This window comes from Gordonia sp. J1A, assembly GCF_055393515.1.
In genome coordinates, this window is the sequence record NZ_AP041607.1 from 3,768,665 (window position 1) to 3,824,325 (window position 55,661).

The 55,661-nt window shown below is 69.1% G+C and carries 60 protein-coding genes and 1 pseudogene (2 of these 61 running past the window's edge); 43 read left to right on the forward strand and 18 right to left on the reverse strand.

Annotated features, from left to right (window positions below):
* Both rarD and ACZ5QD_RS17560 read right to left on the reverse strand, forming a co-directional pair.
* Positions 1–427 carry the 5' portion of an EamA family transporter RarD gene (gene rarD, locus ACZ5QD_RS17555; RefSeq protein ID WP_464366981.1) on the reverse strand. It extends 494 nt beyond the left edge of the window, so the window shows 427 of its 921 coding nt (coding positions 1–427); it begins with the start codon at positions 425–427; its stop codon lies off the left edge, out of view.
* On the reverse strand, positions 424–1,170 hold the full coding sequence (locus tag ACZ5QD_RS17560) for a 5-oxoprolinase subunit PxpA (protein ID WP_006894276.1): 747 nt from the start codon (positions 1,168–1,170) through the stop codon (positions 424–426). Before ACZ5QD_RS17560 ends, rarD begins: the two co-directional genes overlap by 4 nt.
* Positions 1,171–1,212: 42 nt before the next feature.
* On the opposite strand from ACZ5QD_RS17560, the gene ACZ5QD_RS17565 reads away from it, so the two are divergent.
* Together ACZ5QD_RS17565 and ACZ5QD_RS17570 are read left to right on the forward strand one after the other, a co-directional pair.
* Positions 1,213–2,766, forward strand: coding sequence for a carboxylesterase/lipase family protein (locus tag ACZ5QD_RS17565; RefSeq protein WP_006894277.1), 1,554 nt, complete (start codon positions 1,213–1,215; stop codon positions 2,764–2,766).
* An 11-nt stretch (positions 2,767–2,777) separates the two neighbouring features.
* Positions 2,778–3,233, forward strand: a complete 456-nt coding sequence (locus tag ACZ5QD_RS17570) for a DUF2599 domain-containing protein (RefSeq protein ID WP_006894278.1) — start codon at positions 2,778–2,780, stop codon at positions 3,231–3,233.
* Between the two features lie 57 nt (positions 3,234–3,290).
* On the opposite strand, the gene ACZ5QD_RS17575 is transcribed toward ACZ5QD_RS17570, so the two are convergent.
* The 3 genes from ACZ5QD_RS17575 to ACZ5QD_RS17585 are packed head-to-tail and all read right to left on the reverse strand — an operon-like array spanning position 3,291 to position 5,877.
* Positions 3,291–4,154, reverse strand: a complete 864-nt coding sequence (locus tag ACZ5QD_RS17575; protein WP_464366982.1) for a metal ABC transporter permease — start codon at positions 4,152–4,154, stop codon at positions 3,291–3,293.
* Entirely contained in the window at positions 4,151–4,981 is an 831-nt protein-coding gene (locus ACZ5QD_RS17580) for a metal ABC transporter ATP-binding protein (protein WP_464366983.1), read from the reverse strand. Before ACZ5QD_RS17580 ends, ACZ5QD_RS17575 begins: the two co-directional genes overlap by 4 nt.
* A complete protein-coding gene (locus ACZ5QD_RS17585; RefSeq protein ID WP_278126066.1) occupies positions 4,978–5,877 on the reverse strand; it encodes a metal ABC transporter solute-binding protein, Zn/Mn family in 900 nt (299 codons plus the stop codon). Before ACZ5QD_RS17585 ends, ACZ5QD_RS17580 begins: the two co-directional genes overlap by 4 nt.
* 145 nt (positions 5,878–6,022) lie before the next feature.
* Here ACZ5QD_RS17585 and mshA point away from each other — a divergent pair, with 145 nt between their 5' ends.
* The 7 genes and pseudogenes from mshA to ACZ5QD_RS17620 all read left to right on the forward strand — a co-directional run bounded on the left by mshA (position 6,023) and on the right by ACZ5QD_RS17620 (position 12,804).
* The gene (mshA, locus tag ACZ5QD_RS17590; RefSeq protein WP_278126068.1) at positions 6,023–7,342 is read left to right on the forward strand and encodes a D-inositol-3-phosphate glycosyltransferase; all 1,320 of its coding nucleotides are present in this window, start codon (positions 6,023–6,025) and stop codon (positions 7,340–7,342) included.
* Positions 7,339–7,926, forward strand: a complete 588-nt coding sequence (locus ACZ5QD_RS17595; protein ID WP_006894284.1) for a type III secretion system chaperone family protein — start codon at positions 7,339–7,341, stop codon at positions 7,924–7,926. Before mshA ends, ACZ5QD_RS17595 begins: the two co-directional genes overlap by 4 nt.
* 85 nt (positions 7,927–8,011) lie before the next feature.
* Positions 8,012–9,617 (forward strand): annotated as a pseudogene (locus ACZ5QD_RS17600) (AMP-binding protein).
* A gap of 60 nt (positions 9,618–9,677) precedes the next feature.
* Positions 9,678–10,421, forward strand: coding sequence for a phosphoglyceromutase (locus ACZ5QD_RS17605; RefSeq protein WP_006894287.1), 744 nt, complete (start codon positions 9,678–9,680; stop codon positions 10,419–10,421).
* Positions 10,422–10,470: 49 nt separating this feature from the next.
* Positions 10,471–10,776 (forward strand): GNAT family N-acetyltransferase, encoded by a 306-nt coding sequence (locus ACZ5QD_RS17610; RefSeq protein ID WP_006894288.1) that lies wholly within the window; start codon positions 10,471–10,473, stop codon positions 10,774–10,776.
* A 181-nt stretch (positions 10,777–10,957) separates the two neighbouring features.
* Positions 10,958–12,118, forward strand: coding sequence for a sensor histidine kinase (locus tag ACZ5QD_RS17615; protein ID WP_006894289.1), 1,161 nt, complete (start codon positions 10,958–10,960; stop codon positions 12,116–12,118).
* Positions 12,115–12,804, forward strand: a complete 690-nt coding sequence (locus ACZ5QD_RS17620) for a response regulator transcription factor (RefSeq protein ID WP_006894290.1) — start codon at positions 12,115–12,117, stop codon at positions 12,802–12,804. Before ACZ5QD_RS17615 ends, ACZ5QD_RS17620 begins: the two co-directional genes overlap by 4 nt.
* A 37-nt stretch (positions 12,805–12,841) precedes the next feature.
* Here ACZ5QD_RS17620 and ACZ5QD_RS17625 read toward each other — a convergent pair whose 3' ends face one another.
* Positions 12,842–13,705, reverse strand: a complete 864-nt coding sequence (locus tag ACZ5QD_RS17625; RefSeq protein WP_464366984.1) for a DUF3109 family protein — start codon at positions 13,703–13,705, stop codon at positions 12,842–12,844.
* 79 nt (positions 13,706–13,784) lie between these two features.
* Here ACZ5QD_RS17625 and ACZ5QD_RS17630 point away from each other — a divergent pair, with 79 nt between their 5' ends.
* The 9 genes from ACZ5QD_RS17630 (at position 13,785) to ACZ5QD_RS17670 (ending at position 21,270) form a co-directional block, all read left to right on the forward strand.
* Entirely contained in the window at positions 13,785–14,735 is a 951-nt protein-coding gene (locus ACZ5QD_RS17630) for a Ppx/GppA family phosphatase (RefSeq protein WP_006894292.1), read from the forward strand.
* A 31-nt stretch (positions 14,736–14,766) separates the two neighbouring features.
* Complete coding sequence (locus ACZ5QD_RS17635; protein ID WP_006894293.1) at positions 14,767–15,582, forward strand: hypothetical protein; 816 nt, start codon at positions 14,767–14,769, stop codon at positions 15,580–15,582.
* A gap of 10 nt (positions 15,583–15,592) precedes the next feature.
* Positions 15,593–16,474 carry a sugar phosphate isomerase/epimerase family protein gene (locus tag ACZ5QD_RS17640; protein ID WP_006894294.1) on the forward strand — a complete coding sequence of 294 codons (882 nt, stop codon included), beginning with the start codon at positions 15,593–15,595 and terminating at the stop codon, positions 16,472–16,474.
* On the forward strand, positions 16,464–17,315 hold the full coding sequence (locus tag ACZ5QD_RS17645; RefSeq protein ID WP_006894295.1) for a thioesterase family protein: 852 nt from the start codon (positions 16,464–16,466) through the stop codon (positions 17,313–17,315). Before ACZ5QD_RS17640 ends, ACZ5QD_RS17645 begins: the two co-directional genes overlap by 11 nt.
* Before the next feature lie 57 nt (positions 17,316–17,372).
* Positions 17,373–18,251 carry a pyrroline-5-carboxylate reductase gene (gene proC, locus ACZ5QD_RS17650; RefSeq protein ID WP_006894296.1) on the forward strand — a complete coding sequence of 293 codons (879 nt, stop codon included), beginning with the start codon at positions 17,373–17,375 and terminating at the stop codon, positions 18,249–18,251.
* 183 nt (positions 18,252–18,434) lie between these two features.
* Positions 18,435–18,677, forward strand: coding sequence for a helix-turn-helix domain-containing protein (locus ACZ5QD_RS17655; RefSeq protein WP_039866574.1), 243 nt, complete (start codon positions 18,435–18,437; stop codon positions 18,675–18,677).
* 235 nt (positions 18,678–18,912) lie between these two features.
* Positions 18,913–19,014: a 30S ribosomal protein bS22 gene (locus ACZ5QD_RS17660; RefSeq protein ID WP_003402602.1), complete on the forward strand. Its 102-nt coding sequence runs from the start codon at positions 18,913–18,915 to the stop codon at positions 19,012–19,014.
* Positions 19,015–19,078: 64 nt separating this feature from the next.
* Positions 19,079–20,137: an NAD-dependent epimerase/dehydratase family protein gene (locus ACZ5QD_RS17665; protein ID WP_006894298.1), complete on the forward strand. Its 1,059-nt coding sequence runs from the start codon at positions 19,079–19,081 to the stop codon at positions 20,135–20,137.
* Positions 20,138–20,193: 56 nt separating this feature from the next.
* Entirely contained in the window at positions 20,194–21,270 is a 1,077-nt protein-coding gene (locus tag ACZ5QD_RS17670; RefSeq protein WP_006894299.1) for a lysophospholipid acyltransferase family protein, read from the forward strand.
* Here ACZ5QD_RS17670 and ACZ5QD_RS17675 read toward each other — a convergent pair.
* Together ACZ5QD_RS17675 and ACZ5QD_RS17680 are read right to left on the reverse strand one after the other, a co-directional pair.
* Positions 21,267–22,097 (reverse strand): RCC1 domain-containing protein, encoded by an 831-nt coding sequence (locus ACZ5QD_RS17675; RefSeq protein ID WP_006894300.1) that lies wholly within the window; start codon positions 22,095–22,097, stop codon positions 21,267–21,269. The genes ACZ5QD_RS17670 and ACZ5QD_RS17675 overlap by 4 nt on opposite strands.
* Before the next feature lie 7 nt (positions 22,098–22,104).
* Positions 22,105–23,247, reverse strand: coding sequence for an HAD family hydrolase (locus tag ACZ5QD_RS17680; protein ID WP_006894301.1), 1,143 nt, complete (start codon positions 23,245–23,247; stop codon positions 22,105–22,107).
* Between the two features lie 137 nt (positions 23,248–23,384).
* On the opposite strand from ACZ5QD_RS17680, the gene ACZ5QD_RS17685 reads away from it, so the two are divergent.
* The 15 genes from ACZ5QD_RS17685 to ccsB all read left to right on the forward strand — a co-directional run bounded on the left by ACZ5QD_RS17685 (position 23,385) and on the right by ccsB (position 37,539).
* Positions 23,385–23,624 (forward strand): glutaredoxin family protein, encoded by a 240-nt coding sequence (locus ACZ5QD_RS17685; protein ID WP_006894302.1) that lies wholly within the window; start codon positions 23,385–23,387, stop codon positions 23,622–23,624.
* 169 nt (positions 23,625–23,793) lie between these two features.
* A complete protein-coding gene (locus ACZ5QD_RS17690) occupies positions 23,794–25,128 on the forward strand; it encodes a glutamyl-tRNA reductase (protein WP_006894303.1) in 1,335 nt (444 codons plus the stop codon).
* 54 nt (positions 25,129–25,182) lie between these two features.
* Entirely contained in the window at positions 25,183–26,130 is a 948-nt protein-coding gene (gene hemC / locus ACZ5QD_RS17695; protein WP_006894304.1) for a hydroxymethylbilane synthase, read from the forward strand.
* A 103-nt stretch (positions 26,131–26,233) separates the two neighbouring features.
* Positions 26,234–27,841 carry a bifunctional uroporphyrinogen-III C-methyltransferase/uroporphyrinogen-III synthase gene (locus ACZ5QD_RS17700; protein ID WP_006894305.1) on the forward strand — a complete coding sequence of 536 codons (1,608 nt, stop codon included), beginning with the start codon at positions 26,234–26,236 and terminating at the stop codon, positions 27,839–27,841.
* Between the two features lie 14 nt (positions 27,842–27,855).
* Positions 27,856–28,842, forward strand: coding sequence for a porphobilinogen synthase (hemB, locus tag ACZ5QD_RS17705; RefSeq protein ID WP_006894306.1), 987 nt, complete (start codon positions 27,856–27,858; stop codon positions 28,840–28,842).
* A gap of 13 nt (positions 28,843–28,855) precedes the next feature.
* Complete coding sequence (locus ACZ5QD_RS17710) at positions 28,856–29,413, forward strand: hypothetical protein (protein ID WP_006894307.1); 558 nt, start codon at positions 28,856–28,858, stop codon at positions 29,411–29,413.
* Complete coding sequence (locus tag ACZ5QD_RS17715; protein ID WP_006894308.1) at positions 29,410–29,916, forward strand: hypothetical protein; 507 nt, start codon at positions 29,410–29,412, stop codon at positions 29,914–29,916. The genes ACZ5QD_RS17710 and ACZ5QD_RS17715 overlap by 4 nt, the downstream gene beginning before the upstream one ends.
* Complete coding sequence (locus ACZ5QD_RS17720; protein ID WP_006894309.1) at positions 29,909–30,436, forward strand: hypothetical protein; 528 nt, start codon at positions 29,909–29,911, stop codon at positions 30,434–30,436. The genes ACZ5QD_RS17715 and ACZ5QD_RS17720 overlap by 8 nt, the downstream gene beginning before the upstream one ends.
* A 9-nt stretch (positions 30,437–30,445) precedes the next feature.
* Positions 30,446–31,342: an SGNH/GDSL hydrolase family protein gene (locus ACZ5QD_RS17725; protein WP_464367286.1), complete on the forward strand. Its 897-nt coding sequence runs from the start codon at positions 30,446–30,448 to the stop codon at positions 31,340–31,342.
* 122 nt (positions 31,343–31,464) lie between these two features.
* Positions 31,465–32,823 (forward strand): glutamate-1-semialdehyde 2,1-aminomutase, encoded by a 1,359-nt coding sequence (hemL, locus tag ACZ5QD_RS17730; RefSeq protein ID WP_464366985.1) that lies wholly within the window; start codon positions 31,465–31,467, stop codon positions 32,821–32,823.
* On the forward strand, positions 32,820–33,446 hold the full coding sequence (locus ACZ5QD_RS17735) for a histidine phosphatase family protein (RefSeq protein WP_006894312.1): 627 nt from the start codon (positions 32,820–32,822) through the stop codon (positions 33,444–33,446). The genes hemL and ACZ5QD_RS17735 overlap by 4 nt, the downstream gene beginning before the upstream one ends.
* Positions 33,443–34,057: a TlpA family protein disulfide reductase gene (locus ACZ5QD_RS17740; RefSeq protein ID WP_006894313.1), complete on the forward strand. Its 615-nt coding sequence runs from the start codon at positions 33,443–33,445 to the stop codon at positions 34,055–34,057. Before ACZ5QD_RS17735 ends, ACZ5QD_RS17740 begins: the two co-directional genes overlap by 4 nt.
* The gene (locus ACZ5QD_RS17745; RefSeq protein ID WP_045539294.1) at positions 34,054–34,863 is read left to right on the forward strand and encodes a cytochrome c biogenesis CcdA family protein; all 810 of its coding nucleotides are present in this window, start codon (positions 34,054–34,056) and stop codon (positions 34,861–34,863) included. The genes ACZ5QD_RS17740 and ACZ5QD_RS17745 overlap by 4 nt, the downstream gene beginning before the upstream one ends.
* Entirely contained in the window at positions 34,860–36,488 is a 1,629-nt protein-coding gene (resB, locus tag ACZ5QD_RS17750; RefSeq protein WP_045539296.1) for a cytochrome c biogenesis protein ResB, read from the forward strand. The genes ACZ5QD_RS17745 and resB overlap by 4 nt, the downstream gene beginning before the upstream one ends.
* A 34-nt stretch (positions 36,489–36,522) precedes the next feature.
* On the forward strand, positions 36,523–37,539 hold the full coding sequence (gene ccsB / locus ACZ5QD_RS17755) for a c-type cytochrome biogenesis protein CcsB (protein WP_045539297.1): 1,017 nt from the start codon (positions 36,523–36,525) through the stop codon (positions 37,537–37,539).
* A gap of 36 nt (positions 37,540–37,575) precedes the next feature.
* Here the strand turns inward: ccsB and ACZ5QD_RS17760 are convergent, their stop codons facing one another.
* Entirely contained in the window at positions 37,576–37,740 is a 165-nt protein-coding gene (locus ACZ5QD_RS17760; RefSeq protein ID WP_006894317.1) for a hypothetical protein, read from the reverse strand.
* A 142-nt stretch (positions 37,741–37,882) separates the two neighbouring features.
* Complete coding sequence (locus tag ACZ5QD_RS17765) at positions 37,883–38,104, reverse strand: BldC family transcriptional regulator (RefSeq protein ID WP_006894318.1); 222 nt, start codon at positions 38,102–38,104, stop codon at positions 37,883–37,885.
* Between the two features lie 234 nt (positions 38,105–38,338).
* Between ACZ5QD_RS17765 and ACZ5QD_RS17770 the strand changes: the two genes are divergently transcribed.
* Genes ACZ5QD_RS17770 through ACZ5QD_RS17795 form a run of 6 tightly spaced genes read left to right on the forward strand, consistent with a single transcriptional unit; the run spans position 38,339 to position 44,065 of the window.
* Positions 38,339–38,668 (forward strand): DUF4229 domain-containing protein, encoded by a 330-nt coding sequence (locus ACZ5QD_RS17770; protein WP_039866578.1) that lies wholly within the window; start codon positions 38,339–38,341, stop codon positions 38,666–38,668.
* Positions 38,669–38,677: 9 nt separating this feature from the next.
* Positions 38,678–39,784 (forward strand): L-cysteine desulfhydrase Cds1, encoded by a 1,107-nt coding sequence (cds1, locus tag ACZ5QD_RS17775; protein ID WP_045539298.1) that lies wholly within the window; start codon positions 38,678–38,680, stop codon positions 39,782–39,784.
* Positions 39,785–39,814: 30 nt separating this feature from the next.
* Positions 39,815–40,498, forward strand: coding sequence for an ABC transporter ATP-binding protein (locus ACZ5QD_RS17780; RefSeq protein WP_006894322.1), 684 nt, complete (start codon positions 39,815–39,817; stop codon positions 40,496–40,498).
* A 1-nt stretch (position 40,499) separates the two neighbouring features.
* Entirely contained in the window at positions 40,500–43,025 is a 2,526-nt protein-coding gene (locus tag ACZ5QD_RS17785) for an FtsX-like permease family protein (RefSeq protein WP_222110961.1), read from the forward strand.
* Between the two features lie 52 nt (positions 43,026–43,077).
* Entirely contained in the window at positions 43,078–43,344 is a 267-nt protein-coding gene (locus ACZ5QD_RS17790) for a hypothetical protein (protein ID WP_006894326.1), read from the forward strand.
* Positions 43,337–44,065 (forward strand): Clp protease N-terminal domain-containing protein, encoded by a 729-nt coding sequence (locus ACZ5QD_RS17795; protein ID WP_006894327.1) that lies wholly within the window; start codon positions 43,337–43,339, stop codon positions 44,063–44,065. Before ACZ5QD_RS17790 ends, ACZ5QD_RS17795 begins: the two co-directional genes overlap by 8 nt.
* A gap of 21 nt (positions 44,066–44,086) precedes the next feature.
* On the opposite strand, the gene ACZ5QD_RS17800 is transcribed toward ACZ5QD_RS17795, so the two are convergent.
* Complete coding sequence (locus ACZ5QD_RS17800) at positions 44,087–44,956, reverse strand: 1,4-dihydroxy-2-naphthoate polyprenyltransferase (protein ID WP_006894328.1); 870 nt, start codon at positions 44,954–44,956, stop codon at positions 44,087–44,089.
* A gap of 167 nt (positions 44,957–45,123) precedes the next feature.
* On the opposite strand from ACZ5QD_RS17800, the gene ACZ5QD_RS17805 reads away from it, so the two are divergent.
* Complete coding sequence (locus ACZ5QD_RS17805) at positions 45,124–46,467, forward strand: PE-PPE domain-containing protein (RefSeq protein ID WP_464366986.1); 1,344 nt, start codon at positions 45,124–45,126, stop codon at positions 46,465–46,467.
* A 4-nt stretch (positions 46,468–46,471) separates the two neighbouring features.
* Here ACZ5QD_RS17805 and menE read toward each other — a convergent pair whose 3' ends face one another.
* The 5 genes from menE to ACZ5QD_RS17830 are packed head-to-tail and all read right to left on the reverse strand — an operon-like array spanning position 46,472 to position 49,837.
* Positions 46,472–47,632, reverse strand: a complete 1,161-nt coding sequence (gene menE, locus ACZ5QD_RS17810) for an o-succinylbenzoate--CoA ligase (protein WP_222110968.1) — start codon at positions 47,630–47,632, stop codon at positions 46,472–46,474.
* Positions 47,629–47,970 (reverse strand): DUF3349 domain-containing protein, encoded by a 342-nt coding sequence (locus ACZ5QD_RS17815; RefSeq protein ID WP_006894337.1) that lies wholly within the window; start codon positions 47,968–47,970, stop codon positions 47,629–47,631. The genes menE and ACZ5QD_RS17815 overlap by 4 nt, the downstream gene beginning before the upstream one ends.
* Positions 47,971–47,980: 10 nt before the next feature.
* Positions 47,981–48,292, reverse strand: coding sequence for a DUF3349 domain-containing protein (locus ACZ5QD_RS17820; protein ID WP_006894341.1), 312 nt, complete (start codon positions 48,290–48,292; stop codon positions 47,981–47,983).
* A gap of 34 nt (positions 48,293–48,326) precedes the next feature.
* Entirely contained in the window at positions 48,327–48,599 is a 273-nt protein-coding gene (locus tag ACZ5QD_RS17825; RefSeq protein ID WP_006894343.1) for a hypothetical protein, read from the reverse strand.
* Positions 48,600–48,625: 26 nt separating this feature from the next.
* Entirely contained in the window at positions 48,626–49,837 is a 1,212-nt protein-coding gene (locus tag ACZ5QD_RS17830; protein WP_006894345.1) for an inorganic phosphate transporter, read from the reverse strand.
* A 270-nt stretch (positions 49,838–50,107) separates the two neighbouring features.
* Between ACZ5QD_RS17830 and ACZ5QD_RS17835 the strand changes: the two genes are divergently transcribed.
* Positions 50,108–51,169: an LLM class F420-dependent oxidoreductase gene (locus ACZ5QD_RS17835; protein ID WP_045538038.1), complete on the forward strand. Its 1,062-nt coding sequence runs from the start codon at positions 50,108–50,110 to the stop codon at positions 51,167–51,169.
* Positions 51,170–51,178: 9 nt separating this feature from the next.
* On the opposite strand, the gene ACZ5QD_RS17840 is transcribed toward ACZ5QD_RS17835, so the two are convergent.
* Both ACZ5QD_RS17840 and ACZ5QD_RS17845 read right to left on the reverse strand, forming a co-directional pair.
* Complete coding sequence (locus ACZ5QD_RS17840) at positions 51,179–52,831, reverse strand: MFS transporter (RefSeq protein ID WP_045538039.1); 1,653 nt, start codon at positions 52,829–52,831, stop codon at positions 51,179–51,181.
* Positions 52,832–52,933: 102 nt separating this feature from the next.
* Positions 52,934–53,887, reverse strand: coding sequence for a 1,4-dihydroxy-2-naphthoyl-CoA synthase (locus tag ACZ5QD_RS17845; protein ID WP_045538040.1), 954 nt, complete (start codon positions 53,885–53,887; stop codon positions 52,934–52,936).
* Positions 53,888–54,101: 214 nt separating this feature from the next.
* On the opposite strand from ACZ5QD_RS17845, the gene ACZ5QD_RS17850 reads away from it, so the two are divergent.
* Positions 54,102–55,172: an enoyl-CoA hydratase/isomerase family protein gene (locus ACZ5QD_RS17850; protein WP_045538041.1), complete on the forward strand. Its 1,071-nt coding sequence runs from the start codon at positions 54,102–54,104 to the stop codon at positions 55,170–55,172.
* 43 nt (positions 55,173–55,215) lie between these two features.
* Positions 55,216–55,661: the 5' portion of an enoyl-CoA hydratase gene (locus tag ACZ5QD_RS17855; protein WP_006894353.1), read on the forward strand. It continues 331 nt past the right edge of the window; 446 of the gene's 777 nt are visible here — the first part of the coding sequence; its start codon is at positions 55,216–55,218; its stop codon lies beyond the right edge, outside the window.

The window sequence follows — 55,661 nt, forward strand, 5'->3', positions numbered from 1 at the left end:
CCGCGATCACGCCGACCGCCACCGCCGCCCATTGCAGTGGCCGCAGGCGTTCCCGCAGCAGCACTACGCCCAGGGCCACGGTGGCGATCGGATTCAGGAAGTAGCCGAGGGCGGCGTCGCTGGTGTGGCCGGAGGTGACAGCTGCGACGTACACGACCCAGTTGGTGGCGATGAGCAGGGCGGCGGCGGTGACGCCGGCGATCAGCCGGGGTCGTCGGCGCAGCGGCGCGATCCACGACCAGTCGCGCAGCACGGCGAGAATCGCGGCGCACAGCACGAGCGTCCACAGGATGCGGTTGGCGAGGATCTCCCACGGACCGGCCGGGAGCATCGCGTCGAACAGGATCGGGAACAGGCCCCACAGCGCGTAGGCGCCGAATCCCGCGGCCACCCCGCGGGCGCTGTCGGCGGGTACGGGGGTTCTCACCGAGCGCGCACGTCGACGCCGGCGCGTGCGAGCGCGGCGCGGACGCGACGGGCGTGCTCCACCGCGCCGGGGGTGTCGCCGTGCAGGCACACCGAGTCGGCGATCACTTCCACCACCGTGCCGTCGATCGCCGTGATCCGTCCGGTCTCCGCCAGCTCGAGCACTCGCGCGGCCACCTCGGCCGGATCGGTGAGCAGGGCACCGGGCTCGGACCGGGGCACCAGCGTGCCCTCGGGGGTGTAGCCGCGATCGGCGAAGGCCTCGCGGATGACCGGCACGTCCGCTGAGCCGGCGATCCGTTCCACCTCCGATCCGGGCAGGCACATGAGGGGGAGGCCGGACGCGGCCGCCGCCTCGACGACGACGCCGGCCTGCGTCGTGTGATGCACCACCGCGTTGTAGAGCGCGCCGTGCGGCTTCAAGTATTCCACGGTGGCGCCGACGGATTCGGTGAGCGCCCGCAGAGCGCCGATCTGATAGACGATGTCGGCGAACAGGTCGTCGGGGGCGAGATCCATGAAACGGCGGCCGAACCCGGACAGGTCCGGGTAGGAGACCTGCGCGCCGATCCGCACGCCGGCGGCGGCCGCCTCGCGGCAGGTGGCCAACAGTTCGCGCGGAGTGCCTGCATGGAAGCCGCACGCGACGTTCGCGCTCGTCACCAGGGTGATCATCGCCGAGTCGTCGCCGACCCCCTCGCCGAGGTCGGCGTTCAGATCGATGACGCGAGAAGAGAGGCCCACGGTGTCAATGGTAATGACGACGCTCGGGTTAGGGTCGACGCCATGGCAGTAATGGACACTGTGGTTCAGACCCTCGACGGTGCGGTCGACGGCAAGCGCGGTCGCGGAGCGCGTCGCGGCACCATCTCATGGCGGGGCATCCCCTTCGCGGAGCCGCCCGTGCGGCAGCACCGGTGGCGGGCACCGCGCCCGGTGACACCCTGGCCGGGGGTACTCGAGTGCTACGACTACGGGGCCGCACCGATCCAGGACAAGCTCTTCACGGCGCGCGGGGCCGGTAAGTTCCAGCCGCGCAGTGAGGATTGTCTGACCCTGAACGTCTTCGCGCCGTCGACCGTCTCGGCTACGCCGCGCCCTGTGATGGTGTTCAACTACGGCGGTGCCTACATCCTCGGCGGCACGTCGACGCCGATCTACGACGGCGCGTACCTCGCTCGGGCGCGCGACGTGATCGTGGTGACGGTGAACTACCGCTACGGTCCGCTCGGATTCCTCGACTTCAGCGAGTACTCGACCGACGAGCGGCCGTTTGACGCCAACGTGGGGCTGCGCGACATGGTCGCCGGTCTGGAGTGGGTGCAGCGCAACATCTCCGCGTTCGGCGGGGATCCGTCGCGGGTGACGGTGTTCGGTGAGAGCGCGGGCGGGTCGGCGGTGCTCACGCTGCTGTCCACGCCGTCCGCGAAGGGACTGTTCTCCGGAGCCATCTCGCAGAGCCCTGCCCCGGACCTGATCGTCAGCAAGGACAATGCGCGCCTGTTCGCCGACGAGTTCGTCCGGATACTGATCGATCCCACCCGGCGCAAGGGGCCCGAGCGCGACGAGCCGCCTCACGATCCGGCGCTGGTGGCACGCGTACTCGGGGGAGCCACCGCGACCGAACTGCTGCGCGCGGGCAACAAGCTGATCGGCTTCACCCGCGGAGCCCGGCTCACCGACCCGATTCCCTTCGCCCCGGTGGTCGACGGCGACTATCTCCCGCAGCATCCGCTCGACGCGGCGCGCGACGGCAACACCATCTCGGTCCCGACCATCATCGGCAACAACAAAGACGAGGGCGAACTGTTCGCCCGGTTCTGGAACATCCTTCCCGACAGCGACCAGGCACTCGTGGGGCTCGGCGACACCGGCGACGCCGATCTGCTGCAGAACCTCTATCCGGTCAAGCGCCGCGATGTGATGATCGCTGCCGATGCGACGTTCTGGACCCCGACGATCCGGTTCGCCGGGTATCACAGTGACCACGCGCCCACGTACGTGTACCGCTTCGACTACGCGCCGCTGCTGCTGAAGGCCACCGGAATCGGTGCGACCCACGCGACCGAACTGCTGGCGGTGTTCGGCACGTACCGGGATCCGATCGGCGTCGGTCTCGCCGCCGCGGGCAGTTGGGGGTCGACGAAGCGGATCACCGCGACGATGCAGTCGATGTGGAGTTGGTTCGCGCGCACCGGCGTGCCCGCACCGGACTGGCCGCGCTATACGCGCGAGGATCGCAGGGTGATGGTGCTGGACGATCCGACGCGCGTGGAGATCGATCCCGACCGGGACCGCCGCGAGGCGTGGGACCGAATTCATCTGGGGGAGCCTTCGTGAGACGTCCCGCGATGATCGCGGCGGTGACGTGCACCGCCGCGATCGCGCTCGCGGGATGTTCCGGCGGGAACGAGTCGGCGGTGTCGCCTTCGGACTCGATCCCGACTCGGGTCACGGCCTCGTCCTCGGTCACGAGCAGCGCCCCGACGCCGGTGCTTCCGCCGCCGTACATCGCGTCGGCCGATTGGGTGCAGACCGAAGTGGGACCGAGCCTGCAGATCGCCCCCACTCCCAACGGCCGGAGGGTGCAGTCGCCGACGGCGGGCGACGAGGCGTGGCGCGAGGTCCTTCGACTCGATCCGGGCGCGGACACCCCGGGGATGAAGGCGCAGTTCGACTGTCACTGGACGTTCGCCCGCATCGTCCAGCCGGACAAGCCGACCTGGAACATCGAACCGAACCGTCCCGTGGTGTCGCCCGAGGAGATGATCTCGAGCCGCTGCAATCCGGGCGGTCCGGAGGAGTAGGGGACCGAGGGTCCCAGGCCGGTCGAGCGAGTCGAGGAGCGTCGCTCGGCCGCCGCCTCAGTCGCGCGACCGCATCCCCACCACGCGGCAGACGAGGTAGATGGCGAACGAGATGGTGGTGACCATCACCGACACGGGGAGTTCGGGCGCGAGCGACAGGATGAGCCCGCCGATGGCGGAGACTCCGGCGAAGACGACCGACAGCACCACCACGACCGTCGGATTGGCCGACAGCCGGACCGCCGCTGCGGCCGGAGTGATCAGCAGGCTCATCACCAGCAGGGCGCCGATGATCTGCACGCCCTGCGCGGCCGCGAGACCGACCAGGATCGCGAACACCACCGACAGCAGCCGCACCGGGACGCCGGACGCCGCGGCGACCCGCGGATCCAGGCTGGCGAACATCAGCGGACGGTAGATGATCGCGTACACCACCACCACGACCGCCGCGGTCACCGCGACGGCGATCAGCCCGGTGCGTCCGACACTCGCCACCTGCCCGGCCAGCAGTGCGAAGCCGGTGCCGACCCGGCCGTAGAGGCTCAAGAACAGCACGCCGAGACCGAGGCCGAAGGCCATGACGGCACCGATCACCGAGTCCCGTTCCCTCGCGCGGCGACCCAGGAGCCCGAACACCGCGGCCGCGAACACCGCGCCGATCACGCCGCCGATGTTCACGCCCACGCCGGCGAGCAGCGCCGCGGCCGCACCGGTGAACGAGAGCTCTGCGGCACCGTGGACGGCGAAACTCATCTGCCGTGCGACGATCAACGGACCCAGCAGGCCGCCGAGCAGCGCGAGCAACGCGATGGCGAGCACCGACTGCTGAACGAAGCCGCGGGAGAGCAGGTCTGCCGTCTGCGAGAAGTTCCAGAAGTTGCCGATGTCGGCGGCGAGCACGGTCGTCGTCGGCGCGATCACAGATCCTCCCCGGCGACCGCGAATCCGGCGTCGGTCCCGAGTACGTCGCCCGGATACTGATGAGCGACGCAGTGGTGATCGTCCTCGCCTCCGATCACCACGAGCCGCCCGCCGATCCGGAGCACCTCCACCGGGCTGCCGTACAGCTCGGTCAGGGTGCGCGTGTTCATCACCTCTTCGACCGCGCCGATGCGGAACGATCCGCCGGCCAGGTAGAGCACGCGGTCGACGAACGGCAGCACCGGATTGAGTTCGTGAGTGACGAACAGGACCGCGGTGTCATCACGCCGCCTCCGGGCGTCGAGCAGATCGACCACCACCCGCTGGCTCGCGAGATCGAGACTGGCGAGCGGCTCGTCGCACAGGAGGATGGCCGGGTCGCGGGTGAGCGCCTGCGCTATCCGGAGCCGTTGCTGCTCGCCGCCCGACAGCAGCCCCAGCGGCCGGTCCGCGAAGCCGGTGGCGCCGACCTGTCGGAGCGCCGAGTCGACGGCGGTGCGCCGGCGGGACATACCGCGCAGCCCGATGCCCCAAGCGGAGCCGTCGACGCCGAAACCGACCAGGTCGCGGCCGCGCAGCATCATCGTGTCGGAGTCCTCGGCGTGCTGCTGCGGCACGTATCCGAGACTGCCGTGTGCGGAGATGGTCCCGGTGGTGGGTACGGTCTCGCCGAGGATCGCGCGCAGCAGTGAGGTCTTGCCCGAACCGTTGGGGCCGAGGACGGCGATGAACTCGCCGGGCGCGATGTCGAGGTCGAGGCCGCGCCAGAGGACGCGGTCGCCGAACTGCAGTCCGACGTCGCGAAAGCTGAGTACCGCGTCGGTCATCCGTTCAACGCCTTCGCCAGCGCATCGATCTGACCGCGCTGCCACGCGATGTAGTCGGTCACGCCCTCGGGCAGGCTCTCGGTGAACTCGACCACCGGGATTCGCGCCTTGCGGGCGGTGTCGAGCACGGCCTGAGTGCTCGGGTCGACGGCCTGGCGGTTGTAGATCAGGACCTTGGCGCGGTGCTGGGTCAGCAGGTCGTCGAACTTCGCGCGGTCGGCGGCCGACGGCGACTGTCCCTGCTCGACGGCGTCGACGAAGCCCGGGGGAGCGATGTCGACCAGTCCGGCGTCGGTGAGGACGGCCGCGGCGAGCGGTTCGGTGGACGCCACCTCGGTGCCGTCGTGGTGCGCCTTGATGTCGGCCAGAGCGGCCCGCAGTCCGTTGATCTGGCTGTTGAAGACGCCGGCGCGGTCGCGGTAGTAGGCGGCGTGGGCCGGGGCGATCTCGGCGAGCTCGTTCGCGATCGCGTTCGCGGTGTCGGCGACGGCGGCGAGGTCGTAGAAGACGTGCTCGTTGCCGCGCGTCTTGTCCGACCGCACGTCCGCGGCCACCACCTCGGCACCCTTCGCGTCGGCGGCCGCCTCCTCCATGAAGTGGTCGTAGTGGTCGCCGTTCATGACGATGAGGTTGGCGTCCTGGACGCGAGCGGTATCCGCACTCGACGGCTCGAACTCGTGGGGATCGCCGTCGGGCGAGGTGTACAGGGCGCTGACGTCGGCGTGTTCGCCGCCCACCGCGCTCGCGACGGAGGCCCACACGTCGGTGGACGCGACGACGACGGGTTTGTCGGTGGGCGCGGGACCGTCGTTGCCGCCGCATGCGGCGGCAACGACGGCGATGAGGAGGGCGAGGGGCGCCAGGAGGGCGCGGCGCGCGGACCCGGTCTTCGTCATCGGGAGGTTCCTTTGGAAGATAATGAAAATCGTTACCGGGAAAGTGTATTACCGGGGTGCCGTTGATGTCGAAGCGATGCTCAAGTGCGCATGAGTCGCCGCCTGCGCATGTGTCGAGCGCGGCCGGCCGCATTAGGCTGGGGTCATGACCGCTGGCTCCGCCCCGAGACGCATCGCTCTGATCTCGGTGCACACCTCCCCGTTGGCGCAGCCGGGCACCGGTGACGCCGGAGGAATGAACGTCTACGTCTGGCAGACGGCCACCAGGCTGGCGCGCCGCGGTGTGGAGGTCGAGATCTTCACGCGTGCCACGTCGTCGGCGGACGCGCCGGTGGTCGCGGCCGCCCCCGGGGTCACCGTGCGCAATGTGGTCGCGGGTCCCTTCGACGGCCTCGACAAGCGTGACCTGCCGAGCCAGTTGTGCGCGTTCTCGGCGAACGTACTGCGGGCGGAGGCCGCCCAGGAGCCCGGCTACTACGACCTGATCCACTCCCACTACTGGCTCTCGGGCCAGGTCGGCTGGCTCGCGCGCGACCGCTGGGGAGTGCCGCTCGTGCACACCGCGCACACGCTCGCCGCGGTCAAGAACGCCTCGCTGGCGGCGGGGGACGCCGCCGAGCCGATGCTGCGTGTGGTCGGTGAGCAGCAGGTGGTCGACGAAGCGGACCGTCTCGTCGCGAACACCGCCACCGAGGACGGCGAACTGGTCCAGATGTACGGCGCCGATCCCTCCCGCATCGACGTGGTGGTGCCCGGCGCCGATCTGGACCGCTACTCCCCGGGCGACCGAGCGGCCTCCCGCGCCGCGCTCGGGCTGGATCAGAACGATGTGCTCGTCACCTTCGTCGGCCGGATCCAGCCCTTGAAGGCGCCGGACGTCCTGGTCTCGGCGATGGCGCCGCTGATCGCGGGCGACTTCTCCGGGCGTCTGCGCGTGCTGGTGGTGGGCGGACCGTCGGGCAGCGGACTGGCCCGGCCGTCGGCACTCATGGACCTCACTCGGCAACTGGGAATCGCCGACCGCGTCGACTTCCTGCCGCCGCAGCCGCCGGAGCGGCTGGTGCACGTCTACCGGGCGTCCGATCTGGTGGCGGTGCCGAGTTACTCGGAGAGCTTCGGGCTGGTCGCGATCGAGGCGCAGGCGTGCGGAGTGCCGGTGATCGCCGCGCGCGTGGGCGGACTCGGCGTGGCGGTGGACGATGGCCGCACCGGTGTGCTGGTGGACGGTCACGACATCGGCGTCTGGACCGACCGCCTCGCCGAACTCGTCGCCGACCCGGATCGCCGCGCGGGAATGGGGCGGGCGGCCGCTCTGCATGCGCGGCAGTTCTCGTGGGAGCACACCACCGACGCGCTGCTGGAGAGTTACGACCGAGCGATCGCGGCGTTCGGCGGCGACGTTCGACGCGATGCCGGGCGATTCGGCATCCGACGCTGGAGGAACCGATCGAGGGTGATGGTGTGAACGCAGACGAGACGGCCGCGGCCCTGAGCGCCGCTCTGGACGAGACCGGCATCGAGTACGTCCGGAAGTCGTCGGGCGGTGCGAAGTCCGAGCACTTCGTTCTTGAGCTTCCCGGAGAACGGAAGCTCAAGACCACGGTGCTGCTCACCGCCGGCGCGCACGGGGTCCGAGTGGAGGCCTTCGTCTGCCGCCGCGCGGACGAGAACCTCGAGGCCGTGTACCGGTATCTCCTCAAACGCAATCGCCGGCTCTACGGGGTGGCGTACACCCTCGACAACGTCGGCGACATCTACCTGGTGGGGCGGATCTCCGCGGAGGCGCTCTCGCGCACCGAGGTGGACCGGGTGCTCGGCCAGGTCCTCGAGGCCGCCGACGGCGACTTCAATCAGATCCTCGAGATCGGTTTCCTCACCTCGATCCGTCGCGAATGGGCCTGGCGCAAGGCCCGGGGCGAGTCGATGCGGAACCTCGCGGCCTTCGAGCATCTGATCGACGAGGACGATCTGCCGCAGATCGCGCCCCTCGACGATCCCGACGCGGAACCGGTGTGGTCGGTCGGCGACGCCGGAACAGCCCCGTCGTAGTGTCTCGAATGTCGGGTAGCGTGGGGACCTGACCAACACGACAATGCCCATTGTCGAATATCCCGTCATCTCCAGAAGGGTCACCATGAGCTTCGCATCGCCGTATCCCGACGTCGAGATCCCGAACGTCAGCGTCTACGACTACCTGTTCGGTGGACTCGAGGAGAACGACCTCGACCGGGTCGCGCTCATCGACTCGAAGTCGGGTGCGCAGACCACGTACCGGCAGTTGGTCGGACAGATCGACGCCGCGGCGGGTGCGATCGCGGCGCGCGGGCTCGGCGTCGGCGACGTGGTCGCGATCCTGTCGCCCAACATCCCGGCGTTCGCCACGGTGTTCCACGGCGTGCTCCGCTCCGGCGCGACCGCCACCACGCTCAACGCACTGTTCACCGCACCCGAGATCAAGAAGCAACTCCTCGACTCCGAGGCGAAACTGCTCATCACCATCTCACTGCTCGCGCCGGCCGCGATCGAGGCGGCCCGCGAGGTGGGACTGGCGGACGACGCCGTGATCGTGCTCGACGGCGAGGGCCAGGCGGCCACCGGGCATCCGAACGCCGCCGAACTCCTGGGCGGAGGGCATCGCGCACCGGAGGTGAGCTTCGACCCGGCCACCCACATCGCGGTGCTGCCGTACAGCTCGGGCACCACCGGCAACCCCAAGGGCGTGATGCTCAGTCACCGCAACCTGGTCGCCAACGTCGCGCAGATCGAGCCGCTGCAGGGGATGAAGTCCGACGACGTGATCCTCGCCGTCCTCCCGTTCTTCCACATCTACGGCATGACGGTGCTCCTGAACGCCGCACTCAAGGCCCGGGCGAGCCTGTTCGTGATGCCGCGCTTCGACCTCGTCGAGTTCCTCGAGGGCATCCAGAAGCACAAGGTCACCTATGCCTTCATCGCGCCGCCCGTGGCCGTCGCGCTCGCCAAGCATCCGATCGTCGATCAGTACGATCTGTCGTCGCTGCACACCATGCTCTCCGGCGCGGCGCCGCTGGACGAGGAACTGGGTCGAGCTGTGGCCAAGCGTCTCGGCCTGCACATGCTGCAGGGCTTCGGCATGAGCGAGCTCTCGCCGGTGAGCCACCTGATCCCGTTCGACGGCGGTACGGGCACGCGCGGTGTCGAGGCACCGCTGTCGTCGGTCGGCTGGGCCGTACCGAACTCGGAGAACCGGATCGTCGATCCGGCCACCGGGGAGGACATCGACATCCCCGCCGACGGCGTGTCCGAGCCCGGTGAGCTGTGGGTCCGCGGACCCAACGTGATGGTCGGCTACCTCAACAACGAGGCGGCGACCGCCGAGACCATCGTCGAGGGCGGCTGGCTGCGCACCGGCGACATGGCGACGGTCGACTCGACCGGCTGCGTCACGATCGTCGACCGGCTCAAGGAGCTCATCAAGTACAAGGGTTATCAGGTTCCGCCGGCCGAGCTGGAGGCGCTGCTGCTGACGCATCCGAAGATCGCCGACGTCGCGGTGGTCGGCGCGCTCGACGCCGACGGCGAGGAAGATCCCGAAGGCCTTCGTCGTGGTCGCCGAGGGCGCGGAGCTGACCGCGGACGAGGTCATGGCGTTCACCGCCGAACGCGTCGCGCCGTACAAGAAGGTCCGGGCCGTCGAGTTCATCTCGGCCGTCCCCAAGTCGGCCTCCGGCAAGATCCTCCGCAAGGATCTGCGGAAGTAGGCGGTCGGGGCGCGTCACTCGGTCGCTCGACCGCCGCGGCCGTATGGGAAACTATGCGGCATGAGCAACGGCACCCTGATCCTGATGCGACACGGCGAGAGCGAATGGAACGCGTCCAACCAGTTCACCGGCTGGGTCGACGTCGCCCTGACCGACAAGGGACGGGCGGAAGCCGTCCGTGCGGGAGAACTGCTGGTGGAGCACGATCTGCTGCCCGACGTTCTGTACACGTCGCTGCTGCGCCGTGCCATCACCACCGCGCAGATCGCGCTCGACACCGCCGACCGTCACTGGATCCCGGTGGTCCGCGACTGGCGGCTCAACGAGCGTCACTACGGCGCGCTGCAGGGGCTCAACAAGGCGGAGACGAAGGCGAAGTACGGCGACGAGCAGTTCATGCTGTGGCGCCGCAGCTACGACACCCCGCCGCCCGCGATCGCGCCCGACAGCGAGTACAGCCAGGTCGGCGATCCGCGCTACGCCGGCATCGAGGTGCCCCTCACCGAGTGCCTTCAGGACGTGGTCGAGCGGCTGATCCCGTACTACACCGAGGCCATCGAGGCGGACCTGCGCGCCGGTAAGAACGTTCTGGTCGCCGCCCACGGCAACTCTCTGCGGGCACTGGTGAAGCACCTGGACGGCATCTCGGACGCCGACATCGCCGGGCTGAACATCCCGACCGGCAACCCGCTGCGCTACGACCTCGGCGACGACCTCCGCCCGACCACCGCGGGCGGGGTGTACCTGGATCCCGAGGCCGCGGCCGCGGGTGCGGCAGCCGTTGCGGCGCAGGGCAATAAGTAGCCCGAATCCGCATGGCGCCGCCGGTGTGGCCTGCGCTACATTGGTACGTATGACTGACGGTACTCTAGAGGTCACCCATCTCTCGGTGCAGGAGCGCTACCGCGCCCATCTGACCGACGGAGACGGTGAACCGGTCGAGGTCGGGTACATCGACTACACGCAGGACGGTGATCGGCTCGCGCTGACCCACACCGTCGTCTACGAGCGCTTCGGCGGGCGCGGCTTCGCGGCCCAGTTGGTCAAACACGTTCTCGAGGACGTTCGCGCCAACGGGCAGCGGGTCGTGCCCGTCTGTTCGTATGTTCAGAAGTACGTCGAGAAGCACCCCGAGTACTCGGACATCGTCGTCTCCTGATCGTTAATCTCCCCGCAACCCAGGAGAACCCGGCGTGAACGAGCGCCGAAAACTGTTCGCCCAGGCTGCGAACACCCGTCGATCCGACGTAAGCTTCGGGATGTGTCCGGCGATCGGACACATTCTGTTCGAATGTCGTTGAGGCGAAGCAGGGAGTCGTGCGGCGGAAGACGCGATCACGGTGAGTACCCGATCTGACGAATCCGGTTCGGAGGACACACCACTGGAAGATCTGGTGATCGTCGACGACGGCCGGTCGAGGCCCGACCTCCTCGGACTGATCGTCGCGCACACCACCACCGGGATGGTCGCCGTCGACGAGTTCCACAACGTGGTCCTCTACAACAAGCGCGCCGTCGAACTCGGCATGGTTCGCGACACGATCGCCGACGGAGTGGCCGAGGCCGTCACCGAGGTCTTCGTCACCGGCATCGATCGGCATTTCGATTTCGTTCCGCCGCATTCGTCGCTGGGCTTCCTGTCGACGGGCCGCACCATGCCGCGGCAGGTGGAGAACGTCCGCTGCATCGCACGGCTCGCGTCCCGAGACGGCGAGCGGTACGCCCTGGTGTTCGGCGACGACGACTCCACCAATCAACGGGTGGAGGCCACGCGACGCGACTTCGCCGCCAACGTCTCACACGAGTTGAAGACGCCGCTCGGCGCCATCAGCCTGATGGCCGAGGCGATGCTCGAGTCGCGCGACGACCCCCAGGCGGTGGAGCACTTCGGCCGTCGGGTGCTGAAGGAAGCGACCCGGATGGGCACGCTGGTCAACGAGCTGATCGGGCTGTCGCGCCTGCAGGAGGGCCGGATCCCCGAGTTCCAGGCGGTCGACGTCGACTCGCTGGTGGAGGATGCGGTGGCCGCCGCCGGCGTCTCCGCGGAGGTCGCCGAGATCGAACTCGTCGCGGATGCGGCCAGCGGACTGCAGATCCAGGGCGACCGCACCCTGCTGCTGACCGCACTGTCGAATCTCCTGGTGAACGCCATCAATCACTCGCCCGCGGGCGAGGTGGTCTCGGTGAGCCGCAAGGTGGTGAATCTCGACGACGAGGAGATGGTCGTGATCGCGGTCACCGACCGCGGTATCGGGATCGCACCCGCCGACCAGCAGCGGGTCTTCGAGAGGTTCTTCCGCGTCGACAAGGCGCGGTCGCGCGCGACCGGCGGCACCGGGCTCGGGCTGGCGATCGTCAAGCACGTGGCGGCCAGTCATGGCGGTCACATCGGACTGTGGAGTCGGCCCGGAACCGGATCGACCTTCAGCCTGTACATCCCCATCGACCCGGCTTCACCGAGCGACGACGGGTCGACGAACGCAGAGGAACTCACGAGTTGACGCACGTACTGATTGTCGAAGACGAGGAATCGCTGGCCGATCCGCTGGCCTTCCTGCTCCGTAAGGAGGGGTTCGAGGCCAGCATCGTCAACGACGGTTCGGAGGCGGTCTCGACCTTCGAGCGAGTCAATCCCGACATCGTCCTGCTCGACCTGATGCTGCCGGGTGTCTCCGGCACCGAGATCTGCAAGTCGATCCGGGCCAAGTCGGCGGTGCCGGTCATCATGGTGACCGCGCGTGACAGTGAGATCGACAAGGTCGTCGGACTGGAGCTGGGGGCCGACGACTACGTCACCAAGCCGTACTCGGCACGCGAGCTCATCGCCCGCATCCGCGCGGTCCTGCGGCGCGGTGGAGTGGTGGCCGACGACGAGGACGCCGCCATCGGCGTCGTCGAGGTGGGACCGGTGCGGATGGACGTCCAGCGGCACACCGTGACGGTCTCGGGCGAGGAGGTCACGCTGCCGCTCAAGGAGTTCGACCTCCTCGAGTATCTGCTCCGGAACTCCGGCCGGGTGCTCACCCGCAGCCAGCTGATCGACCGGGTGTGGGGCGCCGATTACGTCGGCGACACCAAGACGCTCGACGTGCACGTGAAGCGTCTGCGTTCGAAGGTCGAGCCCGATCCGTCGCAGCCGCGCCATCTCATCACCGTCCGCGGCCTCGGATACAAGTTCGAGCCCTGACAGATTGGAGCCCTGACAGCGCAGCGGGCCGGTGCGGTCACAGCTGTTCGTACTTGATGTCGGTGCTTCGGCGGGAGGTGGCCGCGGCGGTCGCCGGATGCACCGCGACGAGTCCGAGGTCGTTGCGCCGGCGGCAGGCCGCCGCGAGAACCTCGTAGGCGGCCTCGCCGATGAGCTCGATCAATTCGGGCCGGTACGACTCGAAGACCTGCTTGGCGCCCGTGTGCGCCTCGGGTGAGCCGGAGCAGTACCAATCGAGGTCATGCCCGCCCTCGCCCCAGCCCCGGCGGTCGAACTCCGTGAGCGTGGTCTTGAGGATCTCACTGCCGTCCGGCCTGCTCACCCAGTCCTGCTCGCGGCGCATCGGCAACTGCCAGCAGACCTCGGGTTTCACCGTCAGCGGCTCGATGCCGCGGCGCAGCGCCATCGAATGCAGCGCACAGCCCTGACCGGCGGGGAATCCCGGGCGGTTGAGGAAGATGCACGCTCCGTCGTGCAGACGGGTCTTGAGCGACGGTTCGCCCTCCAGATCCTCGGCCTCCTCGAGGTAGCCGTCGTCGCCGAGCGGGTCAGGCCCCGAACCGCGGTCGAAGAGCTCCCAGTCGTCGCGCGTCAGGAGCGCCACTCCTGCGGCGAGCTTCTCGCGATCGTCGTCGTCGGTCAGGTAGGCGCCGTGTGTGCAGCAGCCGTCCGACTGCCGGCCGGCGACGATTCCGTGACACGCCGGGGTGCCGAAGACGCAGTTCCACCGCGACAGCAGCCACGTCAGGTCGGCGCTGATCAGGTGCTCGTCGTCGTCGGGGTCGACGAACTCGTACCACTCGCGCGGGAAGTCGAGGGGCACTTCGGGGACGCGGTCATTCCGCCGCTTCTTCCCGGGCTTCTTACTAGAGCCAGACACGGGGTTCCTCCATCGGTACAACGCTCCACGGTAGACCTTCGGCTCGCATCGCCGTCCGCCGCGCAGTAATTTTGGTCAGGTGCGATTAGGAGTGCTCGACGTGGGCAGCAACACCGTTCATCTGCTGGTGGTCGACGCGCATCGGGGCGGTCATCCGACGCCGATGAGTTCGACGAAGGCGGTGCTGCGGCTGGCGGAGGAGATCGACGGCACCGGAAAGATGACCAAGGCCGGTGCGGATTCGCTGACCGCGACAGTCAAGGACTTCACCCGGATCGCCAAGGCCTCGGGCTGCGAGCAGGTGATGGCCTTCGCGACCTCCGCGGTACGCGACGCCACCAACACCGGAGAGGTTCTCGACCAGGTCAAGAAGGCCTCCGGGCTCACCGTCGACGTACTGGAAGGCGTCGACGAGGCGCGGCTGACCTCCCTCGCGGTACGCCGCTGGTACGGCTGGAGCGCGGGCCGGATCCTCACCTTCGACATCGGCGGCGGCAGCCTGGAGATGACCAACGGGGTCGACGAGGAGCCGGATGTCGCGCTGTCGCTGCCGCTCGGCGCCGGGCGGCTGACGCGCGAATGGCTGCCCGGCGACCCGCCGAGCAAACGTCACGTCTCGGTGCTGCGGGACTGGCTCGACGCCGAGCTGAAGCAGCCCGCCAAGGAACTCCGTGCCGCGGGGAAGCCGGATCTGTCGGTGGGTTCGTCGAAGACCTTCCGGTCGCTGGCGCGTCTGACCGGTGCCGCGCCCTCCGGTGCCGGGCCGCGGGTGCGACGGACGCTCACCGTGAGCGGCCTGCGTCAACTGATCGCGTTCATCTCGCGCATGACGGCCGCCGATCGCGCCGATCTGGAGGGGGTCAGCGCCGATCGCGCGGCGCAGATCGTGGGCGGCGCACTGGTGGCGGAGGCGGCGATGAGGGCCACCGGTGTGGATACACTTGAGATCTGTCCGTGGGCTCTGCGGGAGGGCGTCATTCTCCGTCGTCTGGATGCGGAGCCGGCCGGGGCGATGGTGAGCACCGGCTAGTCGATCGACTTTTTACGGGGGTACCCCAGGTATGGCGAAGGATTCCGAACCACGCGCGAAGCCGATCACGGTCTCGGAACTGATCGCTCGATCCGAGTCGAGCGGTTCCGCGTTTCCCAAGTCCGACGAGGACGACCGCCCGACGCGACCGGTCATCGGGGCATCCGGAATGCCGTCGCACGTTCCCGCCGCACCGAAGCTCCCCGACCCCGTAGACGACGCCGATCCGAATGTGGTGACCGGAATCATCCCCATCGTCGACGACGATGACGAGTCGCCGCTGGCGCCGGTGCCCGGCGACGATCTGGTCGGCGTCGACCTGCCGCCGCTGGAGTACCGGTCGGCCGTCACCGATCCGGGCCCGGAGCCGGACCCCGATCTGGTCGGTACCGCGCAGTTGAGCCCGATCACCGACTCGGCGGCCGAGCCGGTGGCAGGCGACGACGTCGCCGACGATCATCGCCGTGTCGCGTCGGCCGCCGATCTGGAGGCCGCGGAGGCCGAAGAGGCCCAGGCCGAGATGGAAGCCCAGCAGCGTGCCGAACACCTCGCCGAAGAGGAGTCGGAGAAGCGCAGGAAGTCGCACAGTCCCTCCGCACTGATGGGCTGGCTGAGTCTGATCGCCGAGGTGGTGATCGGTCTGGCTGCCGGTGCCGGTCTGTTCTGGGGCTTCACCGAACTGTGGAAGCGCTACATCTACCTGGCGCTGATCCTGGCCGTCGTGGTGATCTTCGCGATCGTCACCTTCGCCCACGTCCTGCGGAAACGAGATCTGCCGACCACATTGTTGGCTCTCGGCGTCGGAATGCTGGTGACCATCGGGCCACTGGTCCTTCTGGCGGCCTGAGTCGGTCCCGGTGTCGCAACTGCGTTTCCCGATCCCGATCGGGCTGTCCACCGCGTCGGTCTACCCGCAGAGCACCGAAGCAGCGTTCGGCTACGCCGCCGATCTGGGCTACGACGGGGTCGAGTTGATGGTGTGGGGAGAGGGTGTGAGCCAAGACATCGCCCACGTCGCCCATCTGTCCGCTCGGTACCAGGTGCCGGTGCTCTCGGTTCACGCGCCGTGCCTGCTGATCTCGCAGCGCGTGTGGGGACGTGACCCGAAGGCCAAGCTGCGGCGATCGGTGCAGGCGGCCGAAGACCTGGGGGCGACGACGGTCGTCGTCCACCCGCCCTTCCGCTGGCAGCGCGACTACGTGCGCGGCTTCGACGATCTCGTCAAAGAACTGGAGGCCTCCTCCGATGTGGCGGTGGCCGTGGAGAACATGTTCCCGATGCGGGCCGACAGGTTGTTCGGCGCCGGTCACAAGGCGGCCAGGCGGATGGCCGAGCGGGGCGGGTCTCCGGGACCGAGCGCGTCGGCCTTCGGTAAGTCCATCGATCCCACGGTGGACGGATACGAGCACTACACCCTCGACCTCTCCCACGCCGCGACGGCAGGCGCCGACGCCCTCGCTCTGCAGACGCGGATGGGGGACGGACTCGAGCATCTGCACCTCACCGACGGCACCGGCGCCGCCCACGACGAGCATCTGATCCCCGGGGACGGCTCGCAGCCGTGCATCGAAGTGTGCAAAAGGCTCGCCGACAGCGATTTCTCCGGCGCCGTGATCCTCGAAGTGCACACCGGATCGGCGCGGACCCGGAACGAGCGCGCCGCGATGCTCGCGCGGTCTCTGGACTTCGCCCGCACCCATCTTCACCGCGACCCGAAGGACACTCGGCATGACGACTGATCTGGCCTCCCTGACCGACCTGGAACCGATCGGGGTGAGCTCGGACGGCCGCGCGACCTATCGAGCCCGGATCGATCCGGTCTTCACGATCGGGCCCAAGGTGCACGGCGGGAGCGTTCAGATGGTGGTCGCGGCCGCCGCCGAGCGTGCCTACCGCGATCTGGGCGGGCCGGACCCGCAGGCGGCGGTCCTGGCGGTCTCGAGTGATTTCCTCCGGGCTCCGGATCCGGCGGAGGTCGACGTGACGGTGTCGTCGGTGAAGACCGGCGCGACCGTGTCGCTGGTGCGAGTCGATGTGCGCCAGGACGAGCGCGTCTGCGTGACGTCCACGGTGACGCTCGGGCGCCCGGATCACGGAGACGCGCGCTACCGGGGCCACTCGAGCGTCGCTGACCTGCCGGCCGCCCCGCCGGCGGGCTCGGCCGACCTCTACTCCACGCCGGTCGGCGAGGTGGTGCATCTCGGGGCGGCACTCGACGTGGTTCTGGACATGGACCGTTTCCCGGCGCTTCGCGGCGAGACCGGCGACCCGGTGGTCCGCGGCTGGACTCGACCCAAATGCGCCGACCGCCTGCCCGTCGCCGTGAGCGCGGGGTTCCCGATCCTGGTGTGCGACCTGTCTCCTCCGGTGGTGATGAACCTCGGTATGTTCGGCTGGGCTCCCACGGTGCAGCTGACCACCTACCTGACCAGAGTCCCCGCTCCCGGATGGCTGCGATTCGCGGCCGAGAGCCAGGAGGTGGGGCAGCGGATGTTCGCCGAGGACCACATCGTGGTGGACTCGACCGGTGCGACGGTGGCTCGCTCGCGGCAGCTGGCACTGACTCCCGCCGGGCGATGACTCTCCCCGGCGCTGATACGCAAGACTTCGACAAACTGTGAAAGGTAGTGATCGCCCATGACCGAGCGGGTCGCGATTATCGGTGGCGGCAAGATCGGCGAGGCACTCCTCGCCGGACTGATCAGCGCGGGGAAACCCGTCAAGGACCTGGTGGTCGCCGAGCGCTCGCCGGAGCGGTCGGCCGAGTTGGTCGCCGACTACGGCGTCCGGGTCTCCGACGACATCCCCGACGCCGTCGAGGGGGCGCGCGTGGTCTTCATCGCGGTGAAGCCGGACGCCGTCGACATGGTGCTGCAGAAGCTGTCCGTCGCCGAGGACAACGGCGAACTGGAGCGGATCACGGTCACCCTCGTCGCAGGTATTCCGACGCCGCGGTACGAGGCGGCGCTGCCTGCCGGTTCGCCGGTCATCCGCGTGATGCCGAATACGCCGATGCTGGTGAACGAGGCCATGTCGGCGGTCAGCCCCGGCCGGTACGCCGAAGACGACCAGGTGGCGCTCACCGTGCGCCTCCTCGAATCGGTCGGCAAGGTGATGGTGGTGCCCGAGAAGCTGATGGACGCCGTCACCGCCATCTCCGGCTCCGGTCCGGCGTACTTCTTCCTGATGGTGGAGGCGATGATCGACGCCGGTGTGGCGCTCGGACTGACCCGTCCGCAGGCGAGCGAACTGGCCGTGCAGACGATCAAGGGAGCCGGGTTGCTCCTGAGCGAGTCGGGACTGTCGCCGGTGGAACTGCGCGCGGCCGTCACCTCGCCCGCCGGTACCACCGCGGCGGCGTTGCGCGCGTTCGAGCGCGAGGGCCTGCGGCATGCGGTGAACGAGGCCACGCTGGCTTGCGCGGAGACGAGCGCCAAAACTGCACGTCGAGTGGAAGTTGAGGGTTCGGGCGGAGGCGTCCAGCTGGGCGCCGAGACCGCAAGCGAGCAACAGTAGCGCCTCAGCCTGCGCTTATCCGGGATCTGCCGTCGGCGCGGCGAGTTGCACCCCTGGGATTCCGCCACTCACGTCGCACTTTTCACATTGGTCACGCTAGGCTGCTAGCAGCACGTACGTGTCTGATGTCCGCCGGAGGGGAAGCCGGTGGCCGCGATGCGTGCACTGAAGGTTGGTATTTTCATGGCTGCTGCAGAAAAGCCCGGCGAACGGAATGAATTCACTGATCGCGGAGTCGGCAACTCCTCCGCCACGCAGTTCCTCACCGTCGCCGAAGTCGCATCGCTGATGCGAGTGTCGAAGATGACCGTGTACCGACTCGTCCACAACGGTGAACTGCCGGCTGTGCGCGTCGGCCGGTCGTTCCGCGTTCACGCCAAGGCCGTGCACGAATACTTGGAGACCTCGTACTTCGACGCCGGCTGACCGGTCGAGATCGCCTGCGATCCCCCTCGCGCCCCGCGCCGAGGGGGTTTCGGCGTCTCTCCGGCGGATCCGCCCGAACGGTGGCGTGGGGCTGATTAGCCTCACGTTCGTCCGATCGGTAAGATTATCCGTCAGGTCGCTGTCGCCTGGTTGCAACCCCTGTCGGCGACGGCCCGGCATGAGTCCTCGGGCCAGGCCACATGAGTTCATCAGTACCGATCGTGAGGGAGACCCCATGGGTTCCGTAATCAAGAAGCGCCGCAAGCGCATGTCGAAGAAGAAGCACCGCAAGCTTCTGCGCCGCACGCGAGTCCAGCGCCGCAAGCTCGGCAAGTGAGCCACTCAGAACCCGCCCTCGTGGCGGGTTCTGTGCTTTGCGGGGTCGGCGATAAAGTGGGCCCATGACCGAGGACCGGAGTGGCGAGCAGCCGCCGCGCTCAGTGCTGGTGACCGGGGCGTCCACCTTCCTGGGCGGGTACCTGGTCACCCGATTGGCGGCGAACCCCGACATCGAACGGGTCGTCGCCGTCGACTCCCGAGTGCCGACCAAGGTGCTGATGCGCCGGATGGGACGCGCCGACTTCCTGCGTCTGGACATCCGGCGTCCGGCGATCGCGAAGGCCATCGCGAGCTACGACGTGGACACCTTGGTGCACGCGGCGCCGTCGATCCTCGACAGCGTGGAGCACACCGCCGCGATCAAGGAACTCAACGTGGTCGGCACCATGCAGGTCTGCGCGGCGTGTCAGCGGAGCCCGTCGGTGCGGCGGCTGGTGCTGCGTTCGAGTGCGATGGTCTACGGTGCGGGGCCCAGCGACCCGGGCTTCTTCTCGGAGGGCACGCCGGCGCGCAAGGAGCCGCGGCGGGGCTACGGTCGCGACCTGATCGACATGGAGGGCTATGCGCGCGGACTCGCGCGGCGCCGACAGGACATCGACGTCTCGATCCTGCGGTTCCAGTCGATCCTCGGCCCGCGGATCCGGACCCGCATGAGCGCGTATCTGTCGCTGCCGGTGGTGCCGACGGCCTTCGGGCGTCAGCCCCGGTTCCAGTTCCTTCACGAGGAGGACGCGCTCGCCGCCCTCGAGCACGCCACCCTGAACCGGCGTCCGGGCACCTTCAACATCGCAGGCGACGGTGTGGTGACGCTGTCGCAGTCGGTGTACCGCGCAGGACATCTGAAACTTCCGGTGCCGGCAGGGTTGATCTCGCCGCTGACGGGCGTGCTGCAGGGCGGCGGCCTGCCGGGCATACGGTCGGAGAACACCTCGTACCTGTCCTACGGGCGGGTTCTCGACACCACCCGGATGCGGACCGAGCTCGGCTTCGTTCCGCGGTATTCGTCGCTGGAGACGCTCGACGATTTCATCGAGCGGGGCGGAAGCGAGCCGGTGATCTCGTCGGACACGTGGCGGGCGTTGGAGCATCAGGCCGTCGCGGCGGCGACGCGGCTTCAGTAGACCGGTGTCGCGCGCATACGATATGAGCAGGGTTTTCCAGAGCGGGGGTATCGAAGATGGCAGCGGCCGAACGGCCCGGTGATTCGCGTACGGCGAAGGTCATCGCGCTCTACACGGATCCGAACGCGCAACGACGTTCAGCGGGAACCGGGCATCCGAACACCGACGGTTTCGGCCGCCCCGCCGCCGGCGTGACGCCGATCCACGAGGGCATCGAACTCCACGACGAACCATCCGCCCCGGTCGAACCGGTGCGGCATTCGCCGCTGTTCAGTCTCGGTGGGCTGCGCGGGGCGATTGCGGACTCGCTGATCGCCACCAGCGGGTTCATCAGGGAACGGCTCACCGGCGACTACGAGGTGGACGAGTTCGGTTTCGATCCACACTTCACCGAATCGGTCTTCTTCCCGGCAGTGCGCCAGGTGTACGAGAAGTGGTTCCGTGTAGAGGTGACCGGAGTCGAGAACCTGCCGACCGCCGGAGCCGGCCTGCTGGTGGCGAACCATGCGGGATCGATCCCGATCGACGCGGTGATCACCTCGCTCGCCGTGCGCGACAACCATCCCGAGGGCAGGTACCTCCGACTGCTGGCCGCCGACATGGCGTTCGAGACGCCGGTGGTCGGAGACCTGGCCCGGCGGGTGGGCGCGACCCTGGCGTGCAACGACGACGCCGACGCGCTGCTGCGTCGCGGGGAGCTCACGGCGGTGTGGCCCGAGGGGTACAAGGGCATCGGCAAGCTCTACAAGGACCGCTACAAGCTGCAGCGCTTCGGCCGCGGCGGATTCGTGACCACCGCATTGCGCACCGGTGCGCCGATCATCCCGGTCTCGATCGTCGGATCGGAGGAGATCTACCCGATGATCGCCGACCTGAAACCGCTGGCGCGGGCACTCGGTCTGCCGTACTTCCCGATCACGCCGCTGTTCCCGTGGCTGGGGCCGCTCGGGGTGATCCCCCTCCCGTCCAAGTGGCACATCCACTTCGGCAAGCCCATCCGGACCGACGGTTACGACGAATCGGCCGCCGACGACCCGATGACCGTCTTCGACCTCACCGATCACGTCCGCGAGGAGATTCAGCAGACCCTCTTCCGGATGCTGAGCCGCAGGGGCTCGGTCTACCTCGGCTAGCGGCACCGCCAGCCGGCCACCGCGCACTGGTGATCGGCGTCGCTGCCCGCCGCCAGGACCGTTCCGTCGGCTCGCAGGCCCAGGCTGTGCTCCGCGCCCGCCGCGACGGCGACCACATCCCGCCACGACGACACGGCGCACTGTCCGCGACTGTCGTCCCCCGCGGCCAGCACACGTCCGCGCTCGTCGACTCCCAGCACGTGGTGGCTGCCCGCGGCGATGTCGACGATCCCTCGCCATCGGCCCGTCTCGGCCAGGCCGTCGCCGGTGGTCAGCACCCGGCCGTCGCGGGTGACCGCCACCGTGTGCAGAGAGCCTGCGGCGACAGCGCGGACCCGTCGCCAGTCCGCGACCTCGCACTGGCCGCGACGATCGTTGCCCGTCGCGACCACGGTGCCGTCATGGCGGAGGCCCACTGAGTGCCAGTCTCCGGCCGCAACAGCCACCACGTCTCTCCAGCAGCCCACCTCGCACGCACCTTCCGCGGTGCGTCCGGCGGCCGCCACCGTCCCGTCGGCCAGGACCCCGAGGGTCCGGCGCCAGCCGGCGGCGATGGCGACGACCCCGGTCCAGTCGGAGACCTCGCACTGGCGGTCGCCGTTCCACCCGGTCGCCGTCACCGTCCCGTCGGCGCGCAAGCCGACGGTGTGCGAGCGGCCGGTGTTGGCAGCGGCGTGGACGTTGCCCGCCGCCACGGCGACCACCTCACGCCAGTGGCTCACGGCGCACTCGGGAGCATTCGGCCTGCCTGCGGCGACCACGCGGCCGTCCCGCCGGACTCCGACGGAGTGGCGGCGCCCGGCCGCGATGACGGGACGCGGATTCACCGCCGGGTCACCTGCGGCGCAGCACCTTCGATGCGACCGCGGCCGCGCCGCCCGCGGCACCGACCACCATGGCGGTCTGCACGCCGTACTTCGCCGCTTTGCGTGCGGTGCGGAAGTCGTACTGCTCCCAGCCCCGCACGCGGGCGATCTCACGCAGGTCGGGGTCCGGGTTGATCGCGACGGCGGTGCCGACCAACGAGAGCATCGGAACGTCGTTGTGCGAGTCGGAGTACGCGGTGCAGCGTTTGAGGTTGAGGCCCTCGCGGACGGCGATCGTGCGGACCGCGTGAGCCTTGCCCGGACCGTGCAGGATGTCGCCGACGAGCCTGCCGGTGAAGACGCCGTCGACGCTCTCGGCCACGGTTCCGAGCGCGCCGGTGAGCCCGAGCCGCTTGGCGATGGTCTGTGCGAGTTCGACCGGAGTGGCGGTGACGAGCCAGACCTGCTGTCCCGCATCCAGATGCCGTTGGGCGAGCGCCGCGGTGCCCGGCCAGATCTTGTCGGCGATGTACTCGTCGTAGATCTCCTCGCCGAGTCGGACGAGTTCGGCGGTCTCACGCCCGGCGATGAACGACAGCGCCTTGTCTCGGCCCTCGGCGACGTCGCCGGCGTTCTCCTTGCCGGTGATCCGGAACTTGGCCTGCTGCCACGCGAATTCCATGATGTCGGTGTAGGAGAAGTAGTTCCGTGCGGCGAGGCCGCGGGCGAACAGCACGATCGACGCACCGTGCACCAGCGTGTTGTCGACGTCGAAGAAGGCGGCTCCGGTCAGGTCGGTGACCTGGCCGCCGTCCGTGTCGGGGGTCCGCGCGCGCAGTGATTCGATCGCGGCCTTCGCGGCGGCCTCGCCGGCGAGCACCTGGCGGAGTTCGCCGGCCGTCTGACGGAACCGGCCGGCGCGCTGGGAGATCCATTCGCCGACCCGTCGAGCGTCCTCATCCTCCGAACGCTCCTCCGCACGGCCGGCTTCGCTCCCGTCCGGACCGTCGAGCAGGCCGCCGTCCCGGTCCTCGCGCGGTTCGTCGTCGTGCGCCACGTCGTACTGCTCCGCCTCCAACTCGGCGGCCTCGTGCCGGTCCGCCTCGAGCTCGGCCGCCTCCTCGGCGGTGAGGTCCTCCGAATCGGGACGGTCCATCGAGTCGCGGCTCACGGGCCACCCTCCTTCTCCTGGGCGGAATCGGTCGGAGTCCAGCCTATCGCGGGACGGGGCCGGTCGCGCCGGGCCCGTGCGGGGTGGACGGCGGTGATCTTTCGTACACTCGCGGTGTGGAAGCAGTCGTCGAATTGATGTCGCGCACCGGATGTTCGGCGTGTGCCCGCGCCGAAGAGGAACTGCGGGGGATCCTGGCCGACTACGGGCTGGCGATGCAGGTGATCGACGTCGATCGACGTGCACGGGAGGGCGACCCGCTGCCGCGCGCCGAGTACGGCGACCGGCTCCCGGTGGTCGTCCTGAACGGCGTCGAGCACAGTTACTGGGAAGTCGACGAGGGCCGTCTGCGTGCCGACCTGGAGGCCCTGCGGTAGCGGCCGCGGTGTGCGTGCGAGCGTGCATTTGCCTGTGCGCTTGATCTAGCCTGAAAACTGTATGTCCACTCGGCCGACCGGGCCGGGGCTGGAAAGAGGAGCGAGCACCGGCGGGTGGTCGGCGGGCATCGAGGTGTCTCCGGCGACGGCGGGTGGGAGGCGTGTCACTGTGAGTGTCTTGTTGTTCGGCGTGTCCCATCGGAGTGCTCCGGTATCGGTCCTCGAACGACTCGCCGTCTCCGACTTCGACCGCCCGAAGCTGGTCGACGCGCTGTTGTCCTCACGCACCGTCTCGGAGGCCATGCTGGTCTCCACCTGCAACCGAGTCGAGATCTACGCCGTCGTGGACGCTTTTCACCCCGCCCTCGAAGCCGTCGGCAGGGTGATCGGAGACCACAGCGGGCTCTCGGTCGCCGAACTCACCGACCACGCCTATGTGCGGTACTCGGAGGCGGCGGTGGAGCATCTGTTCACCGTGGCCGCGGGGCTTGACTCGATGGTGGTCGGCGAACAGCAGATCCTCGGGCAGATCCGGTCCGCGTACTCCGACGCCGATGACAACCAGTCGGCGGGCAGCACGCTGCACGAGCTGGCGCAGAAGGCGCTCCGGGTCGGCAAACGCGTCCACACGGAGACCGGCATCGACCGCGCAGGCGCCTCGGTGGTCTCGGTGGCCATCCATCGCGCCAAAGCCATCCGGGGCGATCAGGCGCCGATCCGCCGAGCCGTCGTTCTCGGTGCCGGCGCCATGGGGTCGCTGGCGACGAGCCGGCTGGCCGGCGACGGCGTCACCGACATCACCGTCGTCAACCGCACCGCGGCGCGCGCGGACGAGGTCGCCGCGACGGTGGCGGAGAAGTACGGGATCACCGCGCGCGGAGCCACTTTCGACGACATCGCGACGGTGATGGCCGACGCCGACATCGTCGTCACCTGTACCGGTTCGGTGGCCGCGGTGGTCCAGGTGGGCGACGTGCACTCCGCGCTGACTCGACGGACCAACGTGGCACCGCTGATGATCTGCGACCTCGGTCTCCCGCGCGACGTGGATCCCGCCGCGGGCCGGCTGCCCGGCGTGCACATCGTCGACATCGAGGGTCTGCGCGGCGACGACCAGACCCGCGCGGCCGAAGCCGATGCGCTCGCGGCCCGCTCCATCGTCGCGGGCGAGCTGGCCGAGTACCTCGCGGTGCAGCGTCAGGCGGAGGTCACCCCCACCGTCGCCGCACTCCGTCAGCGGGCCGCGGACGTGGTGGAGGCGGAGATCCTGCGACTCCAGAGCCGGTTGCCGGACCTCGACAGTGGCCAGCGCGACGAGGTGGCCAAAGCAGTGCGCCGCGTGGCGGACAAACTGCTGCACGCCCCGACCGTTCGGGTCAAGCAGCTCGCGTCGTCCGGTCGCGGTGACCACTACGCGGAGGCACTCCGCGAACTGTTCGAACTCAAGCCCGGGGCGGCCGAGTCCGTCGCGGCTTCCGAGTCGGGCATCGACGAACTGCGCTGACCGCTCCGGTCGGCGCAGGCATCACCACATCCAGCAGAACAGGACGAGTCAATCGTGCAGGATTCCGCCAGCCGGACCATTCGCATCGGGACCCGCGGGTCGCTGTTGGCGACCACGCAGGCGCAGGACATCGCCGACCGGCTCACGGCGGCCGGGCACCCCGCGGAGCTGAAGATCATCAGCACCGCGGGCGATACGTCGACCGCGCCGGTGGCGCAGATCGGCGTCGGCGTCTTCACCACCGCGATCCGGCTGGCGTTGCGCGCCGGCGAATGCGACGTCGCGATCCACTCGTACAAGGATCTGCCCACCGCGCCCGAGGACGATCTCGCCATGGGTGCGGTGCCGACTCGGGTGGATCCCCGAGACGCGCTGGTCAGCCGCGGTGGCATGGTGCTCGGTGAGCTGCCGAGCGGCTCGGTGATCGGCACCTCGTCGCCCCGACGTGCCGCGCAGCTTAGAGCACTGGGTCTCGGTTTGGAAATTCGCCCCCTAAGAGGCAACCTTGATTCTCGGTTGGGCAGAGTCGCGAGCGGTGAGCTGGACGCGATTGTGGTAGCCCGAGCCGGGCTGGTGCGGATCGGCAAGGCCGATGTCGTCACCGAGGCACTTGACCCCTTGGTCATGCTGCCGGCACCGGCACAGGGCGCCCTGGCTGTGGAATGTCGTTCCGACGATGCCGAACTGGTGAGAATTCTCGCCGAGTTGGACGATCCGTCCACCCGCGCAGCGGTCGACGCCGAGCGTGCGGTACTCGCGGCCCTGGAGGCCGGGTGCACCGCGCCGGTCGGTGCGCTTGCCGAGGTGGTCGAATCGATCGACGACGATGGGCGCATCTTCGCCGAACTGTCGCTCCGTGCGGTGGTGGCGGCCGAAGACGGATCCGAAGTGATCCGGGCTTCGGTGGTGGGCCCGGTCGATCGGGCCGCACAACTCGGCAAGGACCTCGCCGCCGAACTGCTCGAGCTCGGTGCCGCCGCACTGGTCCCCAAGGGGGACTAGCCCGCGGCCACGCCGAACCCGCGCAGTAGGAGAACCTTTATCCCGCCGTGGCGGGGTAGGAACGAACTGCAGCCCCGGGGGCGGGGCAGGAGAGTGCGAACGCATGAGCCGTACGAAGAATGCTAATCCCGGCCGGATCCTGTTCGTGGGGTCGGGTCCCGGAAATCCGGATCTGCTTACCGTGCGAGCGCAAAACGTCCTGGTGAACGCGACCTCCGCGTACGTCGATCCCGACGTGCCCGCCGGTGTGCTCGCGGTGATCGGTTCGGCGCACGCCGTGGCCGAGCCCGCGCCGACCAGGGCCGGCCGCAAGGCCGCCGCCGAGCAGGCGTCCGAGGCGCCCGAGGTGACCAAGCCCGCGCTCGGTGATCCCGCGCAGGTCGCCAAGACGCTCGTCGCCGAGGCCAAGACCGGAGTCAACGTCGTTCGCGTGGTCGCGGGCGACCCGATGAGCTCCGACGCCGTTCTCGCCGAGGTCACCGCCGTGGCCCGGACCAGCGTGCCCTTCGAGGTGCTGCCGGGCATTCCGGCGGCCTCCGCCGTCCCGAGCTTCGCCGGCATGCCGCTGGGATCGGGTCACACCGTCGCCGACGTGCGCGGCGACGTCGACTGGGCGGCTCTGGCCGCGGCACCCGGCCCGCTGATCCTGCACGCCACCTCCGGCCACCTCGCCGAACTCGCCAGCGCGCTGACCGAGCACGGTCTCGCGCCGCAGACACCGGTCGCGATCACCGTGAACGGCACCACCTGCGCGCAGCGGACCATCGAGGCGACGCTGGCGACCCTCAACGAGAACGGCAACGCTCTCAACGGCCCCCTGGTGGTCACCGTCGGAAAGATCGTGACCCAGCGGGGCAAGTTCTCGTGGTGGGAGTCGCGGGCGCTGTACGGCTGGACGGTCCTGGTGCCGCGCACCAAGGACCAGGCGGTCGACATGAGCGATCGACTCGTCTCGCACGGAGCCATCCCCAAGGAGGTGCCGACCATCGCGGTGGAGCCGCCGCGCAGCCCGGCGCAGATGGAGCGCGCGGTGAAGGGCCTGGTGGACGGCCGGTACCAGTGGGTCGTGTTCACCTCCACCAACGCTGTTCGCGCCGTCTGGGAGAAGTTCGCCGAGTTCGGTCTGGACGCGCGCGCCTTCTCCGGTGTGAAGATCGCCTGCGTCGGAGAGGGGACCGCGGCGAAGGTCCGCTCGTTCGGTGTGGAGCCGGAACTGCTGCCGACCGGCGAGCAGAGTTCGCTCGGCCTGCTCGAGGTGTTCCCGCCTTACGACGAGGTCTTCGACCCGGTGGACCGCATCCTGCTTCCGCGTGCCGACATCGCCACCGAGACGCTCTCGGAGGGCCTGCGCGATCGCGGTTGGGAGATCGACGACGTGACCGCGTACCGCACCGTGCGCGCCGCACCGCCGCCCGCCGAGACGCGCGAGATGATCAAGACCGGCGGCTTCGACGCGGTCTGCTTCACCTCGAGCTCCACCGTCCGGAACCTGGTCGGCATCGCGGGCAAGCCGCACGCACGGACCATCGTCGCGTGCATCGGTCCCAAGACGGCCGAGACGGCGGTCGAGTTCGGTCTGCGCGTGGACGTGCAGCCCGAGACGGCGTCGATCGTCGATCTGGTCGACGCGCTGGCCGCACACGCCGCACAGCTGCGTGCCGAGGGGGCGCTGCCTCCGCCGCGCAAGAAGTCCCGACGTTCGCGGTCGTGAGGTGAGCTAGCGAGATGACCGGGCCGTTCATCCGCCCGCGCCGGCTGCGGCAGACCCCCGCCATGCGGCGGCTGGTCGCCGAGACCCGGCTGCATCCGTCCCAGCTGGTGCTCCCGATGTTCGTCGCCGACGGCATCGACGAGCCCCGGCCCATCTCCTCGATGCCCGGCGTGGTGCAACACACCGTCGACTCGCTGCGCGCCGCGGCGCACGACGCGGTCGACGCGGGAGTCGGTGGACTCATGCTGTTCGGGGTACCGCGAGCCGAGGACAAGGATGCGACCGGTTCGGCCGGCGACCGCCCCGACGGAGTGCTGAACCGCGGGCTCGAGGCCCTGCGGGCGGACTTCGGCGACGAGACCGTCCTGATGGCCGACACCTGTCTGGACGAGTTCACCGATCACGGACACTGCGGGGTGCTGACCGAGAGCGGTGACGTCGACAACGACGCCACCCTGCGCCGATACGAGTCGCTCGCCGTCGCGCAGGCGCGGGCCGGTGCGCACGTGGTGGGGCCGAGCGGGATGATGGACGGCCAGGTTGCCGCGATCCGCGACGCTCTCGACGCCGAGGGCTTCATCGACACGACCATTCTCGCGTACACAGCCAAGTACGCTTCGGCGTTCTACGGGCCGTTCCGGGAGGCCGTCGATTCATCACTCGTCGGCGACCGCCGCACATATCAGCAGGATCCGGCGAACCGGCTGGAGTCCGCGCGCGAACTGCTCGCCGACCTCGAAGAGGGCGCCGACATGGTGATGGTCAAACCCGCCATGAGCTACCTCGACATCGTCCGGGACGTCGCCGACCGGACCGACGCGCCCGTCGCCGCGTACCAAGTCAGCGGTGAGTACGCGATGATCGCCGCGGCCGCCGAGCGCGGCTGGATCGACTTCGACGCGGCCATCGACGAATCGGTGCTGTCGATCGCCCGCGCCGGTGCGTCGATCGTGCTGACGTACGCCGCGCCCGAGGTGGCGCGTCGACTCGCCCGCCGGTGATTAGGCTGGAGTCATGACCGCTCCTGGACTGCCGACTGCGGACCCGACCGCGCCACCGCGACGACCGGAGACGATCCGGCTGGCGGTGCAGCTGTGGGTGGCTGTGATCGTCTTCCAGATCGTCGCCGTCGCGTCGCGATTCAACGTCCTCAAGGCGAGCTACGAGAAGCAGGCCCGAGAACTCAGCGACCGGATGAACGAGCCGTCGCTGACCGAGAACATGGGCGTGACCGTGCTCGTCGGGATCGTGGTCATCGTGGTACTGCTGACCGCCGTCGCCGCGCTGTTGATGTGGTTCACCTACTCGGGCCGGACCTGGGCCCGACTGCTCCTCGGCTGGGTGAGCGCGTTCCTGACCGTCGAACTGGTCTTCGCGGTGATCGGTCTGTTCGTCGACACCCAGGGCGGTTCGGATCTGCCGGAGGCACCCGCGTGGGGAATGGTTCCGACCATTCTCGGCGGTGTCTGCGCCGTGGGCGCCCTCGCTGCGCTGATGCACCGCGACAGTGCGGCGTTCTGCCGTGAGGTCGCTGCATACCGTTCCCGCAACCGGCAGAATGGCGCCCGATGATTGACATTCCTTCTCGACGGAGGCCGGAGCGGCCCGATCCCAAGGATCGGCCGGCGCTGGTGGTGTGGGCCCTGCGCCTGTGGATGATCTCGGGTGCCCTGCTGATCGCGCTGGGCGTGCTGGGAGTGATCGCCGACGCGATCAAGCTCGGTTTCGATTTCGGGGTCCTGGCGATCGACGTGCTGGTGATGCTGCTCGGCCTCGCCTACTTCCTGCTGGGCGCCAAGACCTATCGGGGAGCGGTGCAGTGGCGGTCGTCGCTGTCGGCTCTGACGTGCGTGGTGGTCGCGATGCTCCTGCCGTTGACCATCGGCTTCCAGAGCGGTGGTCTGGCCCTGGTGCTGGCATCGGCGGTGGTGGGTCTGTTCGGCTCGGTGCTCGCGTACCGTCCGCAGGCCGACCGTTGGTTCAAATGTCGACTCGGTGACTGCCCCGAGCCCGATTCACCCGAGTCCGCTCCCTCCGCGCCAGATTCGCCCGGAGACGGTCGTCCCGGTGAGTGAGGACGCCGCACCGGACCGGAGCGAGGACCACCGGGAGCCGGGCGCCACGCTGCTCCGCGAGCCCGGCGGCAGTTGGTGGGTGGTCGCGATCGGGCCGGTGCTGATCGTCGCGACCCTCGTCATGGAGATCCTGGGCAAGGGACGCATCCACTGGGAGGTGCTCACCATCTTCGGTGTGGTCCTCGTCGGTTTCTCCCTGCTCCAGGTGGTCGCGGCGCGACAGCACGTGTCGATGCACCTGACCGAGACCACCCTTCGCGAGGGCACGGAGACCATCGACATCGCCGACATCGTCAAGATCTTCCCGGAGAACAACGGCGTAGAGCCGCAGGACTGGGAGAGCGCGCCGGCGCTCGGCGAACTGCACGCCGTGCCGCGCCGCCGGAAGGGGATCGGCCTGCGGCTGGCAGACGGCCGGCTGGTCCAGGCCTGGGCCCGCGACGTCGACCGTCTGCGAACCGAACTGACCGAGGCTCATCTGGCCGTCAAGATGGGTCTGCCACCGAAGGGGAACCGGTAACTCTTGGCTGTGACACCGACGCTGCGGGGAGCGCTGGTATCGGCATCGGTGGCCGTGGTGGCGCTCGTCGCCATCGTCGCCGGTGCCGTGTGGATGATCGATGCGACGCCCCATGACCATCCCGAGCCGGCAGCGCCTGCGATGCGCCCCGCACTCGTGCATCTGGGCGACAGCTACGCCTCCGGTGCGGGCACGTCGCCGCTGGTGGAGGATTCCCCGCTGATGTGCCAGCGGTCGGCGGTCAACTTCGGCGAGACGGTCGGGCGGATGCGCGGCCTGAAGGTCACCGACGTCTCGTGCGCGGGCGCGACCACCGACGATCTGAGCGCCTCGCAGTACGACGGGGTGGCTCCGCAACTCGACGCACTGGGACCGGACACCGCATACGTGACGGTGATGATCGGAGGCAACGACTCCGCCCTGTTCACCACGCTGGTGGGCGAATGCACCCGGCTGGCCCAGGACGATCCGACCGGAGCACCGTGCCGGAGCGCGCTCGGCAGGCGACCGTTCCGAGAGATCTCGGCCGGGACCGGACCGGCCGTCGCGGCAGGTCTGCGGGAGATCCGCAGCAGGGCGTCCCGGGCGGAGGTCTTCATCGTCGGCTATCCGTGGTTGATGCCGGAGAAGACCACCTGTCGGCCGGCCGTCGGCATCGCCGACGGCGACGCCGAGTACGTCCACCGGGTCGAGGCCGCGCTGAACGGCGCGATCGCCGCAGCCGCGCGGGAGACCGGTGCGACGTACATCGACATGGCCGCCCGTTCGATCGGTCACGAGGCGTGCAGCCCGCGGGGCATGCGATGGATCGAGCCGCAGATCGGCGCCGATTCGCCGATCGTCATGCATCCCAACGAAGCCGGTCAGCGCGCGATCGCGGATGCCGTCGCGCAGCACATCCGCTAGCGCGGCGTGCCCGAGGCCCCCTTTAGCGCACCAACCTGGGAATATGCTCAGAACCGGCACTGCGGTGTGACGGAGTAGGCAGCGATTGGGCCGAGCGGCTCTGATTTGGAACACTGGAGGCCATGGCCGCACCTCTCGACGATCCCGTGCAGAACACCGCCGTCAGCGCACAACTGTTCAAACGGGCGTCGCAGGCGGTTCCCGGAGGAGTGAACTCGCCGGTCCGCGCCTTTTCGTCGGTCGGCGGCGATCCGCGTTTCATCACGCGCGCGCAGGGCTGGAAGCTCACCGACGCCGACGGGAACGACTACGTCGACCTCATCTGCTCGTGGGGACCGATGATCCTGGGTCACGCGCATCCGGCGGTCGTCGAGGCGGTGCGAGAGGCCGCCCGGACGGGTCTGTCGTTCGGCGCGCCGACCGTCGGTGAGATCGAGTTGGCGGAGGAGATCATCGACCGAGTCGATCCGGTCGCGCGCGTCCGGCTGGTCAACTCCGGCACCGAGGCGACGATGTCCGCGGTCCGGCTGGCGCGCGGGTTCACCGGCCGCGCCAAGATCGTCAAATTCGCCGGCTGCTACCACGGGCATGTCGACGCCCTGCTGGCCGACGCCGGCTCGGGCGTCGCCACGCTGGGCCTGCCGACCTCGCCGGGCGTCACCGGAGCCGCCGCGCACGACACGCTCGTCCTGCCGTACAACGATCTCGCCGCCGTGGAACGGGCGTTCGCCGAGCACGGTCCCGACATCGCCGCCGTCATCACCGAGGCCGCCGCGGGCAACATGGGCGCCGTCGCCCCGGTCGCCGGGTTCAACGAAGGGCTGCGGCGCGTGACCGCGGACAACGGCGCGCTGCTCATCATGGACGAGGTGATGACCGGCTTCCGCGTGAGCCCGGCCGGTCACTACGGTCTCGACGGTGTGGCCGCCGACCTCTACACCTTCGGCAAGGTGATGAGCGGAGGGCTGCCCGCTGCCGCGTTCGGCGGTCGGTCGGAGGTGATGGACCACCTGGCTCCCATCGGCCCCGTGTACCAGGCTGGGACATTGTCCGGCAACCCGGTGGCGGTCGCCGCCGGTCTCGCCACCCTGCGCAACGCGACCGCCGATGTGTACGCCGCACTCGACGCCAACGCCGACCGCCTCGCGACGATGATCGGCGACGCCCTCACCGAGGCGGGCGTGGCGCACCGGGTCCAGAAGGCCGGGAACCTGTTCAGCGTCTTCTTCACCGATCCCGACGACCCGGCCGATACGCCGATCGTCGATTACGACGGCGTCAAGGCCACCCAGACCTGGCGCTTCGCACCGTTCTTCCACGCATTGCTCGCGCGCAGCGTCTACCCGCCGCCGAGTGCCTTCGAAGCGTGGTTCGTATCCGCAGCGCTCGACGACGAGGCCTTCTCGATCATCGCCGACGCACTGCCGGCCGCCGCGGCTGCCGCGGCCGCCGCGAGCAATCCCGGGGAGGGAGTCCGATGAAGACGATCGTCCACCTGATGCGCCACGGCGAGGTGCACAATCCCGAGGGCATCCTCTACGGCCGTCTCCCCGGCTACCGGCTGTCGGACACGGGCCGGGCCCAGGCTCAGCTGGTGGCCGATACGCTGGCCGACCATGACATCACCCATGTCTTCGCGTCGCCCCTGCAGCGGGCGCAGGAGACGGCGACGCCGATCGCGAAGGCTCACGGCCTCGAGATCACGACGGTCACCGATCTGATCGAGGCAGACAATCAGTTCGAGGGTCTGAAGGTCTCGGTCGGCGACGGTGCGCTCAGCAAGCCACGGCACTGGCTCAAGCTGCGGGACCCGTTCACCCCGTCGTGGGGTGAGCCGTACATCCAGATCGCACACCGCATGCTGGCCGCGGCCAGCACGGCGCGTGACGCGGCGCGCGGACACGAGGCGATCTGTGTGAGCCACCAGCTGCCCGTGTACACGCTGCGCCGCTTCCTCGAAGGCCAGCGCCTCTGGCACGACCCGCGGGTGCGGCAGTGCTCCCTGGCCTCGCTGACCACGCTCATCTACGACGACGACGCCCTGGTCGACATCGTCTACTCGGAGCCGGCCGGCGAATCGGACCCCCGGGTCACGGGAGCATGACCGGCGGTCGGGCGAGGCCGGGCCGGCGGACCGCCGCCGCACTGTGCGCGGTCATCGCCGCGGCGGGCCTTCTCGCGGGATGCAGCACCGGCGACGACGCGGTCGCGACGGAGAACGGCAATCAGTTCGTCTCTCCGGGCGGTAAGACCGTCATCGAATACGACCAGGGTTCGCGCCGTGACATCGGCGATGTCAGCGGCGAGGATCTGACGGGCGACGGCACCGTGAAGTTCTCGGACTTCAAGGACAAGGTGATGGTCGTCAACGTCTGGGCGTCCTGGTGCCCGCCGTGCCGTACCGAGTTCCGCGACTTGGAGAAGGTGTACGACGAGACCAAGGACCGCGGTGTTCAGTTCGTCGGCATCAACTTCCGGGACTCACGGTCGAGCGCGCAGGACTTCGTGACCGATCGCAAGGTCCCGTACCCCTCGATCTACGACTACGGCGGCGCCAGCCTGGCCGCGCTCGGCGTCCCGGTGGGAGTGGTGCCGACGACGGTGATCCTGGACCGGCAGCACCGCCCGGCCAAGGTCTATCTGCGTGCGATCACCGAGGACGAACTGCGTGATGCGGTCGTCAAGGTGGCCGAGGAAGGTCCGGCGCCGCAATGACCGAGACCCACCTGGCCGATCTGGGCGCCTCCTTCGCCGGAACGGTCACCAGCGGCCCGCTGCTGCTCGCGCTCGGGGTGTGCATTCTGGTCGGCCTGATCTCGTTCGCCTCCCCGTGCGTGGTGCCGCTGGTCCCCGGATACCTCTCGTACCTCGCCGGGCTGGTCGGCGCCGAGGCCCCGGCGGTGAGGGCCGACGAGGACCGCAAGGCCGGACGATGGCGCGTGGTGGGGGCGGCCGGGCTCTTCGTCCTCGGCTTCACCATCGTGTACGTGCTGGCCACCGCTGCGCTCTTCGGCGTCACCTCGGTGTTCCTGGACACCGGCCGGCTGCAGCTGATGCAGCGCATCGGCGGCGTGTTCACCATCGTCATGGGCCTGGTGTTCATCGGCATGATCCCGTTCCTGCAGCGTGACAAGCGGATGACGCCGCGCCGCTACTCCGGCGTCATCGGCGCCCCGATCCTCGGCGCGGTGTTCGCGGTCGGCTGGATCCCGTGCAGCAGTGCGACGCTCGGCGCCGTGATCGGCGTCGCGATGAGCACCGACGGCAACACCCCGGTCCGCGGTGCGCTGATGGTGGCCGCGTACTGCTTCGGACTCGGCATCCCGTTCATCGTTCTGGCCTTCTCCTCGGCCTGGGCGGTCCGCAGCCTCGGCTTCGTCCGCAGGCACGCGCGGACCATCCAGATAATCGGCGGAGTACTGCTGATCGTCGTCGGCGTGATGCTGGTGGGCGGCTGGTGGAACGAGTTCGTGGACTGGATCCGGATGTCCCTGATCACTGACGTGGAGCTGCCCGTATGACCCAGCCCGTCCGACCGTCCGTCCTCTCGCGGTTCGTCGTCGCCCCGCTGCGCAAGACCTGGCGCGGACTGACCTCGATGCGTACCGCGCTCGCGCTGCTGTTCCTGCTGGCGCTGGCCGCGATCCCGGGGGCGCTGCTCCCGCAGCGCGACCTCAACGAGCAGAAGACGCTCAAGTACATCGCCGATCACGGCACGCTCGGCACCTGGATGGACCGCCTGCAGTTGTTCGAGGTGTTCTCCTCGGCCTGGTTCACGGCGATCTACCTGCTGCTGTTCATCTCGCTGGTCGGCTGCCTCACGCCGCGCACCTGGGAGCACTACAAGGCGCTGCGGACCCGGCCGGTCAAGGCCCCGCGGAACCTCGCCCGGATGCCCCGGCACATCACCGAGACCGTCGACGGCGAGCCCGCCGAGGTGGCCGATCGGATCACCTCGAATCTGCGCGGCTGGCGGACCGAGGTCCGCACCGTGGAGCCGTCGGCGCGGTACCCGAAGGGTGCGGTGGAGGTCTCCGCGGAGAAGGGCTACCTGCGCGAGTTCGGCAACCTGGTGTTCCATTTCGCGCTGTTGGCGCTGCTGGTCACGATCGCCGTCGGCAAGCTCTTCGGGTACGAGGGCAGCCGAACGCTGGTCGCCGACGGCGACCAGGTGCTCTGCAACACCTCGACCGCCGTATACGACTCGTTCCGGTCCGGATCGATGGTCGACGGGACCGGGCTCAAGCCCTTCTGCATCCGCATCGACCACTTCGAGGCCAAGTTCCTGCCCAGCGGGCAGCCCGACATGTACGACGCCACGATGGCGTACACGACCGATGTGACGGCTCCGCCGAACACTTGGCCGACGACGTCCGTCCAGGTCAACAAGCCGCTGAGGATCGCAGGCGACCGCGTGTACGTGCTCGGCAACGGATTCGCTCCGACGTTCACCGTCACCTTCCCGAACGGCCAGACCAGGACCGAGACCACGCCGTTCATCCCGCAGTCGACGCAGACCATGCTGTCGGAGGGCGCGGTGCGGTTCGACACCCCGGCGGGCCTGTATCCCGACGAGGACGAGCGCCGCAAGCACCAGGTCGCGATCGAGGGGCTGTTCGCCCCCGACGCGGTGTTCCCGCACGCGAACCTGCTCGACTCGGTCTCGCCGGTTCCGAACAAGCCCGCGGTCGCCATTCGCGTCTACCAGGGTGACACCGGACTGGACACCGGCCGTCCGCAGAACGTTTACTCGCTGGACCAGACCCTGATCGATCAGGGCAGGCTCAAGCAGAAGGCGTCGGTGAACCTGTCGCAGGGGGCGGACACCGTTCTCCCCGACGGCACTCAGGTGCGGTTCGACGGCTACCAGCGCTGGGTGTCGGTTCAGGTCTCGCACAATCCGGCGCAGACCGGCGTGCTGATCTCCGCGATCGTGATGGTCGCGGGCCTGGTGGTCTCGCTCATGATCCGGCGCAGGCGTATCTGGGCTCGGATCGTGCCTGGTGCCGACGGCGATGAACGACGTACTGTAGTAGAAGTGGCCGGCCTGGCCAGGACCGACCAGGCGGGTTGGGGCGACGGATTCGAAGAGCAGGCTCGCGGACTGCTCAAGACGAATGCGCCGAAGAACCGGGCCAAGCTCTGATGGCTCCGGTGTGGGATGAGATGAGGAAGCGTTCATGAACGACGACGCCGGCTACGTCAACGAGACACTGGCCCGTTACTCGGACTGGCTCTACGCCACCAGCATCACCGTGTACGTGATCGCCATGCTGATGTTCCTCGGAGCGCTGGCGGCGGCACGGTACGCGAAACTGGACGAACGCCGTGAGGAACTCGTCGGTGCGAGCGTCGGGGGATCCTCGTCCGACGACCGGACGCCCGGACGTGTCGCCGGGCCGGCGCCGCGGCGGTCGCTCGGCGATCGGCTCGCCGCCATGGCCTACCCCGTGGTGTGGGTCGGGTTCCTGGCGCACCTCGGATCGATCGTGCTGCGCGGCATGGCGACCGATCGTGCGCCCTGGGGCAACATGTACGAGTTCATCTCGTTGACCTGCGTCGCCTGTGTCGGTGCCGGTCTGGTGGTGCTCCGCCGGAAGGAGTCGCGGCCGCTGCTGAGCTTCGTCCTCATCCCGGTGGTCCTGCTGATGTTCATCGCGGGCCGCTATCTGTACACGCAGGCCGCGCCCGTGGTGCCCGCGCTCAAGTCGTACTGGCTGGCGATCCACGTCTCGATCATCTCGATCTCCTCGGGCGTGCTGCTGGTGGCCGGTGTGGCCAGCATCCTGTACCTGGTGAAGAACCGATGGCCAGCCGTCGGGAGCGAGGCGGACGAGCTCGCCACCGGTGTCGGCGCGTCGCTGCGCCGGCTGCTCGATCATCTGCCGAGCGCCGACGCGCTCGACCGCACCGCGTACAAGTGCACCGTGATCGGATTCCCGCTCTTCGGTCTCGGCATCATCTTCGGTGCCATCTGGGCCGAGGCCTCGTGGGGCCGCTTCTGGGGCTGGGACCCCAAGGAGACGGTGTCGTTCATCGCGTGGGTGATCTACGCGGCCTACCTGCACGCTCGCGCGACGGCCGGATGGCGCAACGCCTCCGCGTGGATCAACGTCGCCGGCTTCGTGGCCCTGCTGTTCAACTTGTTCGCGATCAACCTGGTCGTGTCCGGACTGCACTCCTACGCCGGACTGTAGGAATACGCCGGACTGTAGGAACAGCGCCCGTCAGGATCAGCGTTCGTCGAGCCTGCGCAGGAAGTCCGGGTCGTCGTCCGGTCCGCGGGGGACGCTGGACCGGTCGGAACGACCGGTCTGGTCCTGCATCCGGGACTCGACCAGCCGCCACGACAGGTAGGCGGCGACGATCACGACCAGGACTACGAACAAATACGGCACGACCGCACTACCTCCTGACGCACGACCACTGCGCGCACGCGCGTGGAATCGCTGTCAAGCCAGGCTACCGGAGAAAGAGCGATGCCCGGTCCGGGCATCGGCCCGAACCGGGCATCCCGAAGGACGTTCCGGCCTCGCGAGGTCAGGAGCGGTTCAGGAGCTCCACGACGTCGGCCTCGCGGAAACGACGGTGACCGCCCGGGGTGCGAATCGACTTGAGCACGCCGGACGAGGCCCAGCGGGCCACCGTCTTCGGGTTCACGTTGAACATCGCGGCGACCTGACCGGGCGTCAGGTTGTGCTGCGTCGCGAGAGCGGGGGTGATCATCCCGGTGTCGGCGGAGTTGTCGGCGAGTGCAGTCATCAGGTTCTCCTAGTCCTAGCTGGGCTTCGGTCACTGCGTTTCGGTAACACGGGCGCGTACGCCGCTAGACACCACAAGTACACGCATTTGTGCTGGTTGCTCGAACAGTCAGGCGTTGGTAAAGAGTCCGTAATGTCTGATGGGCCTCGATTCTTCGCCTTGCCCACGCTGCCCGATCGTGTCGTACGAACGGTGTATTCGCAGGTAGGCGCGCGACGCCAGTACCCTGGCTGTATGACAGATGAACGAGAAGACTCCGGCACCGCCGGGTCGAAGCCCCCTGCGACCATGACGACGTTGGCCGGAGCGGTGGCGCTGTACACGATCGCCCGGCTCGCACTCGTCGTCGTCATCGCGCTGGTGATCATCTTCGGCGCCAAGATCGTCGGAGTCGAGGTGCCGGTACTCGTCGCGGCGGTCTTCGCGGTGCTGATCGCGCTGCCCCTGGGCATGGTCGTCTTCAAGTCGCTTCGCCTCCGGGTGAACGATCAGATCGCTCGAGTCGATGAGCAGCGGGCGGCGCAGCGCACCGACCTGCAGGCTCGGCTGCGCGGCGAGGACTGACGGTACGACGTGGCGACTCGGGTTGTGGAGCGGACGTACGACCGCAGTTGGACCAGCCGGGCGGTACGGACCATCGAAGCGGATGCGCGGCGCAGCGCGGACACACATCTGCTGAAGGTGGACCTGCCGGACTGGGCGGCGCGCGGCGACGGCATCGACCTCTATCTGAAGGACGAGTCCACGCATCCGACCGGATCGCTCAAGCACCGGCTGGCGCGGTCACTGTTCCTCTACGCCCTCTGCAACGGCTGGATTCACGAGGGCACCACCGTCATCGAGGCATCCTCGGGTTCCACCGCGGTGTCGGAGGCGTACTTCGCGAAGCTGATCGGCGTCCCGTTCATCGCGGTGATGGTGAGCGGCACCTCGCCCGCGAAGACGCGGCTCATCGAGGCCGAGGGCGGGATCTGTCACTTCGTCGACTCGCCCTCGGAGATCTACAGCGTCGCGCAGCGACTCGAGCGCGAACTCGGCGGCCACTTCATCGACCAGTTCACGATGGCCGAGCGTGCCACCGACTGGCGGGGCAACAACAACATCGCCGAATCGGTGTTCGCACAGATGGAGGCCGAACGCCATCGGATTCCGGAGTGGATCGTCGTCGGCGCGGGCACGGGCGGCACGTCGGCGACCTTCGGCCGGTACCTGCGCTACCGGCAGCACCCCACGCGGCTGTGCGTGGTGGACGTGGAGAACTCCGTCTTCCTGCCCGCATACGAGACCGGCGACGGAACCCTCACCTCACCGGGGGCCTCGCGGATCGAGGGCATCGGCCGCCCGCGAGTCGAGCCGTCGTTCGTCTCGCAGGTGATCGACCGGATGATCGGCGTTCCCGACGCGGCCTCGATCGCGGCGATGCGTTTCCTCAGCGACCGTCTCGGCCGCCGGGTCGGCGGATCCACCGGCACCAACTTCTGGGGTGTCTGCTCGCTCATCGGTGAGATGACCGGAAAGGGCCGCTCCGGCAGCGTCGTGTCGCTGCTGTGCGACAGCGGCGACCGCTACGATCACACCTACTTCAACGACGACTGGGTGGCCGAGCAGCGGCTCGACCTCGGCCCGCCGACGGCGGCTCTCGAGCGGTTCTTCGAGACCGGAGTGTGGTCGGCCGGCTGACGTCGCGGAGTCCTGCGGAGGGAGGCGATCGTGGCCGTCGTCGAGGCGTCGGGACTGGTTCGCGAGTACCGGATGGGCACGGAGGTGGTCCGCGCCCTCGACGGGGCGTCGCTGACCCTGGACGGCGGGCAGTTCGTCTCGGTGGTCGGCCCCTCGGGAGCGGGCAAGTCCACGCTCCTGCACATCATCGGCGCGCTCGACACCCCGACCTCCGGCACCATCCGCGTGGACGGTACCGATCTGGCGGCGCTCGGCGACGACGAGGCCTCCGAGTTCCGGCGACGGCGGGTCGGGTTCATCTTCCAGTTCTTCAACCTCGTCCCCACGCTGACCGCGTGGGAGAACGTGGCACTCCCGATGCTCCTCGACTCGAAGTCGTTGCGGAAGGCGCGTCCGCGTGCCGAGGAACTGCTCGGCCGAGTGGGTCTGGGCGGGCGAGTGAACCACCGTCCGTCGGAGCTCTCGGGCGGCCAGATGCAACGGGTGGCGATCGCACGGTCGCTCATGATGGGTCCCAAGATCCTGCTGGCCGACGAACCGACCGGCAACCTCGATTCGCGCACCGGCGCCGAGGTGCTCGATCTGCTCGCGTCCGTGGCGCACGACGAACCCGACCGCCTGGTGTTGATGGTGACCCACGACGAGAACGCCGCCGCCGTCTCCGATCGGATCGTCACCGTCCGCGACGGCAGGATAGACGGGCGGCCCGCCTGACATGGGCGGGCTCGCCGCGGGACTGACGCGTGTCCGGATCCTCAATCTCCGGGAACTGGCCGGGCACAAGCTGCGGGTGGCGACGTCCCTGGCCGTGGTGCTGATCTCCTCGGCGCTGTTGGTGGCCGTCCTCGGCACGTACGGATCGATGTCGGAGTCGGTGCGGGAGTTCAGCGCCGCGGTGGCCGGCGACGCGACCGTGGAGGTGGCCGCGATCGCCGACAGCGGGGTGGACGCCGCGATCGCGGGCGAACTGCGCCGCGACGTGCCGGACGCCCGAGCCGTGGTACCCCTGGTGCGCGACACCGTGCTGCTCGACGGGCGCCCGGCGGTGCTGCTGGGGTCGGATCTGAACGCGCTGTCGCTGTCGAGCGGGCTGCGCGCGGCCGTCGGCGCCTCCGGCGGCGGAATCGACGCCGACCGCCTCGACGACGGGATCGTCGCCGGCGCGGCGACCGGTCTGCGCCAGGGGCAGCGACTGACCGTGTCGGGGATCCCGGTGACCGTGGTCCGAGTGGTCGACGACCAGGCCGCGACCGCGTTGAACGGCGGACGGTTCGTCTTCGCCTATCTCGGTCTCGCGGAGCGTCTCGCCGGACTGAACGGTGCGGTCGACTCGATCCTCGTCGTCCCCGGCCCCGGCGTCCCGGAGGCCCGGTTGCGCGCGCAGGTCGCGCGAGTGGTCGACGGCCGCGCGAGCGTGGTGGATCCGGATTTCCGGGTCGCGCAGGTCGAGACGGCCAACTCGGTGACGCACGATTCCACCCTGCTCGTCTCGCTGGTCTCCCTGATCATCGCCGCCTTCCTGGTGTTCAACATGATGAACATGGCGGTCGCCTCTCGCAGGCAGTCGCTGGCGATGGTGCGGGCGCTCGGGGCGCGGCGCAGGCACCTCGTCGGCGATCTCCTGGCCGAGTCGGCGGTCCTGGGCCTCGTCGGCGGTGCGGCGGGCGTCCCGGTCGGGGTGCTCGCGGGACGGTGGATCGTCGGGCGGTTGCCGGACACGTCCGAGACCGTCGGGGTGGCCGTCGGGTATCACCTGCCGGCGTACGCACCGGTGGTCGCGGTGGCCGCCTGTGTGGTCGCGTGCGTCGGCGCGACCGTCCTGGCGGCCAGATCGGTGTTCGCGGTGGCACCGGTGGAGGCGATGGTTCCAGGTGAGGCGGCGGACGCCCGGCCGCCGGCCGCGGGACTGCTGATCGCGAGCGGAGTCGCGGGGGCGGCGACGATCGCGGTGGCCTGGGTCGTCGCCGAGACGGTGCCGGGACGTGCCGCGATCGTCGCCGGCGCCGTCTACTCGGCCGGCGGGCTCCTTCTGTGCTTCGCGCTGATGCCGTTGCTGGTCCGGGCGGTGGTCGGTGCGTCGAATCGCCTGCGCGGACCCGGCCGGCTCGCCGCGGTCAACAGCGAACGCGCACCGCGCCGCGTGTGGGCCACCGTGATGACGGTGGCGGTGGCGATCGCCGTCGGCGTGGGTATCTCCGGTTCGCTGAACAACCTGATCGGGTCGATCTCCAGTTCGCTCACCGGGCTGGCGGACCCCGACTTCTACGTCTCCTCGCGCGACGCGGACTCGATGCCGCTCGGGCCCGCGCTCGACCCGGGCATCGCACAGGAGGTCCGTGCCGTTCCCGGCGTCACCGATGTGGTGGGCGGACAGTGGGCGACGGTCAACATCGCCGACGCGCGCGTCCTGCTCCAGGGCCTCGAACCGGGTGCCGCGGCGCCGTTCGTCCGCAAGTCCTCGCAGGATGCGGTCCGCGAGACCCTCGCCGGGCGGGGCATCCTGCTCTCCGAGGTCCTCGCACGATCACTCGGGGTGCGGGTGGGCGATACCGTTCGACTCGCGACCCCGTCCGGTTACCGCGAACTGGTGGTACGCGACATCGTCGACTACGTGGCCATCGACTCGGGGGTGGGCGCGGTGGCGAACCGGCTCCTGAACGAGTGGTTCCGGCGCGACGGCGATACCTACCTGCAGGTCACGGTGGCGCCGGGCGCCGATCACGAGCAGGTGCGCGAGCGGCTGACCGCGATCGCGGCGCGGCATCCGGGCCGCGGAGACTGGCCGGTCCATGTGTACACCGGGCAGGAGGCGCTCGACGCCACCGAGCAGAGCGCCCAGCAGGCCGGTGCCTTCACCGTCGCGATCCAGTGGATCGTCGCCGGGGCCGCGGCCGTCGCGCTCCTGAACACGCTGCTGCTCTCGGTTCTGGAACGACGCCGGGAACTCGCTGTGCTGCGGGCGATGGGTGCCTCGCGTCGCTTCGTGTCGCGGATGGTGCTCAGCGAGGCCGCGTCTATCGCGCTGGTCGGCGCGGTGACCGGGCTGATGCTCGGCAGCGGACTGCATGTGCTGGCCGACGTGATCCTCACACAGACCACGTCGATCGACATCCGGTACGCGCCGCAGTGGAGCGCCTTCGGCTACGTGGCGATCCCGGTGCTGCTCTGTCTGCTCGGCGCCGCGGTGCCCGCGATGCGGGCCTCGCGGATGAACATCTCGACCGCGCTCGTGGACGACTGAAGAATTGTCAATTTTTCTTGACAGGGCAATTCCGTCAAGATAAATTGACATCATGCACACAGACGAAAGCGTGAACAACCCCGATCCGATGGTTCGGTCGGCGGCCAGCGCCGACCCGGCGACGGGATTGAGTGTGGTTCGGGCGTTGCGGACTCTCGCCGACCGGCTCGAAGACGTCCATGTGGCTTCGGCGAGGTCGCAGGGATGGAGTTGGCAGGCGATCGCCGATGTCCTGCAGATCAGTCGTCAAGCGGTGCATCAGAAGCACTCGTATCGAGAGGCCGCGGAAGCGGCCGGAAAGGACGGCAACGATGTTTGACCGTTTCAACTCAGACGCACGCGCGAGCTTCATGTTCGCGGTGCAGGAGGCCAAAGACCTCGGAAGCCGGCAGATCGGCACCGACCACCTGATCCTCGGAATGCTGTGCAATGCTCGCAGTCCGCTGTTCACCGTGCTCACCGACCAGGGTCTGACTCTGGCGGAGGCACGGAAGGTGGTGCGAAACGACGACGACGGTCCCGTCGAGGACGTTCGCGACCGCTACGAAGAGGACCGGGAGGCCCTGCGCAGCATCGGCATCGACCTCGACAAGGTGCGCGAGGCGGTCGGCGACCGCTTCGGAGAGGACCTGTCGGAGGGCTGGGGGCAGCGCCCCGAGCGCGGCCGCGGCCGCGGCGGGCGGCCCCATCACGGACGTCCGCATGGGGGACCGGCATCGTTCGACGGCCCCGGTTTCCAGGCCCAGTTCGGTCCGGACGGAATCTGGTTCGGCGCCTGGGAGGGCGGCCGTGGACGCCGGGGTCCGCGTGGCCGCGGTCGCGGCGGCCGAATGTCGGAGGCGGCCCGCGAGGCGCTCCGCAGGGCCGCGATGACGGCCCGGGCCGAGAACGAGCGGGAACTCACCGTGGAACGAGTCCTCTTGGCGATCCTCGACGGCGCCGACCCGGCGGCGACCGCCGTGGTGGAGTCGGCCACGACCGTCGACGACCTGCGTGCCGCGGTGACGGCGCTGCTGCCCGAGGGCACCACCGCCGGCTGACGCCAGCCCATCGGGCTCGTCCTATGTCAGGGCGAGCCCGATCGCCGTCGCCACGGACCACACGAGCATCGCGATGCCGGTCAGCGCGAGCACCGGGATCAGGTCGCGTCCCTGGGCGCCGCCCAGGACCAGTCGCACCGGTTTGACGAGGGGGACGATCACCAGCAGGCCGGCAGCGGCGGCGGGGGCGACGACTGCGACGGCGACGCTGACGATCACCGGGATCACGCAGAGGAGCAGGTAGAACGTCCGGGTCCGGCGGTCGCCGAGCCGGACAGCGAGAGTGATCTTGCCCGATTCGGTGTCGCTCGGGATGTCGCGCAAGTTGTTCGCGACGAGGACTCCGCTCGAGAGGCTGCCGACGGCCACAGCGCAGCCGGCGCCGATCCAGTCCACGGAGCCCGCGGCGACGAACTGCGTACCGAGCACCGCGACGAGACCGAAGAACACGAACACGGCTATCTCACCGAAGCCGAGGTAGCCGTAGGGTCGCTTGCCTCCGGTGTAGAACCACGCGCCGGCGATGCAGACCGCTCCGACGAGCACCAGCCACCAGGCCGTCGCCACGGCGAGGACGAGTCCGCAGACCGCGCCGATGCCGAGTGAGATGAGCGCCGCGGTCTTGACCGCTCGCGGGCTCGCCAGGCGGGAACCCACCAGGCGCAGCGGACCGACGCGGTCGTCATCTGTGCCACGAATTCCGTCGGAGTAGTCATTGGCGAAGTTGACGCCTACGATCAGCGCCAGTGCGACGACCAGTGCGAGACCGGCCTTCCACCAGGTGACGTCACCGAGGTGGACGGCCGCGCCGGTCCCGGCGACCACCGGGGCGATCGCGTTCGGCAGGGTGCGCGGTCGTGCGCCTTCGATCCACTGAGTCACTGTTGCCACAGGCCACATCATCTCATCCCGGTGTCCCCAGGTCTGGTGTCGGTCACTCGACCGTCACTCTTCCAGGGACTGTCCGCGCAGGTCACGGCATGTTCTCATAGAATGCTGTCAGGTGCGTCCGAGGCTCGGTGCCGCGGACGCACAGTTCTGCGTCGGGGGAGAGAATCATGAAGCGCACACTTGCCACGTCGACGGCGATCTGCGGAATCTGTCTCGGACTGGCCGCGCCCGCCGCGGTCGCCGCGACACCCACTCCGGTCTTCCTGCCGTCGGTCGCCACTGCCGGTCCGGCGGTCACCGAGTACACCGATGTGCTCGGTGACTGGGTCCAGGGGGCGGACGACGACGCGCACGTCGTCGTCGTTCCCGGGACGGATGACGTCCGCTATCCGCGGATCAACGGAATCGTCGGGGGCCGTGAGTCGACGATCGTGACCTACCCCGAATCGTTCGGCCCGATCATCTCCGGGAAGTCGGGTCGGCTGCTGCCCTTCTTCGCGCCGACCTACGACCAGTCGCGCGACGTCGGCACCGCGAACACCCTCAGCGTGATGCGGGCGTTCCAGGACGCCGATCGGGTGGTGGTCTACACCGGTTACTCGCAGGGTTCCGACGCACTGGGCAACGCCGTGGAGCAGGCGGCAGAGGAGGGGCTGCTCGGATCCGACAGCACCATCCTGCTCGTCTCCGATCCGCGCGGGCCCTGGGGACTGAAATCGCGGCTGAGCCGAACCCCGTTCGCGACGCCGCTGATGGGCTTGTTCGGAGTCGACAACGACGGTGCCCGCAACCCCGCCGACTCCGCCGAGGTGAAGGTCGTTCAGGTCATCGTGCAGGGCGATCCCGTCGCCCACACACAGTGGATCTGGTACCGCCCCGTGGCTTCGGTCCTGGTCAACGCGGCGGGCTTCCTCGCGATCCACTCCGATCCGGGCGAGTACACCTATGCGCACATCGAGAACCTCGAGCACGTCAAGACCTTGCAGAGTGTCGAGGGGAACACCACCTACGAGATCTACGACACGTACCACCCGCTCGCGCTGCTGACCGCGATGGTCTATCGGGCGGTCGGGATCCAGGTGTCCCAGGAGCGGCTGGAGAAGTGGGACCGGGCAGCGGAGTCCTTCTATCCGACTCATGAGATCACCGCCGGCGATGCGGATCCGAAGGCTCCGGTGGTCGACGTCCCGCTCTCCTCCGGCGGAGCGCACCGGCTGCTCGACGCGAACGGCGAATGGGCCGAGCCGCAGCAGCGGGACGGTGCGACGTCGGACGGGCCGCGCCATGCGGCTCCCGAGACGGCCAGCGCACCCGAGACGAGCACGGTGGAGACCGCCCCCGAGGCGATTGCACCTGAGAGCAGTGCGCCCGCGACGACTGCGCCCGAGACCGGTGTCGCCGCCCCGTCGTCGCAGTCCGACGACGCGGCCGAAACCGGTGCCGCGGAGGCGGACTCCGCGAACACGGCGGACCCCGCCGAGGAGCCGACCGACGTTCCCGCGGCGGCGTGATGCGTCAGGCGAACCGTTCGCGCAACGCCCGGCGATTCACCTTGCCGGGCCCGCGCAGCGGCAGTTCTCCGACGGTGAACACCGCGCGGGGGGCCGCGTAGCGGTCGAGGCGGTCGGAGACGAACTCGCGGACGTCGTCGAGTCCGGGGCGCCGGGCTCCGGGGACGGGGACGATCACCGCGATCACCTTCTCGCCGAGCCGCTCGTCGGGGACGCCCAGGATCGCGCAGTCGGCGACGCCGGGCATCTCGCCCAGGACCGTCTCGACCACCTGCGGGACCACGGTGAGGCCGCCGGTGGTGATCGCCTCGTCCGCCCGGCCGACGATGCGCAGAACACCGTCGTCGAGGACGCCGAGGTCGTCGGTGCGGAACCATCCGGGTTCGGCGAACGCCGGGTGGTCGGGCATGTTGCGGTAGCCGCGGGCCAGCGTCGCGCCGCCGAGAACCACCCGGCCGGGTTCGGCGCCGCCGGATCCGTCGATCCGGACCGTCGCGCCCGGCAGGGGCACGCCGTCGTACACGCAACCGCCGGCGGTCTCGCTCATCCCGTAGGTGCGGACGATCGGCAGGCCGGCGTCGAGTGCGCGGGCCAGGAGTGCCGGCGGGGTGGCCGCGCCGCCGACGAGAACGGCGTCCAACCGGCCCAGCGCCGCGACCGCGGCAGGCACGTCGAGAGCCTTGCGCAGTTGAGTCGGGACCAGCGAGGTGTATCGGCGGTCACCGGGCATGGCGGCGACGCGTCCGGGCAGTGCGGACGGGTCGAATCCGGCCGCGAGATCGAGTACGACGGGATCGTGACCGGCGGCGAGGGACCGCAGCATCACCTGCAGTCCCGCGATGTGGTGCGGCGGAAGCGCGAGCAGCCAGCTGCCCGGGCCGCCGAGCACGTCGGCCGTCGCCGTCGCGGAGGCGTGCAGGGAGGCGGCCGTGTGCACCGCGCCCTTCGGAGTGCCGGTGGTCCCCGAGGTGGACACGACGAGCGCGGCGTCGTCGTCGATGGGCTCGCCGAGCGCCAGGGCGTGCGAGAGCCTCTGCGTCTCGGCGGCGTCGCCGGCGGGAAGCGGGAGATAGGCGGCGTCGCCGTCCAGGAGTGCCAGCAGGTCGCGGCGGGCCTCGAGGACGGCCGGTCCCGCCGGCAGTTCGAGCGGTTGCAGGACTCTCAGGACGGTTCCTCCGGGTTCTCGGGCCGATCGGGCGGAGCGAGCGGCTCGTCGTCGAAGGGCCACTCCGCTGCCTTCAGAGTCTGCCGTACCCGGTCGACGTCCTCCTGGCGGGGCAGTTCCTGAGTGACCTTGGAGATCTCGACGCCCACATCGATCCGGTTGATCGGCTCCGGAGCACGCGTGTCGACGAGCTCGAGAGCGACCTGCCTGATCTCGTCCTCGGTGAGCTGTCGGCGCAACAGCGCCAAGAGCGGCTGATAGTCGCGGCTCGGCACCCCCTCGGGATAGCCGGCGCGCAGCCAGCGGACCACGCCGCTCAGGAAGGAGGGGCGATCCATACTCCTCCGTTCAGTCCGATACCGGGACGCGATCGGTGAGCGGCCAGCCGGCGGCCGCGAGTCGTGCGGCGACCTGCCGCGTCTCCTCCTCGGACGGCGCCTGCTCGGTGACGGCGTGGATCGCGTCGCGGATCCGCTCGGGAGTCGCGGGAGTCTCGGTGCCGTGCTCCAGCGCGAGGCTCAGGATCACATCGGTGATCTCGCTCTCCGACAGAACCGGTCGGAGCAGTGCGAGCAGCGGCGGAAACTCGGTGGCGGGGACGCCTTCGGGGTACCCGGCGCGGATCCACTTGATGACGTTCTCAAACAGCGATGGGGGCATGGTGTCTCCTCGTGTCTTAGCGGTCGCGCAGCGGTCAGCTCTTGTAGGCGAAGTCCGGGAAGATCCTGAGATCGAAGTAGTAGTTCAGGGTCTGCCGGCAGATCCAGAGGATGCCGACGACGATGACGGCCGCGGTGAGGGCGAACATCAGGTATCCGATGATGCGGAGGACTGGGTTCGCGGGCTTGCCGAGATCGCCGTGCCCGGCTGCCTCCAGGCGCATACCGACGGCGAACAGTGCGGGCAGACCGGCGCCGAACAGCAGCCCGACGGCGAGAACCTTGGTGATGGCGGAGACGATGTCCATGGAGGTGCCTTTCGCGGAAGCTGGGTTCAGGACTGTTCGGTGGCTGCGGGAACCGGCGAGTTCGTCGTCTCGTCCCAGTCGGCGTTGACGTTGTCGGCGTCCACCTTCTGCTGCTGAGCCCGGTAGTACATGTAGCCGGAGAGCCCGGCGAGGATCAGGAAGATGACGATCGCGCCCGGTGCGCCGCCGATCAGGCTGGCGAGCCAGTAGCAGAGGGCGCCGACCGCGGCGGCGGCCGGAAGTGTGGTGATCCAGGCGACGGCCATGCGGCCGGCGACGCCCCAGCGGACCTCCGCGCCCTTCTTGCCCAGTCCGCTGCCCAGGATCGACCCGGTGGCCACCTGAGTGGTCGAGAGCGCCATGCCGGCAGCGGAGGAGGTGAGGATGATCGCGGCCGACGAGGCCTCCGCGGCCATGCCCTGCGGAGCCTGGATCTCGACCAGTCCCTTGCCGAGCGTGCGGATGATGCGCCAACCGCCGATCCAGGTGCCCAGTGCGATCGCCCCGGCACACGAGAGGACCACCCAGAACGGCAGCCCGTGGGCCACGCTTCCCGAATCCAGATGACCGGTGGCGATCAGGGCGAGGGCGATGACGCCCATCGTCTTCTGCGCGTCGCCGGTGCCGTGTGCGAGGGAGACCAGCGAGGCCGAGGCGATCTGACCGTTGCGGAAACCGCGTTCGCGCTTGCTCTCCGAGATGCCGTTGGAGATGGCGTAGATGATGAGTGTGCCGACCGAGGCCACGATGCATGCGATCACCGGAGCGAAGAGCGCGGGGACGATCACCTTCGCGAGGATCCCGTGCCAGTTGATGCCCGAGGTTCCGATCGCCGCCAGACCCGAGCCGATCAGGCCGCCGAACAGCGCGTGCGACGAACTGGACGGCAGACCGAAGAGCCACGTGAACAGATTCCAGAGAATCGCGCCGATCAGACCGGCGAAGATGATGATCAGCGCCTTGTTCGCGTCGAGACCGGCGACGAGTTCACCCTTGGCGTCACCGGAAGTCTGCTGAATGTTCAGCACGTCCTTGGTGATGGTGGCGGCGACCTCGACCGAGAGGAACGCGCCGACCAGGTTGAGGATCGCGGAGAGACCGACCGCGACCTTCGGCTTCAGAGCGCCGGTCGCGATGGACGTCGCCATCGCGTTGCCGGTGTCGTGGAACCCGTTCGTGAAGTCGAAGCCGAGGGCTGTGACGATCAACAGCACGAGGATGAGCATCTCTGCGGTCATGCGACCACTATGACCGGGGAACCGTGGGTCGAGTCAACTCGCCCAAGGTCCGACTTTTGTGCTCTGACCTGCTACTTTCCGGTCTCCGGAGGTGCGTTAACGGAAAGTTCATCTGTCGGTGGGCTTCGCGCCACCGGGAGTTGCCGGTTGTTTCCGACGTCCCGGTGGAACGAAGGTGACCGGCAGGTGAACGCGGCCTCCGATCAGGTGGCGGCCGGACGCGGGCGGTCTCGCCGATCGCCGGTGAAAAACGTGTGCCAGAATCAGCCCATGACGCCGATGACGCTGGGCATGCCCATCAATTACGCGGGCGACTTCCGCGAGACCATCGATAATCTCCGGGACTTCGAGGGGGTCGGCGTCAGCCGGGTCACCGTACCCGAGGCCTACAGTTTCGACGCGGTCAGTCAGCTCGGGTACATCGCCGCGCGCACCGAGACGATGGAACTGCAGACCGGCATCCTGCCGATGTACTCGCGCACGCCGACCAATCTCGCCATGACGGCGGCCGGCCTCGACTACATCAGCGGCGGTCGTGCGGTTCTCGGCATCGGTGCCTCCGGTCCGCAGGTGATCGAGGGCTTCCACGGAGTCAAGTACGACTTCCCGCTCGGCCGGGCGCGCGAGAACGCCGAGATCTGCCGGAAGGTGTGGCGCCGCGAGCGCGTCGAGTACCGCGGTAAGCACTACCAGCTGCCGCTGACGAAGGAGGACGGCGGCAGCGGGCTCGGCAAGGCGTTGAAGATCATCAACCACCCCGTCCGTGACCGCATCCCGATGCTGCTCGCGGCGATCGGGCCCAAGAACGTCGAACTGGCCGCCGAGATGTTCGAAGAACTGCAGCCCTTCCTTTACCACCCCGACTACGTCGAGGCCGCCTTCGGTGAATCGCTGGCGGCAGGCAGGGCCAAGCGCGACCCGGATCTGCCGGAACTGCGCATCGTCATTCAGGCCAGTGCGCTGATCACCGAGGACGCCGACGAGATCGCGGCGGCGGAGAACGCGGTGCGGCACCACTCGGCGCTGTACATCGGCGGCATGGGAGCCCGCGGCAAGAACTTCTACAACTCGCTGGTCCAGCGGTACGGCTACGTCGACGAGGCCGCGCTGATCCAGGATCTGTATCTGGACGGCCGCAAGGACGAGGCCGCCGCGGCGATTCCCCAGGATCTGATCGACGCGATCAGCCTCATCGGTCCGCGGTCGAAGGTCGCCGAGCAGGTCGAGCGGTTCCGCGCCAGCGGTGTCGGCGTGCTGCTGGCCTCGCCGGCCGCCGCGTCCCACAACCGCCGGGTGGAGGACATGCGGGTGTTGAAGGAACTCATCGGCTGAGCCGGCACGTCAGGTCCGCGCGGGTGCGGCGGCGGCGCGGCGCAGTCGTGCCGCGCCGAGGAAGCCCAGCGCGAGGAATGCGACGGCGACCACCATCGACCATCGGGTGGCATCGGCGAATCCCTCCGAGAGTGCGCCGACCGCGGCGTCGGTCCGGTCGCCGAGCGGGCTGTGGACCCCCTCGGCGCGCAGCATCGTGATGGTGGTGCCCGCTGACTCGCGGGTGGCGGCGGCCACCTGGTCCGCGGCGGGACCGCTGAATCCGGCGTGGTCGAGTGCGGTCGGCAGGGTCGTCGCGAGTGCCACCGACAGCGCCGCGCCGGCGAAGGCCGTGCCCAGTGCCGATCCGACCTGCCGGACCGTGCTCTGGGTGGCCGACGCCTGACCGGAGTCGTCCACCGGAACGTCGCGGAGGACGGTCCCGGTGAGTTGAGCCGAAGCCAGCCCCAGACCGAGGCCGTAGAGGATCAACGGCAGCGCGATGATCCAGCCGGAGGTGGAGCTCCCGATCACCACGACGAGGATCAGGACGCCTGCGACTTCGAGACCGAGGCCGAGCAGCACCACGGCGGGGGCGCCCAGCCGTGCCGCGAGGTGTCGCGCCATGGCGCCGGAGACGAAGGCGCCGATCGCCATGGCGGCCAGGACCAGACCGGCCTGCATCACGTCGAGGCCGAGCGCGTTCACCAGATAGAGCGGCAGCGCGAAGATGATGCCGAACTCTCCGACCGCCACTGCGGCGGCGGTGACGTTGCCCCACGAGAACGTGGGCAGGCCGAACAGCCGGAGGTCGAGGATCGCCGACCGCCCGTTGTTCCGGCGATGACGCTCCCAGACGACGAACAGGACCAGAGCCGACGCCGCCACCGCGAAGGCCGCCGGGACGATCGAGATCGGCGCCTGCTCGGGCCACCTCCATCCGAACACCTTCAGCTCGCCCTTCGGCGTCCACCAACCCAGGTCGGGCCCTTCGATCACGGCGAACACCAGTGCGCCGAAACCGATCATGCTGAGCATCGCGCCGTCGACATCGGCGCCGGGCCGATCGTCGCCGCCCTTCGATTCGGACACCGTGAAGATCGCGGCGATCGCCACGACGAGACCGAGCGGCAGATTGACGAGGAAGATCCAGTGCCACGACGCCCATTGGGTCAGGGCGCCGCCCGCGAGCGGTCCCACCGCCGCCGCGCCGGAGATCACCGCACCCCAGACACCGAAGGCTGCGGCCCGGTAGCGACCGCGGAAGACGGCGTTCACCGTGGAGAGGGTCGAGGGCATGATGAACGCCGCGCCGACCGCCTGGACCGCACGGGCCGCAATCAGCGTGCCCGCCGACCCGGAAGCGGCGGCGAGCAGACTGCCGGCGACGAAGACGGTGAGTCCGAACAGGAACATCCGTTTGCGGCCCCAGCGGTCGGCGAGTCGGCCCGTCGAGAGCAGCAGTGCCGCCAACACCACCGCGTACAGACTGTTGACCCATTGGGCGTCGGTGAGGTCGAGACTCAGGTCGCTGATGATCGCCGGCAGCGCGACGCCGACGATCGTTCCGTCGAGCACGATCAGGCCCAGCCCGACCGACAGGACGGCGAGGCCGATCCAGTCCCGGCGGGTGGGCGCTGAGGTGTTCGCGGGCAGGGTGGAACCGGGGGGAGCACCTGTCATGCGTCGATCTCACCAGATCGACCGGCTGCGCGGACCGTGTCTTGGTGTTAGGCCAAGATCAATCAGAAGGTGGATGCGGGGGCGGTCTCAATACTGGCGGGTCTAGTAGTAGTACGGGAACGAGTCCCAGTTCGGATCACGCTTCTCCAGGAAGGCGTCCCGGCCCTCGACCGCCTCGTCGGTCATGTAGGCCAGACGCGTGGCCTCGCCGGCGAAGACCTGCTGACCCATCAGCCCGTCGTCGGTCAGGTTGAACGCGAACTTCAGCATCCGCTGCGCGGTGGGCGACTTGGAGTTGATCTTCCGTGCCCATTCGATGGCCGTGTTCTCGAGTTCTGCATGATCGACGACGCGGTTCACGGCGCCCATCTGATGCATGGTCTCGGCGTCGTAGGCTTCGCCCAGGAAGAAGATCTCGCGGGCGAACTTCTGGCCGACCTGCTTGGCGAGGTAGGCGCTGCCGTAACCGGCATCGAAGCTGCCCACGTCGGCGTCGGTCTGCTTGAACCGGGCGTGTTCCCGGGACGCGAGGGTCAGATCGGCGACCGCGTGCAGCGAATGGCCGCCGCCCGCGGCCCAGCCGTTGACGACCGCGATGACGACCTTGGGCATGGTGCGGATCAACCGCTGGACTTCGAGGATGTGCAGTCGTCCGCCCTCGGCCTTGACCCGTGCCTCGTCCACTCCGTCGACGGTCGCCGCGGTGACATCGGAATCGTGGCTGGTGGCGTACTGGTAACCGCTGCGGCCGCGGATGCGCTGGTCGCCGCCGCTGCAGAAGGCCCAGCCGCCGTCCTTGGGCGACGGGCCGTTGCCGGTCAGAAGCACTGTGCCCACGTCCGGGGTCCGACGCGCGTGGTCGAAGGCTCGATAGAGCTCGTCGACCGTGTGCGGTCGGAAGGCGTTGCGGACCTCGGGCCGGTCGAACGCGATGCGGACGATGCCGTTGGCGCGGCCTTCACCGGTGTGCCGGTGGTAGGTGATGTCGGTGAGGTCCTCGAAGCCGGGGACGGTGCGCCATGCGGACGGGTCGAAGGGGCTGGAGTCGGTCGTCATGTCTTCCGAGCCTAGTTGGAGCCCGGTCGGCGCGAGTCGGTGTGGGCGGCGACGGTGACGGGGTGGTCTGCCGGCACCGATGCAGTGGCGCTCAAGTCCGTCGTTGGGAGTGCGACCTCCATCTTCTATTACCGATGTTCAGATGCTAGGTTCCAAACTGAGTGTCACTCCGATTTCTCGCGGAGGACGTGTCGATCAAGAAGCAGGAGGCTCGATGAACCAGCCCGTCGTGGTGTCGCAGGAAGGCGGCGTCGGCCGGTTGATCCTCAACCGCCCGAAGGCCATCAACGCCCTGAACGACGAGATGGTGGATCTGATGTCGGCCGCGCTGCGGAAGTGGCGCGAGGACGACGCGGTGAAGGCGGTGGTGCTCTCCGGCGCCGGCGAGCGCGGACTGTGCGCCGGTGGCGACATCGTGTCGATTCACCGCGACGCCAAGGCACTCGTCGATGCCGGCGCCGGCGACGCAGAGGCTACGGCCTGCCCGTCGGCGGTGTTCTGGCGCGAGGAGTACCAGCTCAATTCCGAGATCGCGAAGTTCCCCAAGCCGTACGTCGCGCTGATGGACGGGATCGTCATGGGCGGCGGTGTCGGCGTCTCCGCACACGCCAACACCCGCGTGGTCACCGACCGTACCCGGCTCGCGATGCCGGAGACCGGTATCGGCTTCGTCCCCGACGTCGGAGGCACGCACCTTCTCTCGCAGATTCCGGACCGACTCGGCGTGTACCTGGGCCTCACGGCGGCCTCGATCAACGGCGCCGATGCCATCGCCCTCGGCATCGCGGACCATTACGTCCCCGCCGCAGATCTCGACGCCTTCGTCAAGGCCGTCTCCGCGACCACCGTCGACGAGGCGCTGGCCACCTACGCCCAGAAGCCGCCCGCGTCCGATCTGTACGCCCAGCGCGACTGGATCAACGAGGCCTTCGCCGCCGACAGCGTCGCCGAGATCGTCCGCCGCTGCGAGGCCGTCGGCACCGAAGCGGCGGAGAAGGCGGCCGCGACGCTCCGGGCCAAGAGCCCGACGACCCTCGCGGTGACGCTGCGGGCGCTCCGCAACCCGCTGCCGACTCTCGACGAGGCGCTCGCCCGCGAATACCGGGTGTCGGTGCGATGCGTCCGCAGCCACGACATGGCCGAGGGGATCCGGGCGCAGGTGATCGACAAGGACCGCAATCCGTCGTGGAGTCCCGCGGAGATCGGCGACGTCACCGAGGCCGACGTGGACGCCTTCTTCGCGCCGCTGCCCGAGGGGCTCGAACTCACCATTGTGAACCCGTGAACCTCATGCCCGACCGCACCCGACAGCCATTGGAGAACCGCAGATGACCGAGTACCAGACCATCCTCACCGAGACCGACGGCCGCGTCGCCGTCATCACCCTGAACCGTCCCAAGGCCCTCAACGCGCTGAACACCGAACTGATGGGCGAAGTGGTTGCGGCCGTGCGCGGCTTCGACGCGGACCCGGAGATCGGCGCCATCGTCATCACCGGCTCGGAGAAGGCCTTCGCCGCAGGCGCCGACATCAAGGAGATGCAGTCGAAGAGCTTCAGCGAGGTGGTCGGCCAGCAGTTCTTCGGCGCGTGGGACGAACTGTCGCGCACCCGCACTCCGATCATCGCGGCGGTTGCGGGCTACGCGCTCGGCGGCGGCTGCGAGTTGGCCATGCTCTGCGACATCATCATCGCCGGCGAGAACGCCAGGTTCGGTCAGCCCGAGATCAACCTCGGCGTGATCCCCGGGATCGGCGGATCGCAGCGACTCACCCG

Coding starts and splice junctions, on each gene's coding strand:
- ACZ5QD_RS17565 (WP_006894277.1), top strand. CDS start 1,213: ATGGCAGTAATGGACACTGTGGTTCAGACCCTCGACGGTGCGGTCGAC.
- ACZ5QD_RS17570 (WP_006894278.1), top strand. CDS start 2,778: ATGATCGCGGCGGTGACGTGCACCGCCGCGATCGCGCTCGCGGGATGT.
- ACZ5QD_RS17580 (WP_464366983.1), bottom strand. CDS start 4,981: ATGACCGACGCGGTACTCAGCTTTCGCGACGTCGGACTGCAGTTCGGC.
- ACZ5QD_RS17585 (WP_278126066.1), bottom strand. CDS start 5,877: ATGACGAAGACCGGGTCCGCGCGCCGCGCCCTCCTGGCGCCCCTCGCC.
- mshA (WP_278126068.1), top strand. CDS start 6,023: ATGACCGCTGGCTCCGCCCCGAGACGCATCGCTCTGATCTCGGTGCAC.
- ACZ5QD_RS17605 (WP_006894287.1), top strand. CDS start 9,678: ATGAGCAACGGCACCCTGATCCTGATGCGACACGGCGAGAGCGAATGG.
- ACZ5QD_RS17610 (WP_006894288.1), top strand. CDS start 10,471: ATGACTGACGGTACTCTAGAGGTCACCCATCTCTCGGTGCAGGAGCGC.
- ACZ5QD_RS17635 (WP_006894293.1), top strand. CDS start 14,767: ATGGCGAAGGATTCCGAACCACGCGCGAAGCCGATCACGGTCTCGGAA.
- ACZ5QD_RS17645 (WP_006894295.1), top strand. CDS start 16,464: ATGACGACTGATCTGGCCTCCCTGACCGACCTGGAACCGATCGGGGTG.
- proC (WP_006894296.1), top strand. CDS start 17,373: ATGACCGAGCGGGTCGCGATTATCGGTGGCGGCAAGATCGGCGAGGCA.
- ACZ5QD_RS17655 (WP_039866574.1), top strand. CDS start 18,435: ATGGCTGCTGCAGAAAAGCCCGGCGAACGGAATGAATTCACTGATCGC.
- ACZ5QD_RS17660 (WP_003402602.1), top strand. CDS start 18,913: ATGGGTTCCGTAATCAAGAAGCGCCGCAAGCGCATGTCGAAGAAGAAG.
- ACZ5QD_RS17665 (WP_006894298.1), top strand. CDS start 19,079: ATGACCGAGGACCGGAGTGGCGAGCAGCCGCCGCGCTCAGTGCTGGTG.
- ACZ5QD_RS17670 (WP_006894299.1), top strand. CDS start 20,194: ATGGCAGCGGCCGAACGGCCCGGTGATTCGCGTACGGCGAAGGTCATC.
- ACZ5QD_RS17685 (WP_006894302.1), top strand. CDS start 23,385: ATGTCGCGCACCGGATGTTCGGCGTGTGCCCGCGCCGAAGAGGAACTG.
- ACZ5QD_RS17700 (WP_006894305.1), top strand. CDS start 26,234: ATGAGCCGTACGAAGAATGCTAATCCCGGCCGGATCCTGTTCGTGGGG.
- hemB (WP_006894306.1), top strand. CDS start 27,856: ATGACCGGGCCGTTCATCCGCCCGCGCCGGCTGCGGCAGACCCCCGCC.
- ACZ5QD_RS17710 (WP_006894307.1), top strand. CDS start 28,856: ATGACCGCTCCTGGACTGCCGACTGCGGACCCGACCGCGCCACCGCGA.
- ACZ5QD_RS17715 (WP_006894308.1), top strand. CDS start 29,410: ATGATTGACATTCCTTCTCGACGGAGGCCGGAGCGGCCCGATCCCAAG.
- hemL (WP_464366985.1), top strand. CDS start 31,465: ATGGCCGCACCTCTCGACGATCCCGTGCAGAACACCGCCGTCAGCGCA.
- ACZ5QD_RS17735 (WP_006894312.1), top strand. CDS start 32,820: ATGAAGACGATCGTCCACCTGATGCGCCACGGCGAGGTGCACAATCCC.
- ACZ5QD_RS17740 (WP_006894313.1), top strand. CDS start 33,443: ATGACCGGCGGTCGGGCGAGGCCGGGCCGGCGGACCGCCGCCGCACTG.
- ACZ5QD_RS17745 (WP_045539294.1), top strand. CDS start 34,054: ATGACCGAGACCCACCTGGCCGATCTGGGCGCCTCCTTCGCCGGAACG.
- resB (WP_045539296.1), top strand. CDS start 34,860: ATGACCCAGCCCGTCCGACCGTCCGTCCTCTCGCGGTTCGTCGTCGCC.
- ccsB (WP_045539297.1), top strand. CDS start 36,523: ATGAACGACGACGCCGGCTACGTCAACGAGACACTGGCCCGTTACTCG.
- ACZ5QD_RS17765 (WP_006894318.1), bottom strand. CDS start 38,104: ATGACTGCACTCGCCGACAACTCCGCCGACACCGGGATGATCACCCCC.
- ACZ5QD_RS17770 (WP_039866578.1), top strand. CDS start 38,339: ATGACAGATGAACGAGAAGACTCCGGCACCGCCGGGTCGAAGCCCCCT.
- ACZ5QD_RS17785 (WP_222110961.1), top strand. CDS start 40,500: ATGGGCGGGCTCGCCGCGGGACTGACGCGTGTCCGGATCCTCAATCTC.
- ACZ5QD_RS17790 (WP_006894326.1), top strand. CDS start 43,078: ATGCACACAGACGAAAGCGTGAACAACCCCGATCCGATGGTTCGGTCG.
- ACZ5QD_RS17795 (WP_006894327.1), top strand. CDS start 43,337: ATGTTTGACCGTTTCAACTCAGACGCACGCGCGAGCTTCATGTTCGCG.
- ACZ5QD_RS17805 (WP_464366986.1), top strand. CDS start 45,124: ATGAAGCGCACACTTGCCACGTCGACGGCGATCTGCGGAATCTGTCTC.
- ACZ5QD_RS17815 (WP_006894337.1), bottom strand. CDS start 47,970: ATGGATCGCCCCTCCTTCCTGAGCGGCGTGGTCCGCTGGCTGCGCGCC.
- ACZ5QD_RS17820 (WP_006894341.1), bottom strand. CDS start 48,292: ATGCCCCCATCGCTGTTTGAGAACGTCATCAAGTGGATCCGCGCCGGG.
- ACZ5QD_RS17825 (WP_006894343.1), bottom strand. CDS start 48,599: ATGGACATCGTCTCCGCCATCACCAAGGTTCTCGCCGTCGGGCTGCTG.
- ACZ5QD_RS17830 (WP_006894345.1), bottom strand. CDS start 49,837: ATGACCGCAGAGATGCTCATCCTCGTGCTGTTGATCGTCACAGCCCTC.
- ACZ5QD_RS17835 (WP_045538038.1), top strand. CDS start 50,108: ATGACGCCGATGACGCTGGGCATGCCCATCAATTACGCGGGCGACTTC.
- ACZ5QD_RS17840 (WP_045538039.1), bottom strand. CDS start 52,831: ATGACAGGTGCTCCCCCCGGTTCCACCCTGCCCGCGAACACCTCAGCG.
- ACZ5QD_RS17845 (WP_045538040.1), bottom strand. CDS start 53,887: ATGACGACCGACTCCAGCCCCTTCGACCCGTCCGCATGGCGCACCGTC.
- ACZ5QD_RS17850 (WP_045538041.1), top strand. CDS start 54,102: ATGAACCAGCCCGTCGTGGTGTCGCAGGAAGGCGGCGTCGGCCGGTTG.